At 65.0% G+C, this 55,698-nt stretch carries 52 protein-coding genes, 4 tRNA genes and 1 riboswitch (2 of these 57 only partly in view); of the genes, 35 read left to right on the top strand and 21 right to left on the bottom strand.

The features are described from left to right. On the bottom strand, positions 1–80 hold the 5' end (the start) of the coding sequence (locus EBB56_RS08680; protein ID WP_045994409.1) for a helix-turn-helix domain-containing protein. The gene continues 487 nt to the left of window position 1, outside the view; only the first 80 of its 567 coding nucleotides appear in the window; its start codon is at positions 78–80; its stop codon lies off the left edge, out of view. A gap of 116 nt (positions 81–196) precedes the next feature. Here EBB56_RS08680 and EBB56_RS08675 point away from each other — a divergent pair, with 116 nt between their 5' ends. Beyond that, positions 197–871, top strand: a complete 675-nt coding sequence (locus tag EBB56_RS08675; protein WP_045994410.1) for a metallophosphoesterase — start codon at positions 197–199, stop codon at positions 869–871. A 534-nt stretch (positions 872–1,405) separates the two neighbouring features. Here the strand turns inward: EBB56_RS08675 and EBB56_RS08670 are convergent. Together EBB56_RS08670 and EBB56_RS08665 are read right to left on the bottom strand one after the other, a co-directional pair. Further along, positions 1,406–1,828: a CBS domain-containing protein gene (locus EBB56_RS08670; RefSeq protein WP_045994411.1), complete on the bottom strand. Its 423-nt coding sequence runs from the start codon at positions 1,826–1,828 to the stop codon at positions 1,406–1,408. Positions 1,829–1,878: 50 nt separating this feature from the next. Then, positions 1,879–3,345 carry a dihydrolipoyl dehydrogenase gene (locus tag EBB56_RS08665; protein WP_124803937.1) on the bottom strand — a complete coding sequence of 489 codons (1,467 nt, stop codon included), beginning with the start codon at positions 3,343–3,345 and terminating at the stop codon, positions 1,879–1,881. A gap of 194 nt (positions 3,346–3,539) precedes the next feature. On the opposite strand from EBB56_RS08665, the gene EBB56_RS08660 reads away from it, so the two are divergent. From EBB56_RS08660 to EBB56_RS08625, 8 genes are all read left to right on the top strand, one after another. Further along, the gene (locus EBB56_RS08660) at positions 3,540–4,166 is read left to right on the top strand and encodes a YqaE/Pmp3 family membrane protein (RefSeq protein ID WP_124803935.1); all 627 of its coding nucleotides are present in this window, start codon (positions 3,540–3,542) and stop codon (positions 4,164–4,166) included. A gap of 90 nt (positions 4,167–4,256) precedes the next feature. Further along, on the top strand, positions 4,257–5,126 hold the full coding sequence (locus EBB56_RS08655) for a DMT family transporter (protein ID WP_124803933.1): 870 nt from the start codon (positions 4,257–4,259) through the stop codon (positions 5,124–5,126). A 121-nt stretch (positions 5,127–5,247) separates the two neighbouring features. Beyond that, the gene (locus EBB56_RS08650) at positions 5,248–6,129 is read left to right on the top strand and encodes an NAD(+) kinase (RefSeq protein WP_108132991.1); all 882 of its coding nucleotides are present in this window, start codon (positions 5,248–5,250) and stop codon (positions 6,127–6,129) included. Between the two features lie 13 nt (positions 6,130–6,142). Continuing rightward, a complete protein-coding gene (locus EBB56_RS08645) occupies positions 6,143–7,129 on the top strand; it encodes a metallophosphoesterase (RefSeq protein ID WP_108133024.1) in 987 nt (328 codons plus the stop codon). Positions 7,130–7,400: 271 nt separating this feature from the next. Then, positions 7,401–8,246 (top strand): rhomboid family intramembrane serine protease, encoded by an 846-nt coding sequence (locus EBB56_RS08640; protein ID WP_124803931.1) that lies wholly within the window; start codon positions 7,401–7,403, stop codon positions 8,244–8,246. Positions 8,247–8,255: 9 nt separating this feature from the next. Beyond that, positions 8,256–8,552: a YeaC family protein gene (locus EBB56_RS08635; RefSeq protein WP_045994422.1), complete on the top strand. Its 297-nt coding sequence runs from the start codon at positions 8,256–8,258 to the stop codon at positions 8,550–8,552. Beyond that, positions 8,536–9,372, top strand: coding sequence for a DUF2797 domain-containing protein (locus EBB56_RS08630; RefSeq protein WP_371931865.1), 837 nt, complete (start codon positions 8,536–8,538; stop codon positions 9,370–9,372). Before EBB56_RS08635 ends, EBB56_RS08630 begins: the two co-directional genes overlap by 17 nt. A gap of 45 nt (positions 9,373–9,417) precedes the next feature. Continuing rightward, positions 9,418–10,098 carry a glutathione S-transferase family protein gene (locus EBB56_RS08625; RefSeq protein WP_124803929.1) on the top strand — a complete coding sequence of 227 codons (681 nt, stop codon included), beginning with the start codon at positions 9,418–9,420 and terminating at the stop codon, positions 10,096–10,098. 104 nt (positions 10,099–10,202) lie between these two features. On the opposite strand, the gene EBB56_RS21985 is transcribed toward EBB56_RS08625, so the two are convergent. From EBB56_RS21985 to EBB56_RS08605, 4 genes are all read right to left on the bottom strand, one after another. Then, positions 10,203–10,661: a hypothetical protein gene (locus tag EBB56_RS21985; RefSeq protein WP_221621161.1), complete on the bottom strand. Its 459-nt coding sequence runs from the start codon at positions 10,659–10,661 to the stop codon at positions 10,203–10,205. A gap of 14 nt (positions 10,662–10,675) precedes the next feature. Further along, positions 10,676–11,992: a sulfite oxidase gene (locus EBB56_RS08615; protein ID WP_124803927.1), complete on the bottom strand. Its 1,317-nt coding sequence runs from the start codon at positions 11,990–11,992 to the stop codon at positions 10,676–10,678. A gap of 147 nt (positions 11,993–12,139) precedes the next feature. Further along, positions 12,140–13,273, bottom strand: coding sequence for a PA0069 family radical SAM protein (locus tag EBB56_RS08610; RefSeq protein WP_124803925.1), 1,134 nt, complete (start codon positions 13,271–13,273; stop codon positions 12,140–12,142). A 179-nt stretch (positions 13,274–13,452) separates the two neighbouring features. Continuing rightward, entirely contained in the window at positions 13,453–15,021 is a 1,569-nt protein-coding gene (locus EBB56_RS08605; protein ID WP_124803923.1) for an arylsulfatase, read from the bottom strand. A gap of 629 nt (positions 15,022–15,650) precedes the next feature. Between EBB56_RS08605 and gltS the strand changes: the two genes are divergently transcribed. The 15 genes from gltS (at position 15,651) to EBB56_RS08530 (ending at position 30,738) form a co-directional block, all read left to right on the top strand. Then, positions 15,651–16,859, top strand: a complete 1,209-nt coding sequence (gltS, locus tag EBB56_RS08600; RefSeq protein ID WP_124803921.1) for a sodium/glutamate symporter — start codon at positions 15,651–15,653, stop codon at positions 16,857–16,859. Positions 16,860–17,308: 449 nt separating this feature from the next. Further along, complete coding sequence (cobT, locus tag EBB56_RS08595) at positions 17,309–18,343, top strand: nicotinate-nucleotide--dimethylbenzimidazole phosphoribosyltransferase (RefSeq protein WP_124804239.1); 1,035 nt, start codon at positions 17,309–17,311, stop codon at positions 18,341–18,343. 58 nt (positions 18,344–18,401) lie between these two features. Next, a complete protein-coding gene (cbiB, locus tag EBB56_RS08590; protein WP_124803919.1) occupies positions 18,402–19,382 on the top strand; it encodes an adenosylcobinamide-phosphate synthase CbiB in 981 nt (326 codons plus the stop codon). After that, a complete protein-coding gene (gene cobD / locus EBB56_RS08585; protein WP_124803917.1) occupies positions 19,379–20,566 on the top strand; it encodes a threonine-phosphate decarboxylase CobD in 1,188 nt (395 codons plus the stop codon). The genes cbiB and cobD overlap by 4 nt, the downstream gene beginning before the upstream one ends. Then, the gene (locus EBB56_RS08580) at positions 20,563–21,183 is read left to right on the top strand and encodes a bifunctional adenosylcobinamide kinase/adenosylcobinamide-phosphate guanylyltransferase (protein ID WP_124803915.1); all 621 of its coding nucleotides are present in this window, start codon (positions 20,563–20,565) and stop codon (positions 21,181–21,183) included. Before cobD ends, EBB56_RS08580 begins: the two co-directional genes overlap by 4 nt. Before the next feature lie 13 nt (positions 21,184–21,196). Then, on the top strand, positions 21,197–21,982 hold the full coding sequence (cobS, locus tag EBB56_RS08575) for an adenosylcobinamide-GDP ribazoletransferase (RefSeq protein ID WP_124804237.1): 786 nt from the start codon (positions 21,197–21,199) through the stop codon (positions 21,980–21,982). After that, positions 21,934–22,572, top strand: coding sequence for a histidine phosphatase family protein (locus EBB56_RS08570; protein ID WP_045994588.1), 639 nt, complete (start codon positions 21,934–21,936; stop codon positions 22,570–22,572). The genes cobS and EBB56_RS08570 overlap by 49 nt, the downstream gene beginning before the upstream one ends. Further along, positions 22,524–23,015 carry a bifunctional adenosylcobinamide kinase/adenosylcobinamide-phosphate guanylyltransferase gene (locus tag EBB56_RS08565; protein ID WP_045994589.1) on the top strand — a complete coding sequence of 164 codons (492 nt, stop codon included), beginning with the start codon at positions 22,524–22,526 and terminating at the stop codon, positions 23,013–23,015. The genes EBB56_RS08570 and EBB56_RS08565 overlap by 49 nt, the downstream gene beginning before the upstream one ends. Before the next feature lie 126 nt (positions 23,016–23,141). Further along, positions 23,142–23,408: riboswitch (cobalamin riboswitch) on the top strand. Positions 23,409–23,559: 151 nt separating this feature from the next. Beyond that, positions 23,560–25,506, top strand: a complete 1,947-nt coding sequence (locus tag EBB56_RS08560; RefSeq protein ID WP_124803913.1) for a TonB-dependent receptor domain-containing protein — start codon at positions 23,560–23,562, stop codon at positions 25,504–25,506. Continuing rightward, entirely contained in the window at positions 25,503–26,420 is a 918-nt protein-coding gene (locus EBB56_RS08555; RefSeq protein WP_260425318.1) for a cobalamin-binding protein, read from the top strand. Before EBB56_RS08560 ends, EBB56_RS08555 begins: the two co-directional genes overlap by 4 nt. Then, a complete protein-coding gene (locus tag EBB56_RS08550) occupies positions 26,398–27,417 on the top strand; it encodes an iron ABC transporter permease (protein ID WP_045994590.1) in 1,020 nt (339 codons plus the stop codon). Before EBB56_RS08555 ends, EBB56_RS08550 begins: the two co-directional genes overlap by 23 nt. Positions 27,418–27,426: 9 nt before the next feature. Then, complete coding sequence (locus EBB56_RS08545) at positions 27,427–28,332, top strand: ABC transporter ATP-binding protein (RefSeq protein WP_124803911.1); 906 nt, start codon at positions 27,427–27,429, stop codon at positions 28,330–28,332. Continuing rightward, on the top strand, positions 28,274–28,924 hold the full coding sequence (gene cobO, locus EBB56_RS08540; protein WP_124803909.1) for a cob(I)yrinic acid a,c-diamide adenosyltransferase: 651 nt from the start codon (positions 28,274–28,276) through the stop codon (positions 28,922–28,924). The genes EBB56_RS08545 and cobO overlap by 59 nt, the downstream gene beginning before the upstream one ends. A gap of 12 nt (positions 28,925–28,936) precedes the next feature. Next, a complete protein-coding gene (locus EBB56_RS08535; RefSeq protein ID WP_124803907.1) occupies positions 28,937–30,400 on the top strand; it encodes a cobyric acid synthase in 1,464 nt (487 codons plus the stop codon). Positions 30,401–30,498: 98 nt separating this feature from the next. Beyond that, positions 30,499–30,738, top strand: a complete 240-nt coding sequence (locus EBB56_RS08530; RefSeq protein WP_124803905.1) for a DUF2188 domain-containing protein — start codon at positions 30,499–30,501, stop codon at positions 30,736–30,738. A gap of 66 nt (positions 30,739–30,804) precedes the next feature. Here EBB56_RS08530 and EBB56_RS08525 read toward each other — a convergent pair whose 3' ends face one another. Beyond that, positions 30,805–31,629: an alpha/beta fold hydrolase gene (locus tag EBB56_RS08525; RefSeq protein WP_124803903.1), complete on the bottom strand. Its 825-nt coding sequence runs from the start codon at positions 31,627–31,629 to the stop codon at positions 30,805–30,807. Between the two features lie 161 nt (positions 31,630–31,790). Next, a complete protein-coding gene (locus tag EBB56_RS08520) occupies positions 31,791–32,546 on the bottom strand; it encodes a glycerophosphodiester phosphodiesterase family protein (RefSeq protein ID WP_124803901.1) in 756 nt (251 codons plus the stop codon). 246 nt (positions 32,547–32,792) lie between these two features. Here EBB56_RS08520 and EBB56_RS08515 point away from each other — a divergent pair, with 246 nt between their 5' ends. Beyond that, positions 32,793–33,446 (top strand): hypothetical protein, encoded by a 654-nt coding sequence (locus EBB56_RS08515; RefSeq protein ID WP_124803899.1) that lies wholly within the window; start codon positions 32,793–32,795, stop codon positions 33,444–33,446. Positions 33,447–33,791: 345 nt separating this feature from the next. Here the strand turns inward: EBB56_RS08515 and azu are convergent, their stop codons facing one another. Then, complete coding sequence (azu, locus tag EBB56_RS08510; RefSeq protein ID WP_260425317.1) at positions 33,792–34,286, bottom strand: azurin; 495 nt, start codon at positions 34,284–34,286, stop codon at positions 33,792–33,794. 286 nt (positions 34,287–34,572) lie between these two features. On the opposite strand from azu, the gene EBB56_RS08505 reads away from it, so the two are divergent. Then, positions 34,573–35,550 (top strand): NADPH:quinone reductase, encoded by a 978-nt coding sequence (locus EBB56_RS08505; protein WP_045994597.1) that lies wholly within the window; start codon positions 34,573–34,575, stop codon positions 35,548–35,550. 160 nt (positions 35,551–35,710) lie between these two features. Here EBB56_RS08505 and EBB56_RS08500 read toward each other — a convergent pair whose 3' ends face one another. Then, entirely contained in the window at positions 35,711–36,676 is a 966-nt protein-coding gene (locus EBB56_RS08500; RefSeq protein WP_124803897.1) for a MurR/RpiR family transcriptional regulator, read from the bottom strand. 155 nt (positions 36,677–36,831) lie between these two features. On the opposite strand from EBB56_RS08500, the gene EBB56_RS08495 reads away from it, so the two are divergent. The 3 genes from EBB56_RS08495 to EBB56_RS08485 all read left to right on the top strand — a co-directional run bounded on the left by EBB56_RS08495 (position 36,832) and on the right by EBB56_RS08485 (position 41,076). Next, positions 36,832–38,166 carry an aspartate aminotransferase family protein gene (locus EBB56_RS08495; protein WP_124803895.1) on the top strand — a complete coding sequence of 445 codons (1,335 nt, stop codon included), beginning with the start codon at positions 36,832–36,834 and terminating at the stop codon, positions 38,164–38,166. Positions 38,167–38,264: 98 nt separating this feature from the next. Further along, positions 38,265–38,825 (top strand): carboxymuconolactone decarboxylase family protein, encoded by a 561-nt coding sequence (locus EBB56_RS08490; RefSeq protein ID WP_045994599.1) that lies wholly within the window; start codon positions 38,265–38,267, stop codon positions 38,823–38,825. Between the two features lie 181 nt (positions 38,826–39,006). Beyond that, positions 39,007–41,076 (top strand): SLC13 family permease, encoded by a 2,070-nt coding sequence (locus tag EBB56_RS08485; protein WP_124803893.1) that lies wholly within the window; start codon positions 39,007–39,009, stop codon positions 41,074–41,076. A gap of 60 nt (positions 41,077–41,136) precedes the next feature. Here the strand turns inward: EBB56_RS08485 and EBB56_RS08480 are convergent, their stop codons facing one another. From EBB56_RS08480 to betI, 4 genes are all read right to left on the bottom strand, one after another. Then, a complete protein-coding gene (locus EBB56_RS08480; RefSeq protein ID WP_124803891.1) occupies positions 41,137–43,587 on the bottom strand; it encodes an acyl-CoA dehydrogenase in 2,451 nt (816 codons plus the stop codon). A 229-nt stretch (positions 43,588–43,816) separates the two neighbouring features. Next, on the bottom strand, positions 43,817–45,598 hold the full coding sequence (betA, locus tag EBB56_RS08475) for a choline dehydrogenase (protein ID WP_124803889.1): 1,782 nt from the start codon (positions 45,596–45,598) through the stop codon (positions 43,817–43,819). Positions 45,599–45,676: 78 nt separating this feature from the next. Continuing rightward, the gene (gene betB / locus EBB56_RS08470; RefSeq protein ID WP_124803887.1) at positions 45,677–47,146 is read right to left on the bottom strand and encodes a betaine-aldehyde dehydrogenase; all 1,470 of its coding nucleotides are present in this window, start codon (positions 47,144–47,146) and stop codon (positions 45,677–45,679) included. A gap of 170 nt (positions 47,147–47,316) precedes the next feature. After that, positions 47,317–47,928 (bottom strand): transcriptional regulator BetI, encoded by a 612-nt coding sequence (gene betI / locus EBB56_RS08465; RefSeq protein WP_185696406.1) that lies wholly within the window; start codon positions 47,926–47,928, stop codon positions 47,317–47,319. 322 nt (positions 47,929–48,250) lie between these two features. Here betI and EBB56_RS08460 point away from each other — a divergent pair, with 322 nt between their 5' ends. The 6 genes from EBB56_RS08460 (at position 48,251) to EBB56_RS08435 (ending at position 50,869) form a co-directional block, all read left to right on the top strand. Next, positions 48,251–49,132 (top strand): choline ABC transporter substrate-binding protein, encoded by an 882-nt coding sequence (locus tag EBB56_RS08460; RefSeq protein WP_253029394.1) that lies wholly within the window; start codon positions 48,251–48,253, stop codon positions 49,130–49,132. 159 nt (positions 49,133–49,291) lie between these two features. Next, positions 49,292–49,368, top strand: a tRNA-Met gene (locus EBB56_RS08455). 352 nt (positions 49,369–49,720) lie between these two features. Beyond that, positions 49,721–49,796: transfer RNA gene (locus EBB56_RS08450), tRNA-Asn, on the top strand. A gap of 46 nt (positions 49,797–49,842) precedes the next feature. Then, a tRNA-Asn gene (locus EBB56_RS08445) sits at positions 49,843–49,918 on the top strand. A gap of 58 nt (positions 49,919–49,976) precedes the next feature. Beyond that, positions 49,977–50,052 (top strand) — tRNA-Asn (locus EBB56_RS08440). 502 nt (positions 50,053–50,554) lie between these two features. After that, positions 50,555–50,869 carry a YrhK family protein gene (locus EBB56_RS08435; RefSeq protein ID WP_124803883.1) on the top strand — a complete coding sequence of 105 codons (315 nt, stop codon included), beginning with the start codon at positions 50,555–50,557 and terminating at the stop codon, positions 50,867–50,869. A gap of 37 nt (positions 50,870–50,906) precedes the next feature. On the opposite strand, the gene EBB56_RS08430 is transcribed toward EBB56_RS08435, so the two are convergent. From EBB56_RS08430 to EBB56_RS08405, 6 genes are all read right to left on the bottom strand, one after another. Beyond that, a complete protein-coding gene (locus tag EBB56_RS08430; RefSeq protein ID WP_124803881.1) occupies positions 50,907–51,170 on the bottom strand; it encodes a Txe/YoeB family addiction module toxin in 264 nt (87 codons plus the stop codon). Next, complete coding sequence (locus EBB56_RS08425) at positions 51,167–51,409, bottom strand: type II toxin-antitoxin system Phd/YefM family antitoxin (protein ID WP_124803879.1); 243 nt, start codon at positions 51,407–51,409, stop codon at positions 51,167–51,169. The genes EBB56_RS08430 and EBB56_RS08425 overlap by 4 nt, the downstream gene beginning before the upstream one ends. Positions 51,410–51,597: 188 nt before the next feature. Beyond that, entirely contained in the window at positions 51,598–53,091 is a 1,494-nt protein-coding gene (locus tag EBB56_RS08420; RefSeq protein WP_124803877.1) for a tripartite tricarboxylate transporter permease, read from the bottom strand. Between the two features lie 46 nt (positions 53,092–53,137). Beyond that, a complete protein-coding gene (locus EBB56_RS08415) occupies positions 53,138–53,734 on the bottom strand; it encodes a tripartite tricarboxylate transporter TctB family protein (protein WP_124803875.1) in 597 nt (198 codons plus the stop codon). A gap of 92 nt (positions 53,735–53,826) precedes the next feature. Continuing rightward, positions 53,827–54,795: a tripartite tricarboxylate transporter substrate binding protein gene (locus tag EBB56_RS08410; protein WP_045994607.1), complete on the bottom strand. Its 969-nt coding sequence runs from the start codon at positions 54,793–54,795 to the stop codon at positions 53,827–53,829. A gap of 76 nt (positions 54,796–54,871) precedes the next feature. After that, positions 54,872–55,698 carry the 3' portion of an NAD(P)H-dependent oxidoreductase gene (locus EBB56_RS08405; protein ID WP_124803873.1) on the bottom strand. 583 nt of this gene lie beyond the right edge of the window, so 827 of the gene's 1,410 nt are visible here — the last part of the coding sequence; its start codon lies off the right edge, out of view — the gene reads right to left on this strand; its stop codon occupies positions 54,872–54,874.

Here is a 55,698-nt window from a genome sequence, read left to right as displayed (position 1 = left end):
TGCTGAAGATGCCGGCCGAGTGCTTCGGCATGCAGCGTGTCGTCGCTTGAGAAGCTAGCTTGGGAGAAGGGCTCGATCATGAGGTCACTGTTCGGTTGAGCTGTTGTTCCATTTATCGAACGTTCTGTAAAAGGAACATAGGACGAATGTTGCGATGGCGTCAAGCCTGAGCTCGCACTGGGGCGGGAGAAGACTCATGCGCTGTATCCGTCATGGACCAAACCGCAAGGGGCGTGATTACGTCGTCGGTGACGTGCACGGCCAGTACGCCCAGTTGATGGAAGCGCTGGAGAGAGTCGACTTCGATGTCGCCCGGGACCGGCTGTTCTGCGTCGGTGATCTGGTCGACAGGGGAGAGGCATCGCTCGCCTGTCTGACGCTGGCGCTCGAGCCCTGGTGCTTTGCGGTGATGGGCAATCACGAACAGATGGCGATCACCGCCCTGGCCGAAGGCGGAGGAATGGCCTGGGATCTGTGGCAGCGCAATGGCGGCAACTGGGTCTTTCTCGATGGTGTCGAGGAGGCCCGTAGCACCATGAACGCCGCCCGCCCGCATCTTCCGCTGGCTCGGGAAATCGTCGCGGGACATCGTCGCCTGGGCGTGGTGCACGCCGATCCACCCGACGACTGGGGCCAGATCGAGCAGACCTCGTCCGAGCACCTGCTATGGTCGCGGCGTAGATTCCGACGTGACAGCGGCGGCAGCCTGGACTCGACCCGCGTCGAGGGCGTCGATGCGGTGGTGGTGGGGCACACCATCGTCGAGGCACCGCTGTGGCTTGGCAATGTGCTGCATCTGGATACCGGTGCCTGTGCCGGCGGGCGCCTCACGCTGGCCGCTGTTGACGACATCCTTGATGCCATTCCCTGATCGACCTGGCCGGCGGTGCCCGTTGATGGCCGTCGCGTAGTGGCAGCGTCGATCTCTTGCCACAGACCTTGGAACCGACGCAGAACGCTGTGGTCAGTAGGGCGCTTCTCTCACCGCTGTGCACCGTCGGGCCCAGGAGAGGAAAAAAAATTTTCGATGAAAGGAGAACTTTTCTGGTGACGACTGTCATATGTGGTACAGACAGCATGCGCGATGGCAGTCGTTAGCAGTGTTGATCTGGTTTGCTAAATCGATCGTTGCGCCTCATGGCTTCCATGGGGCGTTTTTTTTTGCTTGGGCGAAGGTGCTCTCCCTCTCTTCCCTTTCCATTGGGCCCGGGCATATCAGGCATGCTCCATGAACGCCCTTACGGTTTGCACAAGCGCCAGGGGCATCTGGAGGATCGGGGAGGCCGATGCAAGGCGGTGGTGCCAGGCAATGGTGTCAGCGTTGGCGCTACCGACAGCACGCCCACCGCCGGCATCGTGATGCCGGCGGTGGGCGTCTACAGAAGGCGTTGCGCAACAGGAGGGGTCAGGCGCTTCGTTGATGGCGTCGCATGGTGAGCACGGCGGTAAGCACGTCGCGGCGGGTGACGATACCCACCAGTCGGCCCTGTTCGGTGACGGGATACACCTTGGGTTTTGCTCCCAGCATTTCCTGGGCCAGATCGACGATGCTCTTGGTGGGAGACACCGACAGCACTTCGTTACGCATCATTTCATGGACCAGCGGTGCCTCGTGATCCAGATAGAGGCTCTCGATCACCTTGCCCAGCACGTCCTGCTCGGAGATGAAGCCGATCAGGTGATCGCCGTTGTCCACCACCGGGGCCCCTGGCAATCGGTGCAGAGCGAGACCTTCCGCCAGGGTGGAAATGGAGGTCTTGCCGCTGACGCGGTAGCAGTCCTTGGACATGATGTCCCGGACGATCGATGGAGGTGCCTTGTGTGGCATAACCGCTCTCCTTTGAAGCGGCCCGGCGCCATGCGTCGGGCCCTTGACCGTCAAGCGCCTGGACCGCACTCCAGGCAGCGTTCGGTGATCGCCGGACCCCTGCGCAGATGCACGTTGAGGTCCCTCAGTGCTGTTCTCAGGCCTTCTTCGACCACCGGGTGGTAGAAGGGCATTTCCAGCAGGCGATCCACGGTCAATCGTTGGTCGATGGACCAGGCCAACAGGTGGCCCAGGTGTTCCGCCCTTGGGCCGAACATTTCCGCGCCGAGAAGAATTCCCGAGCCGTGCTCTGCGTAAAGCCTCAGCATGCCTCGGTTCTGCCGCATCACCGTGGACCGTCCCTGATCCTCGAACGAGACCTCGCCGATGGCCACGTTGGTCAGTTGTTCATCCCGACGCTTGAGTTCAGCGTAGCCTACTCCAGCGCTTGCCATCTGCGGATCGGTAAACACCACCGCCAACGGAGTACGCCTGCGACCGGCGCGAATATCCGGGTAGCGTCCGGCGTTTTCGCCTGCGATGCGTCCCTCGTCGGACGCCTCGTGCAGCAGGGGAAGATCCTGGTTGGCATCACCGGCGATAAAGATCGGTGCGGGCGAACCGTCATCGAAGCGACACTGCATGGTCAGCCGGTCGAACACCGGCACACCGCGGTCGTTGAGTTCCAGCCCGGTCTTCGGCAGGTCCAGCTTGTCCACGTTGGGCCGACGTCCGGTGGCCGCCAGCAGGTAGTCGAAACGCTCGGTCTTCTCGGTGTTGCTGTCGCGACAGTGGAAGGTCACCACCACCTGATCGCCGTCCCGGTCGACCTTCTTGACGGTGGCGTCGGGGTCCAGTGGAAACCCTGTGTTGAACTCCTTGTCGGCGAGCGCCTTGAGATCGGGGTCGCCAAGAGGACCGATGGCGCCGCCGACGCCGAACATGCGCACTCGCACGCCCAGGTGGTGCAGCGCCTGACCGAGTTCGAGGCCGATGACGCCGGGCCCGAATACCACCACCGACTCGGGCAGGTCATCCCATTCGAACAGGTCGTCGTTGATGATCAGGCGATCCCCGGCGGCATTGAGAAAGTCGGGCCAGGAGGGGCGGGAGCCGGTGGCGATGACGATGCGCTTGGCCTTGATACGCGTATGGTCGCCCACCACCAGGGTGTTGGCGTCTTCGAAGCGAGCGGCACCGACGATGCGGTCGTCTTCCTCGATGCGGGCCATCGAACTCAGTACGCTGTCGACGAAACGATCCCGCTCCCGCTGGAGGCGTTCCATCACAGCGGGGCCGTCGACGCTGACGCCGCTGACCTTGACCCCGAAGCCCTCGGAGTCCCGTGCCTGCTGGGCCACGTCGGCGGCGGAAATCAGCAGCTTGGACGGCATGCAGCCGACCCGTGCGCAGGTGGTGCCGTAGGCGCCAGATTCGATCAGCACCAGCTTGTCGGTATGTTGTCGCGCCGCGTGCCAGGCACCAAGGCCGGCGCTTCCTGCTCCGATAATGGCGATCTCGACCTGTCTTTCCTGCATGATGTCTCTCCTGGGAGCTGAACATGGCGCTGTGGGGAACCCGTGGGGGTGACCTCTATCAAAACAGTAGGACAGTTGAGGCGGGTTTCTCTATCAATCAGGCGTTGCTGTTACATCAAAGCCTGTATTGGCACACTGAAATGGGCCATCGGAGATACCGGTGGCGTCATTCGACCCTGGAGGTAAGTTCTCTGATGGACGCGCGAGAGTATCTGGCCCGCAAGGGGCTCGACGGTGAGCGAGACAAGGAAAGGCCCAACACCCTCGAGGAAAAGGCCTGGGACCGAGCGCGGGAGTCCCACGACCATCGTCCCAGGGCCGGGACACCCCATGACTGGGAAGACTGGGAGCGTTACCACGATGTCCTGGCCGAAGGCGCGGAAAGCCTGGAGCAGAAGATTGACGCCGAGGCCCATCGCCAGGCCCAGGAGCAGGCAGCGCGTGACGCGCAGCCGCAGCGTGCGCAGGCTGGGGCGATGGATAGCCCTTCAAATAGCCCTTCAAATAGCCCTTCAAATAGCCCGGCGGTGGAGCACTTCACCCCACCGCCTGTGCCCGAGCAGAAGGAAGGCACCGATGCGCATGCGTCCAGCACCAGTGACGAGCCCATGACATCCTCGCCCCAGGTGGCGTCGGCGTTGATGGCGTCGCCAGCGGCCCGGCTCGCCTTGATGGTGCTGGTGCTGCTGATGCCCCCGCTGGCGGTGGCGGTAGCCGAAGGTGGTTCGCGCCGGATCGCGATTGCGTTCCTGCTGACCCTGCTGGGCTGGCTGCCTGGGGTGGCGTACGGGGCCTGGTGGTTGAAGCAGGTCAATCATTGAGGCGAGCAGGGCTCAGGGGGGGCAAGCGTTGGGCCGGAGAGGGTGTTCGCGTATACTGCCGTAAACCTTTTTGACTAGTGGGAGTTTACGGTGGGCTATCTGGTGGTGGTCACCGCCCTGTGGGCGTTCTCGTTTTCGCTGATTGGTGTCTATCTGGCCGGTCAGGTGGACAGCTATTTCGCGGTGATGATGCGGGTGGGGCTGGCGGCGCTGGTGTTCCTGCCGTTGTTGAAGCCCGGCCTGCTCGATCTGCGCCACAAGCTCGCGCTGATGGCACTTGGTGCCGTCCAGCTTGGCATCATGTACATCTTCTTCTATCAGTCCTTCGTGCTCCTGTCGGTGCCGGAGGTGCTGCTGTTCACCATCTTCACGCCGCTGTACATCGCCATTCTGGATGACCTGGCGTTTGGTCGTTTCACGCCCTTCCATCTGGTCACTGCAGGGCTTGCGGTGATCGGCGCGGCGGTCATTCGCTACAAAGGTGTCAACGACGACTTCTGGCTGGGATTCCTGGTGGTGCAGGGGGCCAATCTCTGCTTTGCCATGGGGCAGGTCGGCTATCGGCGCCTGTCGGCGGCACTGCCCCCCTCGTTGCCTCGCCACCATGTATTCGCCTGGTTCTACCTGGGTGCGGCCTGCATCGCGCTGCCGGCCTTCGCGCTGTTGGGAAGCACCTCGGGGCTGCCGACGACACCCCTGCAGTGGGGGGTGCTGCTGTGGCTGGGACTGGTCGCCTCGGGGCTCGGCTACTTCCTGTGGAACCTGGGCGCCGTGCGGGTGGATGCAGGCGCCCTGGCGATCATGAACAACATGCTGATTCCTGCTGGCCTTGCGGTGAACCTGGTGATCTGGAATCGCGAGGCTGATCTGCTACGTCTGGCCATGGGAGGCGCCATCATCGCCGGTTCGCTGTGGCTTAACGCCTGGTGGCAGCGGCGTCACAGGACGGCGCCGGTCTAATTCATCGTCAGTCTGGGTGATCATCGATCTGGGCCAGCAGTTGGCCTGAGGCGCCGGGCGCGGTTTGCTCCGCCAGGCCCCCCTCGCCATAATGAGCGGTCGCCAAGGGAAGGATGCGTGGATGCAATCGTTCAAGAACATCGGACTGATCGGGCGCCTGGGCAGCGCCAAGGTGGTCGAGACCCTCAAGCGGCTGATTCGTTTTCTGGATGACGCCGGCTACCACGTGATCGTGGAAGACCGTACCGCCTCGGCGTTGCTGGAACGTGGCCACGCCGAGGCCAGTCGCCGCATGCTCGGCGAACTATGTGATCTGGTGATCGTGGTCGGGGGCGACGGCAGCCTGCTGGGCGCGGCCCGCACCCTGTGTCGCAGCGGAACCCTGGTGCTGGGGGTCAATCGCGGACGGCTGGGCTTCTTGACCGATATCTCGCCGGATGAGCTCGAGGCCCGTGTCGGTGAGGTGCTGGCGGGACAGTACGAGGTCGAACAGCGCTTTCTGCTCGATGCCGAGCTCTACCGCGGGGATTCCCTGGTGGGCAGCGGCGATGCCCTCAATGAAGTGGTACTGCACCCGGGCAAGGCGGTGCGGATGATCGAGTTCGAACTGTTCATCGATGGCCAGTTCGTCTACAGCCAGCGCAGCGATGGCCTGATAATCGCCACGCCGACCGGTTCCACCGCCTACGCCATGTCCGGCGGTGGCCCGATCATGCATCCGAAGCTCGACGTGGTGACGCTGGTGCCGATGTTCCCGCACACCCTTTCGAGCCGGCCCATCGTGATCGACGCCGGCTGCGAGATACGCTGTCATATCGGTGAGACCAACCAGACCTATCCCCACATCAGCTGTGACGGCCAGACCCGTGCCGTGGCCAAGCCCGATGATGTTCTGGTGATCCGGCGCAAGCCCCAGAACGTTCAACTGGTGCACCCTCTGGGTCACAACTTCTATGACGTCCTGCGCAGCAAGCTGGGCTGGAGCAACAGGCTGGGAGATTGACGTGAGCAGGCGACTGGACGGCTACGACCTGATCGGTGACGTTCATGGCTGCGGCGCCACCCTGGCGGCGCTGCTGGAACGGCTGGGGTATCACCTGCGCGGCGGTGTCTATCGTCACCCCCAGCGCAAGGCGATCTTCCTCGGGGACCTGATCGACCGTGGCCCGCGTATCCGCCTGGCGGTCTCCATCGCCAGACGCATGGTGGAAGAGGGCGAGGCCTATATCGTGCTGGGCAATCACGAGATCAATGCCCTGACGTACACCCAGAAAGCCCCGCCTGAGCACGGCAGGGAATGGCTACGCCCGCATACACCGCGTCACAACCGCATCATTCGTGAAACCCTCGAGCAGTACCATGACCACCCCCAGGAGTGGGATGATGCCCTGGCGTGGTTTCGCCAGATCCCCCTGTGTCTCGAGATCGACGGCATCCGGGTGGTCCACGCCTGCTGGGACGACCGCCTGATCGAATCCTTCAGGCAGCTCCGGCCCGACGGCTGTCTGGACCACGATTTCCTGCTCCAGGCCTCGAGCCCGGGTACCGAAGAGTCGAGGATCCTCGAGCGCCTGACCCGCGGCGGTTCCATCGACCTGCCCGGGGACACGGTCATCCATTCCGGAGACGGTTTCACTCGACGAAGCTTTCGGACCCACTTCTGGGCACGAGACCCTCGCACCTGGGGTGACGTGGTGTTCCAGCCGGACAATCTACCGGGAGACCTCGAGGACCGGCCGTTGAGCGACAGCGAACGGGCCAGCCTCAGCTACTATGGCCCCGACCAGCCCCCGCTGTTCATCGGCCACTACTGGTGCGAAGGCGTCCCGGCCTTGCCGGCACCGAATATTGCCTGTCTCGACTACAGCGCGGTGAAGTTCGGTCGACTGGTGGCCTATCGCTACAGCTTTGAATCCCGCCTCGACGCCAACCACTTTGTATGGGTGCCGGTGCCCAGGGACGTGCGTGCGAGGCCCTTGCCCCGAGAGATCGTCTTCGATTGATACAAAACGTTACATTAAAGTCGAGCACCCGACTGAACCCTTTATCAAAAGCGGCGTCTGAGTAGGTGTTCCCTTGAATGATCCCTTGCTCTTGTCCGGCGGCCCCCTCCGCCGGACTTTTTCTGTGTGGATGAAAAAGACATCCTGCCATGCCCGGCTTGCCGTCGGGCCTTTCGCCCATCTGCGCCGCGTGTGACCGCTGCCCCTACCGGCCAACGTCATTTCAGGCCATCATCTCTGGGCCGCTACCCTTTTTCGCGCTGGAGACGCCATGTTCCGGGTCATGCTGATCCCCCACGATATCGATACTCGCGAGCTGCGACAGGCGCTCTGGTCGCACCGCATCGGACACCGTATCACCGACGAGGACGACGGCCAGGTACTGTGGCTGATGGACCCGAAACAGCAGGACGCTCTGGCCGAGGTGATCACTCGCTGGCAGCGGGGAGAGGCGATACCCGCGCCGAGTGCCTCGAAGCCGAGACCGGCACGTCACTGGTGGCCGCTGCTGCGCCAGCATCCGGTCACCTTGTCGGTGCTCGGGCTGTGTCTGCTGGTGTTTGGTGCCATCGCTGTGTGGGGAGACATGGTGCTGGCGTGGCTGGCGATTGTGCCTGTGGGCATCCGTGGCGGGGCGCTGGCCGTCGGCAGTATCCCCGATGCGCTGGCGGCGGGGCAGGTATGGCGCCCGCTGTCGCCGATCTTCCTGCATTTCGGCTGGATGCACCTGATCTTCAACATGATGTGGTTGTGGTATTTCGGCCGTCAGGTGGAGACCCTGCATGGCCCATTGCGCATGCTGACGCTGGTGGTGGTGGCGGGGCTTGCCGGCAACCTGTCCCAGTACGCCACCGGCACGGTGCTGTTCGGTGGCATGTCGGGCGTCGACTTTGCGTTGCTTGGCTACGTCTGGTTGATGTCCCGTCGCGCGCCGGCCAGCGGCTTCTTCGTGCCGCAGATGCTGGTGCTGTTCATGCTCGGCTGGATGGTCTTCACCATGACCGACGTCGCCGGGCTGGTGGGCTTTGGCAATGTGGCCAACGAGGCGCACCTGGGCGGTCTGCTCGTGGGGCTGGTGCTGGGCTGGTATCATTCCCGCAAATCACGTCTTCACTAGAGCGATGCCATGAGCGACATGACCTTCGAGCGAATGATTTCCCAGATGACGCCGTCGATCTACCAGAGCCTCAAGCAGGCGGTGTCGCTGCGCAAGTGGCCGGACGGGCGAATGCTGACGGCCGAGCAGATCGAGCTGTGCATGGAAGCCGTGATGCGCTACGAGCACGACAACAATGTGCCCGAGGAGAGCCGCATCGGCTACCTGGAGCAACGCACCTGCGGCGCTGGGCCCGGTGGGCCATCGAGCAGTGCCGGGGTTTCCGAAGACATGGCGGGGCTCGCCCGGGATGCCAGTCGTGACTGAAGTACTTGCCCACGGATGTCTGTCCAAGATGGGGGTCGAACCCGACTCCCCCGCGCGCTACACCCTCAAGGCCGGCGAGAACCGTCTGCCGCTCAACGACTACCTGGGCCGCACCCTGCGACTCGAGTGGAGCGGGGCGATCGCCTGTACCCACTGTGGGCGTGCGACCAAGAAGAGCTTCGGGCAAGGCCACTGCTATCCCTGCTTCAAGCGCCTGGCCCAGTGCGACAGCTGCATCATGAAGCCCGAGCTGTGCCACTTTTTCGAGGGGACCTGTCGCGAGCCCGAGTGGGGCGAGCGGTTCTGCTTCCAGCCCCACGTCGTCTACCTGTCCAACGCTTCCGGGCTCAAGGTCGGGATCACCCGCAATACCCAGATGCCGACGCGCTGGCTCGATCAGGGCGCGATCCAGGCGTTGCCGATCCTCGAGGTGGACAGTCGTCAGCAGTCTGGCTTCGTCGAGGTGCTGTTCAAGAATGAGGTGTCGGATCGCACCAACTGGCGGGCGATGCTCAAGGGCCAGGTCGAGGAGCTGGATCTGGCCGCAGAGCGCGACCGTCTGCTGGAAAGGCTGTCGGCGGGGCTGGGCGATCTACGCGAGCGCTTCGGCGCCGATGCTATCCGTCCCCTGGACGGCAGCCCACGTCGCTTCGACTACCCGGTACTGGAGTACCCCACCAAGGTCACGTCTCACAACCTCGACAAGAATCCGCGAGTCGAGGGCACGCTGATGGGGATCAAGGGCCAGTACCTGATCTTCGATACCGGAGTGATCAATCTTCGCAAGTACACCGGCTACGAGATGTCGCTGGCGGCTTGATCACCGGCAGCGACAGGCGCTGTCAGCGACCCAGGGAGCACTGTCATGTACGTGCTGCATATCGCCAATCGACAGACGTCGTCGTGGTCGCTGAGGGCCTGGCTGACCTTGCGCCAGCTCGAGATTCCCTTCGAGCTGGCCTTTCACCCCTTCGATGAGCAGGGCAACAGTCACGCCGACTTTCGTCGGTTTTCGCCCTCGGGGCGAGTGCCCTGTCTGCATCATGACGAACGGGTGGTGTGGGACTCGCTGGCCATCATCGAATACCTGGCCGAGCGTCATTCCGAGATCTGGCCTGAGCATGTGGACGCCAGATGCTGGGCCAGAAGTGCCTGTGCCGAGATGCATTCAGGTTTTAGCGCGCTCAGGCAGCAGTGTCCGATGCACTGCGCGCTGCGCGTACGCTTGAACGAAAAGACGCCCGAGTTGCTGGATGACCTGCATCGGCTGAACGAACTGTTTGAAGACGGCTTGACGCGCTTTGGTGGACCTTACCTGTGCGGCGAGCGTTTTACCGCCGCAGACGCCTTTTTCGCCCCCATCGCCTTCAGGATGCGAACCTACGACCTGCCCATGGGTGGCCCATCACGCGACTACCTCGAGCGACTCCTCGCCTTGCCCGCCATGCGCCAATGGCAAAGCGAGGCGGTTTGCGAGCCGTTCCGTGAGTTGCCTCTCGAGGCGCAGATCCTCGCCAGCGGCACTGTGCTCAAGGACTTGCGCTGAAGGATCTGTGTTAGGGCATCTGACTATCTGTCAGAGCATAGGATGCCCGATTCCGCTGTCGCAGAACCGGGCCGACCAGCCGCCTTTCAATCGCGTCCGTTGTTTCAACCTTCTGCACTGGTCTCGTTGGCCTGTGGTGGCGGCGGCATCAGATGCTTGGGCAGGTTCTGCCGCCTGGCATCGGTCCTTGGGCCGTAGTGGGTCGATAGGTAGTCGAGGATGGTGGCTTCCATTTCGGGATTGAACTGCCACAGGCCCTGGGTCTCCTGCATCCAGTCGATCAGGTAGGCCCAGTGCTCGCGTGACCCCCTGTTCTGGGTGACCAGGGCGGCGGAGTGGCAGACGGTGCAGTTGCCCTTGACCGTCTGCCAGCCCTCGGCCATCACGAACCCGCTGTCCGGGTCGGTCTCGAGGGGGGCATCTGTGGCTTGCCCAGAGGCCTCGCCTGTCGATTGAGCCAGGCCAAAGGGGCTGAACAGCACCGCGCCGAGCAGCAGGCCAGTCATCAAGAGCGGGCGGGTCGACGACCAGGCCCTATGCCTTCTGGTGGTACGAATTCCCATGCCAGTCTCCTCCCTCAGCCGACCTGAACCGCGATGCGGTGACAGGCGTTGTTGAGGTAGCCCTTGGGGTTCCAGCCGGGCACCACCATGGGCTGGGACTGGCCGTTTTCATCCACCGCCCGGGCCCACACCTCGTAATAGCCTGGCTCGGGGAACTCGACCTGGGTGGTAAAGCGCTGCCAGGCGAGGCGATTGGGTGCGTCGTTGAGGCTGGCCTTCTGCCAGGTGGCGCCGAAGTCGATTGAGGTGTGCACCTCGGATACCGACAGATCCCCCGCCCAGGCGTGGCCGCGCACCTCCATCGGCTGGCCCTGGGCGTGCTCGATCCCTGATCGCGGGTAGGTGATCAGGGACTTCACCGGCATCGACTGGATGGTGACGAAGTCTTCCTTGGCCACCTCAGTGCCCGGTGCCACCGGGTTCGCCGGCACGCTGTAGGAGGGAGGCGCCATCTTGGCCCCATCGTGCTTCTGGTTGCGCACGACGATCTGCTTGAGCCACTTGCCCGATACCGAGCCTGGCCAGCCGCCGCACACCAGGCGCAGCGGGTAGCCGTTCTGGTAGGGAATGTCCTCGCCGTTCATCGCCCAGGCGATCAGCGACTCGTCCTCCAGGGCCTTTTCCATCGGCACACCGCGAGAGATCGCTTCCTTGTCGGCGGCGCCGCTGGCGTGGCGATCGGCGCCGTAGTAACCGATATAGACGGCGTCGTCGGCGATGCCACAGGCCTCCAGCACATCGCGAAGTCGTACCCCGGTAAAGGTCGGGCAGGCCACCGCACCGGTGGTCCACTGGTTGCCGCTGGCGGCGGGGACGTACTCGCTGCGACCATTGCCGCCGCACTCTACCTGAAGCTGGTAGGTGTGCTCGGAGAAGCGCTCCTTCAGCTCGGCGATGGTGAAGGTGGTGGGGTTCTGGCACGACTCGCCGGTGATTTCCAGCGTCCAGGTGGCGGGATCGATTTCGGCTCGCTCCGGGGGCAGGCCGTTGTTGCGCACGAACATGTAGCGCGCCGGGGTAATGTCATCGTCGAGCAGATGGGCCGGTGTCTCGGCGTTGATCGGACGGTCGTTGAGGACCCTCAGCCCCTCCTTGCCCTCGATCTCGAAGGCTTCGTCGCTCTGGGCCAGGGCTGCAGGAATCAGGCCTCCCGGCATGAAGCGTGCGAAGGGAATGCTGGCGCCGAGTACCGCGCTCATGGCCAGCAGGCTGGAGCCGGTGAGAAATCCACGACGGCTGACGGGATCCACCTGCCGCCCCCACAGCTTGCGATCGGCGTCCACGGGATCCTTGGCGTAGAGGGCGTGCAGGCCCTTGGTCTGGCGGCGCATGCAGAACTCCTTATATTTTAATTGTAGGTCGTTATTCCAGAGGATCCTTGTAGCGTAGGTGGTGGCACCGGCGGCGGCCAGGGACAGTTGGAAGGCGGCAATGGGTCCAGCGCTGGGGCATAGCGGCCTGGAGGCGGTGGCGACTCGCTAAAATAACGATCCCTGACGATGGGGCGCCCTGAAGCTCTCGGTATCAAGCTCACTATCAGTATCAAGACCGCTATCAAGGCCACTATCAAGGCCACTATCACTACGTCGTGACAGGCCCAGGCGACGGCAGGCCTTGCGGAAGCGTTGGTCGAGCAGTTCGGCGAAGACGCCCTGGCCGCGCATGCGGTGGCCGAAGCGACTGTCGTAGTCCTGGCCGTTGCGACACTGGCGAATCAGGCTCATGACCTTGGCGGCGCGCTCAGGATAGTGGGACTCGAGCCAGGCCTCGAACAGCGGCGCGACCTCGCGTGGCAGTCGCAGCAGCATCCAGCCGGCGGTGCTGGCGCCGGCGTCCCTGGCGGCCTGGAGCAGGCGCTCCAGTTCATGGTCGGTAAGCCCGGGAATCACCGGCGAGACCAGGGTGCCCACCGGTACACCGGCATCGGCAAGTTCGCCGATGACCCGAAGTCGGGCCCGGGGTGAGGCGGTGCGCGGCTCCAGTTGACGCTTGAGTTCGGTGTCAAGGCTGGTGAGGCTGACCATCACCCGCACCAGGCGGCGGCTTGCCAGTTCACTCAACAGGTCCTTGTCGCGCAGGATCAGCGCGCTCTTGGTCACCAGGGTGACCGGATGACGCCACTCCAGCAGCCGTTCGAGCAGTGCCCTGGTGGTTCGGTGTTCGGCCTCGATGGGCTGGTAGGCGTCGGTGTTGCCGGACAGGTTGATCGGGCGGCAGACGTAGCCGGGCTTGCACAATTCCTCGGTGAGGCGTTCCACCAGGCCGGTGCGGGCGATCAGGCGGGTCTCGAAGTCGAGACCGGGTGACAGGTCCCAGTAGGCATGACTGGGCCGCGCGTAGCAGTAGATGCAGCCATGCTCGCAGCCACGGTAGGGGTTGATCGAGCGATCGAAGGGCAGGTCTGGCGAGCGGTTCCACGACAGAGCGCTCCTGGCGCTCTCGGTGGCGGTGACGGTGGCGATGCGATCAGGCGTTGCCTCTTGCCACCAGCCGTCGTCCACCTGTTGGCTACGGGTGGGAGAAAAACGATTGGCGGGATCATAGGTCGCGCCGCGGCCCTTCAAGGGGCTCGTAGCGCTTCTTTGCTGGCCGTCGTCGTGATAGTGATCCATGCCTGCAAGGCTAGTCGAATGCTGTTTATATATCCAGTGTGGTGGTGGGGCGAACGAACGCGGAGCAGAGCTATGGGCTGAATAAGGAGATAAACGGGGGTTGAACAAGAGCTGAACGGGGAGCACAACGGCAAGAGGCCGCCCAAGGGCGGCCTCCTGTCGACTTGCCGGTGGAAGCGTTATTGCTTCGGCGTAAAGGAGCCGGCTTCCTGACGCTGGGGGTATTCCTCGAAGGTGGCCATGAAGTCCGCCACGATCTTGCCTACAGGGGAGAAGGCATACATGCGGCGCAGCTGCCAGTCGTCGTAGTAGGAAGAGTCTTCCGGGGCCATCTCGAACGGATCGGCACGCAGGTCGATCAACAGCGGTGCCTTGAGCTGCGTCTGCTGACGGCGCCAAGCGTCCATGCCCTCGTGCTCCTGGATGCTGAAGTGTGCCTTGTACTGGCCGAAGCGCACGGCACCCAGGGAACCATCATCGACGAAGGCGAAGAAGGTGTCGCGCGGCCACTCGCCGGCGTCCTCGGCGCCGGTCAGGTGGGGCAGCACGTTATAGCCATCGATGTGCACGTTGAATTCCTTGTCACCGGCGGTGTAGCCGTCAAGCAGCTGCTCCTTGATGTCCGGCTCGCCAGCGGCGGCGATCAGGGTCGGGAACATGTCCTCAAGCGAAAGGATCTCGTTGGACACCTGGCCCGGTTCGATCTGCCCCGGCCACCTCATCATGAACGGCACCCGAATGCCGCCTTCCCAGGTAGTGGCCTTCTCGCCACGGAAGGGCGAGGTGCCGCCATCCGGCCAGGTGAACTTCTCGGCGCCGTTGTCGGTGGTGTAGATGACGATGGTGTTCTCGTCGGCACCCAGTTCCTCGAGCTTGTCGAGCAGTTGGCCCACCAGGGCGTCGTGCTCGGTCATGCCATCGGCGTAGACGCCAAGTCCGGTGCGGCCTTCACTCTCTTCCTTGAGGTGGGTGAAGATGTGCATGCGGGTGGTGTTGTACCAAACGAACCAGGGTGTATCGGAAGATTCCTGGCGCTCGATGAAGTCCTCGGCGGCGGTCAGGAATTCCTCGTCGATGGTCTCCATACGCTGTTTTGTCAGCGGGCCGGTGTCCTCGATCTGGCCATCCGCGGAAGAGCGAATGACACCACGGGGGCCGAACTGTTCACGGAAGCCAGGATCGGTGGGGTAGTCGGCGTTCTCCGGCTCTTCCTCGGCGTTCAGGTGGTAGAGGTTGCCGAAGAATTCGTCGAAGCCGTGGTTGGTCGGCAGGTACTCGTCGCGATCGCCGAGGTGGTTCTTGCCGAACTGGCCGGTAGCGTAGCCCATCGGCTTGAGGATCTCGGCGATGGTCGGGTCTTCCGGCTGCAGGCCGAGCGGATCGCCGGGCATGCCGATCTTGAGAAGACCGGTACGCTTGGGTGACTGCCCGGTGATGAAGGCCGCGCGCCCAGCGGTGCAGCTCTGCTGGCCATAGGCGTCGGTGAAGCGGATGCCTTCTTCGGCGATGCTGTCGATGTTGGGCGTGGTGTAACCCATCATGCCGCTGTTGTAGGCGCTAGTGTTAAACCAGCCGATGTCATCGCCCATGATGACCAGGATGTTGGGCTTGTCTGATGACGCCTCGGAGGAGGTTTCTTCTTCGGTCGCGGACGCTGGCTGAATGCTGGCTGCCAGGCCGACCGCAGCAATCGATGCCGCCACGATGCCCTTCCAGGGCGAAGGTATTGCCGACGAATACACTTTCATGATCGTTCCCTTAAATTAAATGATGTCATTGACATGGCATTGATACAGCGGAGTGATGTGTTGGCCTGCTCTCCTTGCTGGTCGACGTACGGCTTGCTGGTCAGGTCCTGACAGCCGGCGCGTGAAGGCCGGCGGTATCGTTGTATTTCCTCCGATTCCCGCCCGCTGGGCTGGAGCCAGGGGGAGGGAAGGCCGAGTCTGCTGGCTCAGCTAAAAGTGTGCCTTGATGGGCATGCAAGACAGCATAGTAAACGATCATTGCTTGTGCATGACCAACTTCCCCGAGCCTGCCCAAATGGTTGTCTCATTTGCTTTGCCATCGTCGACTCGACCGTCAGGGTGCCAGTGACCTCGCCCTCTGTGTCGTTGGTCATCGCCCTCTGTGTCATTGGTCGTGGCCCTTGGCACCTTCTCCCTTGGCTGAGTTTGAACCGCTGTTTCTGCCTGGACCCTCCCTCGGGTGGGGCGGACCGCTGAGGACACAAGAGGGAGCAAAAGCTTGCTCCACGACAAATAGGCCCCTCTCATGCCTGAATGTTTGTCCAGTAGTCTAAGTGCGGGCACCTGGCGTAGCCGCACCAAGAGTCACCAGGAGGGTGTCCTTCGAGGGCGAAGGAGAGCGAAGGCAGATGAATATAGGCTTGAACGCTGTGGAAACAATGGCACTGGCGCTGGTCCTGCTGATGGTGGGCATTCAGCTTCGGCGCCGGGTGGAGTGGCTCGAGCGCATGTGCGTACCGACGCCGGTGGTCGGGGGCATCGGCTTCGCCGTGCTGGTATGGCTGCTACGATCGATGGACGTGCTGACGCTGGACCTGGACACCAGCGTTCAGGATCCGATGATGATCGCCTTCTTCGCCACGGTAGGGCTCGGTGGCAGCCTCTCGGTGCTGGCCAGGGGCGGGCGTTCGCTGGTGATCTTCCTGTTGACCTGCTGGGCCCTGGTGCTGGTGCAGAATGGTATCGGTATCGGCGTCGCCTCGATGATCGGGCTCGACCCCCTGATCGGCCTGATGGCGGGCGGGCCTTCGCTGGAAGGCGGCTTTGGCGGTGCGGCGGCCTTCGGGCCAGAGGCGGAAGCGCTCGGTGCCGACGGCGCCCTGACCGCCGCCATGACGGCGGCCACCTACGGTGTCATCACCGGTAGCCTGCTGGGCGCGCCTCTCGCCCGCTGGTTGATCGAGCGGTTCAAGCTTCGCATCGAGGCCGAGGAGGTCGGCGGGCTTGCCGATCTGCACGAGGAGCACCTGAGCGAAGAGGATCAGACGCTGACCCCGCATCGGGTACTGAAGGCTATGGCGGTGGTGGTGCCGGTGATGGTCATCGGCCTGGCCTGTCGCGAACTCATGAAAGAGAAACTCGGCATCGTGCTGCCAAGCTATGTCGGGGCCATGTTCGTGGCCATCGTGTTGCGCAACCTGAACGATCACCTTCGCCTGGTCGAGGTGTCCGAGCGTGCCATCAATCTGATCGGAGAAGTCAGCCTGGCGATCTTCCTGACCATGGCCATGATGAACCTGAAGATCTGGCAGCTGCAGGGGATGGGACTTGGCCTGGCGCTGATCCTGATGATCCAGACGCTGGTGATCGTTGCCATCGCGGCACTGGTAGTCTTTCGTTCGCTCGGCAGCAACTACGACGCCGCCGTACTCTCCGCCGGTTTTATCGGTTTTGGCCTGGGCGCTACTCCCAACGCCTTCGCCAACATGGGCGCCGTCTGCGACCACTACAAGGTGGTATCGAGCAAGGCCTACATCATCGTTCCGCTGTGTGGCGCCGTCTTGATCGACATGGTCTCCGTGCCCGCCATCACCTGGTGTCTTAACGTCTTTGCCTGAGGTCACGCTCGAGCGGTTTCACCAGTAGAACCGTTTCATGAATAGATACCGACGCCGCGCCCACCCGGGCGCGGCGTCGGTCGTCCTGTCGAATCATGATGAATGCGGGGGCCTCGAACGGGGCTCGAACGGGGTTTGAATGAGGCAAGGCGACCCGCAGCACGACCCGCAGCACGACCTGCAGCACGACCTGCAGCATAGACGCTCGATCTCGGATCCGTTTCCGAGGGAAGATCGCCTTTCGGTGATCTGCTAAGCTCGGCGGCTTGTTGCCCGCCTGTTCGCGTGTCTGAAGGCTCGGGCGGTCTTTTTCTTATTCGCCGCCTGGGCGGCGTTAGTGCCATCAGGATATCGCCGTGCGTGACCAGCCCTCGTCCTCGTCTTCTACCCCCGCCTCGACGCTTGACTCGCCCCTCGACTCGCCCCTTGCTTCAACTCTTTCCACCAATATTGGCCGCATTCCTTCGCTGGACCTTGAGGCCCGCCGCCTGGCCTGTGCTCGTCTCGATAACCTGACCAAGCCCCCCGGCAGCCTGGGTCGACTCGAGAAGCTCGCTGCGGATCTGGCGGCGATGACAGGAGAGCCGTTACCCCGGGTCGACCCTGCGGCCATCATCGTGTTCGCCGCCGACCACGGGGTGGCGGCGGAAGGCGTGTCGGCCTTTCCGGCCTCGGTCACCGCCCAGATGGTCGCCAACTTCGCCCGCGGGGGCGCCGCCATCAACGTTTTTGCCCGCCAGATCAATGCCCGGCTCGAGGTCGTCGACGTTGGGGTGGCCACGCCCAGCGACCAGGTGCCGGGTGTGGTGCTCGAACGGGTGCGCGCGGGCAGCGGCAATATTGCCTGCGAGGACGCCATGAGTCCCGACGAGGTAAAGGCGGCGCTTGAGGTCGGCATTCGTGCCGTCGAGCGCGCCCGCGCTGCGGGTGCCCGCTGTGTCATCCTGGGGGAGATGGGCATCGCCAACACCACCGCAAGCAGCGCTCTGCTGGCCGCCTTTACCGGCCTTTCCGCCGAGGAGGTGGTGGGGCGTGGCACCGGTATCGACGATGCGCGTCTGGACCACAAGCGCAAGGTCATCGCCAGGGCGCTGGCACGGGGCACTGGCGATACCGCCCTCGATACCCTGGCGCGTCTGGGCGGGCTCGAGATCGCCGCCATGGCAGGGGCCTGCCTGGGCGCAGCGGCGGGTCGCACGCCGGTGCTGGTGGACGGTTTTATCGCCACGGTAGCGGCCCTTGCGGCGACTCGGCTGGCGCCTGGCGTGCGGGACTACCTGGTGTTTGGCCATCGCAGCGATGAGGCCGGTCACGGTGAGGCGCTGGCCGCACTCGGCGGTGAGCCGCTGTTGTCGCTTGGCCTGCGCCTGGGCGAAGGCAGCGGCGCGGCCCTGGCCTATCCGCTGCTCGCCAGTGCCTGCGCCATGCTCAGCGAGATGGCGACCTTCGCCGACGCCGGGGTCGAGGGTGGCCCGTCGGCATGAGGCGAGCAGACGTCGTGAGAGTAGATGACGACAGCGCGGCCAGGGGGTGGTGGTTTCCATGACGCTGCCGCCACTAAGCCCCGAGTTGCTGGCGTTGGTGCTCGCCGCCCTGGTGCTGGACCTTTGGCTGGGGGATCCACGCTGGCTGCCGCATCCGGTGGTTGGCATGGGCCGACTGATCGGCGCCCTGGAAGCGCGGCTCAACCGTGGCAGGCCGCAGGCGCGTCGAGCCAAGGGCGTGGTGCTCACGCTGGTGGTGGTGGGGCTTGCATGGACGCTGGCCACTTTGGCGATTGGCCTTGCCGGTGTCGTCTCGCCCTGGCTGGCGCTGGTGGTGGAGGGCTTGCTTTTGTGGACTTGCCTTGCCTGCCGGGGCCTGGTGCAAGCGGCCCGCGCGGTGGCCACACCGCTGGCAAGGGGCGATCTGTATCAGGCGCGGCGCGCGGTCTCGGCCATCGTCGGGCGTGATACCCGAGAGCTTGACGAGGCAGGGGTGAGCCGAGCGTGCGTCGAGAGCGTGGCCGAAAATACCGTCGATGGCATCACCGCACCGCTGTTCTGGGCTCTGCTCGGCGGTGCGCCCCTGGCCTTGGCCTACAAGGCCGCCAATACTCTGGATTCCATGGTCGGCCATCGCAATGATCGCTACCGCGAGTTCGGCTGGGCCTCGGCTCGCTTCGACGATCTGGTCAACTTGCTGCCGGCTCGGCTGACGGCGCTGGCCATGTGGTGTCTTGCTGCGGTGGTTCCGGGGCTGCGCAGGCGCGGCGCCTGGTCGGCGACGTGCCGACAGGCACCGGCTCACCCCAGTCCCAACGCCGGCTGGTCGGAGGCAATGGTGGCCAATCTGCTCGGCGTCGAGCTGGGCGGGGTAAACCGCTACGGCGATCAGATCAGCGACCGGGCGCGGCTGGGCACGCCCACCGAGACGTTAAAGGCGCGTCACATCGACGCCGCGATTCGCTGTCTCTACGCCGGCACGGCGGGCGTGCTGACACTGCTGGCCTTGATCATCCTGGTGCTGGAGGCCGTGCGATGACATCGACCCACACTCGGCACCTGAGCGACACAAGCGCGAGCCAGACGCCAACACAGGGGCAGGGCTCTTGCTGGCCTGATCACGGCGGCCAGGGCGCGGCGCTGCTCGACAGACTTGGCCTGTCGTCGGTGACACCGACCATGGATGTGAGCGCGAGCCTCAATCCGCTGGGCCCGCCGGCCTGGCTTGCTGATTGGCTCGCCCGCGCCATGAACGAGGTGCGCCACTATCCTGACCCCGAGTATCGGGACGCCGTGGCGGCTCTGGCGGCGTCGCTGGGGATAGCGCCACTGTCGTTGGTGTTGACCAATGGCGGCGCCGAGGCGATCCACCTGGTGGCCCGGGCCTATCGTCGCGCCCGCGCCTTGATCGTCGAGCCGACCTTCGCCGAGTACGCCCGGGCATGCCGACTCAACGACATCGAGATCGAGCGTTTGCAGCTCAGCGGAGATGACTTTCGGCTGGACGTCGAGGCGCTCTCGGCGCGCCTTGCCCCTGTCGATCTGGTGTTTGTGTGTCGCCCCAACAATCCCACCGGCACGCGCCTTCCCAGAAGTGACGTGGAAGCGCTGGTGGCCGCGGCCAGGCGCAGCGACACCCTGGTGGTCATCGACGAAGCCTTCGTCGACTTTGCCGACGATGAAGCCCCGCTCACCGATCTGGTGGAACAGGGCGAGCCGCTGGTGCTGTTGCGCTCGTTGACCAAGTTTTACGCCCTGGCGGGGCTGCGGCTTGGCTATCTGGTGGCGTCCCCGCAGCGCTGTCGGGCGCTGCAACACCATCAGGTGGCCTGGAGCGTCAACGGCCTGGCTGCCGCCGTAGTGCCCGAGCTGCTGGCCGATGGCGACTTTGCGCGTCGCACGCGCGACTGGCTTTACTCCGAGCGCGCCTATCTGACGGCCGGCCTGCGCGATCTGGGCCTGACGGTGGTGGACTCCCAAGCCAATTTCGTGCTGTTCAGGCCGCCGGGCCAGCCGTCGCAGGCCAATGGCGAAGCCTTGTTAGCGTATCTGGCCCGTCATGGCTGTCTGGCTCGCCACACCCACACCTTCAGTGGGTTGGACGGCGCCTGGATTCGCGTGGCGCTGCAGCGCCGAGCCGACAATGATCGCCTGCTCAGATGGCTTGGCGACTGGCTCGGCGACTGGCTCGGCGACGCCCAGTCTCGTGGAGAGAACCGATGATCGCCTTTGTCAGCGGTGGCGTGCGTTCGGGCAAGAGTCACGTTGCCGAACAGGCGGCACTGGCGCTCCACGCCGACAAGCCCCGGGGGCAGCTCTGGTACCTGGCAACCGCCAGGGCCGAGGAGGGCGAGATGGCCACGCGGGTGGCGCGCCACCAGGCCCGGCGTGACAGCCGCTGGCATACGCTGGAGGCACCGCAGGACCTGTTGGTCGCCTGGCGTCAGGTGGGCACAGGCGACACCGTGCTGCTGGATTGCCTGACGCTGTGGTCGAGTCAGCGCCTGTTTGCCGACGGCCTTGAGCGTGACGCCCGGCGCGGTGCGGCGAGAGACGCCTTCAACCAACTAGCAGCGCTGCTCGCGGACGCTCGCCGACGTGACATCGCGCTGGTGGTCGTCTCCAACGACCTCAACGAGGAATTGCCGCCGAAGGACGCCCTGGTGCGCTGGTACCTGAGCGAGCTCCAGCGTCTGCACCTGCTGTTGGCGCGGTGCGCCGATCGGGTGGTGGAGGTGGTCGCGGGGCAGGCCATCGAGTGGAAGCCGGCGGGGGAACGTCCCGCTGACGTGAGGGCAGGAGCGGGCAACAGGCTGGGTAGAGGAGAGTCGAGTGAGTGATCAAAGGCCGCGAGTGCTGCCGGCACTGGCCGGGCTGGGGCTGGCGATCCAGTTTCTGACCCGGATTCCATTGCCGGTGATGATCGACTGGAACGGCGCCAACCGCCGCTGGGCGGCGCGTTGCTACCCGCTGGTGGGGCTCTTGATCGGCGTGCTGCTGGCCGTGGCCGCCGCGCTGACCTCAGCGCTGCCCACGCCGATCCAGGCACTGGTGCTGCTGACGCTGTGGGTGGCGCTGTCCGGTGGGCTGCACCTGGACGGTGTGATGGACCTGGCCGATGCGCTGGGCAGCAATGCGCCGCTCGAGCGCCGCTGGCAGATCATGAAGGACCCGCAGGTCGGCAGTTTTGGCGTGCTGGCGCTGGTGTTCCTGCTGGCCTGGAAGGCGGTCCTGTTGTGGTGGTGGCTCACGACCGACGGGGCTCTGCTGTGGCTGGTCGTGGTACCCGCCCTGGCCAGAGCCAGCGCGGTGGCGCTGCTGATCGGCGTACCCGCTGCTCGGCCCGAGGGACTCGCCCATAGCTGGCAGCAGGGCCTTGGCTGGCGCGACCTGGTGCTTGCCCTGGTTCCTCTTCTGGTGGTGGTTTCCGCGGGACTGCTGCTGGAGCCGGGCGGGACGAACGTAGCCGGGCTGGTGGGGGTTCTGCTCGCCAGCGGGGGCTTTACCTGGGTCTTCGCCCGGGGGATGATCCGAGCCTTTCACGGCATCAACGGCGATATGCTGGGCAGTGCCATCGAGGGAGGAGAACTATGGCTTCTGATGTGTGTCTCGAGCTGGTGGTGGTTCGCCACGGGCTGACCCAGTGGAACCTGGACAAGCGCTACCAGGGCCAGCGCGATATCGAGCTGTTGATGCCCGACGCCCTGGCCGATATGGATCGGTTGCGCCTGGAACTGGAAGGCGAGCGCTTCGACGCTGTGGTGTCGAGCGACCTGACCCGCTGCCGCCAGACCCTGGCCCATATCGCCGAGGGCCGTGGCTGGCCGGAGCCTCGCCTGGACCAACGCCTGCGCGAGAACGACTTCGGCGAGTTCGAGGGGCGCAACTGGGAAGAGCTCAAGGACGATCCGGTCTACCGGGAGTGGATCGACAGCGCCGGTGAGCTGGCGCCTCCCGGTGGTGAATCCGCCCAGGACCTGCGTGACCGGCTGGCGTTGGCCCTCGGCGCCATCTTCGATGCCGCCGTCGAGGCCGGCCATCGGCGCGTGCTGGTGGTCACCCACGGCGGGGTGATCCGCGAGCTGCGCCGAGAGTTCGAGGGCGTGCCGTTCTGGGAGGGCGTCGTCGGTCAGGCCGCCGGTCGGCGCTGGACACTCATTCGACAGGCAGAGGGCATCACATGCACGTCTTCATCGGCGGTACCGCGTCAGGCAAGCGTCAGCGGGTAGCCGAGCGCTACCCCGAGGCACGCTGGCGCGACGCCGACGAGATGATGAGACGGGTGCCCGGTGCGGGCGCTGGTCCCGCCATCGACGATGGCGACACCCTCGTCATCAGCGGCTGGCTTGCCTGGCTCGAGGCCGAACTAGAGAACGAACTTGAGAACCAACGTGAAAACGAGTCAGCAAGCGCCGACGATGACCGGCTGGGCCGGCGCTGGCGCGAGGCCTTGACTGGCTGGGCCAGTTCGCCGGGACGGCGCGTGCTGGTGCTTGACGAGGTGGGGCGCGGCATCGTCCCGGTGGACCCGGCCCAGCGCCGCCTGCGTGATCTGATGGGCTGGCTGTCCCAGGACGCGGTGCGCCTGGCAAGCCAGGTACACTACGTACGCCATGGCCTGACCATGCGGCTCGATGGGAAGGAGGCTACCGCAGCGGGCCGAGCGGACTGAGCGAACAGACCCGGCATCGAACCAGTCGAACAAGCCGAACGGCGCTTTTCGTTGACGCCCGCTGTGCCGATTGCTAGCTTACGCGCACTCTCAGGTGCCCCGAAACGTGCCAGCATGACCACGGCGTCAGTCCTTTCTGACGCAAGACGCCGTGGCCAGAAGTAGACACGAGGGGTGAAACGGGAAGTCGGTGCCAATCCGACGCTGCCCCCGCAACGGTGATCGAGTCAAGCGCGCTCACCACGCCACTGTGACAGGGTCCTTGACCCCTGATGCGACCGGACCCTGTGTCCCGCTCAGCCAGTCACGGGAAGGCGAACGCGCCGAACCGTCGAAACGCTTCGATGGTTCATCTCGTCAGCCCGGAGACCGGCCTGAAGAGCCATGCCAAGGGGCGGTGGGGTCCCGACGCGCAGCGCTTGCCTGTCAGTTTGGTGTTCTTGACGCTCCCGGGTGTCCTGTCCAGCGTTCTGTGTCCCCTGTTCGCTCCTCGGCCTTCGAGGGTCTACGCCGTGCGGGTGCGCACGGTGCCAAGGGATACACCATGTCGTCTGCTTTCTTCGCCCCTGCTCGTCTTTCTGTTGCCTGCCGCTCCCGTGGCCTGCGTCTGTGCGTCGGCCTTGCCGCCGCCCCCTGGCTACTGGTGAGCCAGGCCAGTGCCCAGCAGTCCGCTTCCTCCGACGTGACGACCGCCGAGCCGTCCTCCGTCGAACAGGTCTCTATCGAGCCCACCACCGAGCCCGCCACCGAACTCGACCCGCTGGTGGTGTCGGCGACGCTTTCGCCGCGTACCGCCAGTCAGTCGCTGTCCTCCGTCAGCGTCATCGATGAAGAGGCGCTAAGGCGCCGCGATCCGGTCAGCATTACCGACGCCCTGCGTGGCCAGCCCGGTGTGGATATCTCCACCAACGGTGGCTTCGGCAAGCAGGCGAGCGTCTATATCCGTGGTACCGGCAGCACCGCCTCGGTGATGATGATCGACGGTATCCGCCTGCGCTCGGCCACCAATGGCGGGCCTGCCTGGCAGTACCTGGAGCCGCGCATGTTCGAGCGTATCGAGGTGGTACGCGGGCCCCGCGGTGCGCTCTACGGCGCCGACGCGGTGGGCGGGGTAGTTCAGCTGTTCACCGACAAGCCCGATGAACAGGGACCGACGCCCAGCGTGCAGCTCGGTACCGGCTCCTTCAATACCCAGCGGGCCTCGGCCAGTCTGTCGGGCCGCGAGGGTGGCACCTCCTACCAGTTCAGCGCCACCCGCCTGGACAGCGACGGCACCGAGATTCGCGACGGTGGCGAGGACAAGGCCTACGACAACACCTCGGGTCTGGTGAGTCTGTCCCACACCTTCGACAACGGCGCCAACCTCGGGCTGCTGGGACTGCGTGCCCGCGGCAACAACGAATACGAAGGTGGCGACTCCGACTATGTGCAGCAGGTGGCCGGTGTCTACGCCGAGGTGCCGGTGACCGATATCTGGTCGTCGCGTCTTACCCTGAGCGAGGCCCGCGATGAGCTGGAGGACCACTCCGAGCCCAACGACTTTGGGCCTGGAAGCACCACCGAGTTCGACACCGAGACCCATACCGTTCGCTGGGACAATACCCTGCAGCTCGGTGCCCACGAGCTGATCGCCGGCGCCGAGTATCTGGAGGACAAGGTCGACAGCACCACCGATTACGAAGAGACCAGCCGCGACAACGTGGCGGTGTTTGCCCAGGCACTGATGGACTTCCATCCGTTCTCGTTGCAGGCGGGTCTGCGCCACGACGACAACGAGGCCTACGATGAAGAGGTCACCGGCCACCTGGCGCTGGGCTACGCCCTCGACGATCAGCACACCTTGCGCGCCAGCTACGGTACCGCCTTCCGCGCCCCGACCTTCAACGAGCTGTACTTCCCCGGCTTTGGCAACAGCGATCTTGAGCCCGAGGAGTCCGAGACCTGGGAGCTTGGTCTGCGTGGTCAGTACCAGCGGCTTTACTGGGATCTGGCGCTCTACCAGACCAACGTCGACGACCTGATCGCCAATGAGTCGAGGGATGGCCGCTTTGCCCCCTTCAATGTCGACGAGGCGCGTATTCGTGGGGTCGAACTTGCCACCGGGCTCGAGCTCGACCAGTGGACCCTGGCCGCCAGCGTCGCCTATACCGACCCGGAAGACCGTGACACCGGCAAGCAGCTGATTCGCCGCGCCAGCCAGACCCTGCGCCTGGACGCCGATCGCCAGCTGGGTGACTGGAATCTGGGGGCCTCCTTCGTCGCCCAGGACCACCGCTACAATGACGTCGACAACGACGAGCGTCTGGCCGGCTACGGCACCCTGGACCTGCGCGCCGGCTGGACCTTTGCGCCGGACTGGAAGGCCAACCTGACGCTTGAGAACGTCTTCGATCGCGAGTACGCCACCTCGCGTGCGTCTGCCTTTCAAGGTGGCTGGGACTACGAAAACCCCGGACGTGCCGCCTACCTGAGCGTCGGCTTCAACCTGTGATCATCCGCCGCTCGCTTGTCTCGGCCAGCGCTGGCCTGGTGCTGTCGGCGCTGGCCAGTGCCGCCATGGCGTCCTCTTCGCCCGACGGGGACGAGGACATCTGCGTGGTCGATGACACCGAGCGGGAGCTATGCCTGGAGGCGCCGGCAGAGCGTATCGTGGCGCTGTCGCCCAGTGTCACCGAGATGCTGTTCGCGGCGGGGGCCGGCGAGCGGGTGGTGGGGGTAGTCAGCTTCAGCGACTATCCCGAGGCCGCGCGCTCGCTGCCCCAGGTGGGCAGCTACGATCGACTCGACCTCGAGTCGCTGTTGGCGCTTGACCCCGACCTGGTGGTGGCCTGGGCCGGCGGCAATCCCGGCCAGCAGGTTGAGCGCCTGGATGAACTCGGCCTGCCGGTGTTCCGCTCGGACGCGGCCAACTTCGAGCAGATCGCCACGACGCTTGAGCGGTTCGGTCGCCTGGCCGGTTCTGTGGATACCGGCGACACCGCGGCCCGAGAGCTGCGAGAATCGGTAGCGGCCCTCGGCGAGCGCTACGTTGACGCAGCACCGGTCGAGGTCTTCTATCAGGTATGGGAGCAGCCGCTGATGACCGTCAACGGTGAGCACTGGATCAGTCGGGCGCTGTCACTTTGTGGTGGTGTCAATCTATTCGCCGACGAGGCGCCGCTGGTGCCTCGACTGTCGCGGGAGGCGGTGCTGGCCGCGGACCCGGAAGTCATCATCACCGGCGGCATGGGCAAGGCGGACTCCACCTGGCTCGATGCCTGGCGCCAGTGGCCGCAGATGACCGCGGTGGTCCGCGACAACCTCTATTTCATCAACCCCGACCTGGTGCAGCGGGCGACGCCGCGCCTGGTCGAGGGCACCCGAGCCCTGTGCCAACATCTGGATGCTGCCCGTGAACGCCGCTGACTCCAGCGCTACCTTTCGGCCCAGCCGGCGACGTCGTCCGCTGGGCCTGCTGGCTCTGCTCGGTGTGGTGTCGGTGGTGCTGGCCGTGTCGGTGGGCAGCGTCGCGCTGTCACCGATGGAGCTGTGGCTGACGCTGACCGGGCAGGGCAGCCCCCTCCACCAGACCCTGGTGTGGGAGCTGCGCCTGCCCCGTGCGCTGGCCGCCTTCGGTACCGGGGCCTTGCTGGCCCTGGCCGGCGCCTTGATGCAGGTACTGCTGCGCAATCCATTGGCCGACCCCTATGTGCTCGGGCTCTCCGGCGGGGCCTCGGTGGCGGCGCTGTGTGCCATGCTGGCTGGCCTTGGCGCGGCGCTGGTCTCGGCCTCGGCCTTTGCCGGTGCGCTGGTGTCGATCCTGGTGGTATTTGGCCTGGCCCATGGCAGCGGCAGCTGGTCTCCGGCGCGCCTGCTGCTCACAGGGGTCGTCATGGCCTCCGGCTGGGGCGCGATCATCACCTTCCTGCTGGCGGTAAGCCCGGTGGAAGAGCTGCCGGGCATGCTCTACTGGCTGATGGGCGACATGGCCTACGCCCGCAGCCCCTGGCCGGTACTGGTGATCGCCGCGCTGTCGGCGCTGGTGCTGGTGCCACTGGGGCGGACCCTCAACGTGCTTGCCCGCGGCGGCCAGCAGGCGCTGGCGCTGGGCGTGGCGGTGCGCCCGCTGGAATGGGGACTGTATCTGGCGGCGAGCCTGGCCACCGCCACCGCGGTGACCACCGCCGGATCGGTGGGGTTCGTCGGCCTGATGGTGCCGCATATGCTGCGCCTTCGACTGGGTGCCGACCAGCGTCTGATCCTGCCGGCCTCGCTGCTGGCCGGCGGCTGCCTGCTGACCCTGGCCGATACCCTGGCGCGAACCCTGATCGCCCCCCAGCAGTTGCCGGTAGGGGTGATCACCGCGTTGATCGGGGTGCCGAGCTTTCTCTACCTGCTGCATCGCAGCCACGGCAAGGGATAGGGGGCGCTCATGGCTGTCAGACCCGCATCCACCGACCAGGCGCTGCCAGTTTGTTCGCTGTCCTGCGAAGCGCTGGTGATCGACGTGCCCGGCAGGGCGGACGGTCAGCCGCTGTCGTTTTCCATCGAGCCCGGCAGTCGCTGGGGCATCCTCGGGCCCAACGGCGCCGGCAAGAGCACGCTTTTGCATACCCTTGCCGGGCTCAGGGCGCCGCGTCATGGGCGCTTGAGGCTTGATGGCCGGCCTTTGTCTGACTGGCGCCGGCGCGCCGTTGCCCAGCGTCTGGGCGTGGTGTTCCAGGAGCGCCATGACGAGTTTCCGGCCAGCGTGCTGGAGACCGCGCTGATCGGCCGACATCCCTTCCTCCGGGCCTGGCAGAACGAAAGCGAGGACGACGTCCAGCGCGCCCTGGGCGCGCTTGAACGCCTCGATATCGCTCACCTGGCCCACAGGCCGCTGGCGACCCTGTCCGGCGGCGAACGCCAGCGGGTCAGCCTGGCCACGGTGCTGACCCAGGCGCCGCAGATCTGGCTGGTGGATGAACCCACCAACCACCTCGACCTGCATCATCAGGTGGCCGCCATGGCGCTGCTCGACGAACAGGCAAGCCAGGGTGCCGCCGTGGTGATGTGCCTGCACGATCTCAATCTGGCGGCGCGCTGGTGCGACCACCTGCTGCTTTTGTATCCCGACGGCGCGGCCTGCTGGGGGCCACGCGACGATATGCTGGTGACGTCGGCCCTCGAGCGGCTCTACGACCAGCCGTTGAGCGTCGCCGAGGTCGATGGCGCCGCCGTCTTCATGCCGCGGGTGGCCTCGTCGCTTAATCCGCCGCGCCCCACCAAGGAAGTTTCCCATGACGCACACGTCCCCTACGACGCCATCCCCCACGACACAGACTCCGAAGAATGTTGATCCCGAGCGCCACGCCCGGCGCATGGCCGCCAAGCAGCGGATCATGGCCGAGCGCATCGCCAGTGCCGACAAGGAACAGGGCGTGCTGCTGGTGCTGACAGGCCCCGGCAAGGGCAAGAGTTCATCCGGCTTCGGCATGCTGGCCCGGGCGCTGGGCCACGACATGAAGGTGGGCGTGGTGCAGTTCATCAAGGGCGCATTTTCTACCGGGGAGGAGGCCTTCTATCGCCGCCAGCCCGAAGTGGCCTTCCACGTCATGGGCGAGGGCTACACCTGGGACACCCAGGACCGGGAGCGCGATGTCGCCGCCGCCGAAGCCGCCTGGGACAAGGCCCGCGAGTTGCTTCAGGATCCCGATATCGCGCTGGTACTGCTCGATGAGCTGAACATCGCCCTGCGCTACGGTTACCTGGATCTCGACCGGGTACTGGACGATCTGCAGGCCAGACCGGCGATGCAGCATGTGGTGGTGACCGGGCGCCACGCGCCCCAGGCGCTGATCGAGCTGGCCGATACCGTCACCGAGATGAAGGTGGTCAAGCACGCCTTCAAGGATCAAGGCATCAAGGCCCAGAAGGGTATCGAGCTGTAAGGGAGCGCTAGCATGGCAACGCTGATGATCCAGGGCACCACCTCGGATGCCGGCAAGTCCACGGTGGTCGCCGGTCTGTGCCGGATGCTGGCACGGCGCGGGTTCAGCGTAGCCCCGTTCAAGCCCCAGAACATGGCGCTGAACAGTGCCGTCACCGTGGATGGCGGCGAGATCGGTCGCTCCACCGCGCTGCAGGCCCAGGCTGCCCGCGTAGCGCCCCACAGCGACATGAACCCTGTGCTGTTGAAGCCCGAAAGCGACAAGGGCGCCCAGGTCATCCTGGCCGGTCGCGTCCACGGCAGCATGGCCGCGCTGGACTACCACGCTTACAAGACCACCGCCCGCCAGACGGTGATGGACTGCCATCGCCGGCTGTCCGAGCGCTTCGACGTGATCATCGCCGAAGGGGCGGGCAGCCCTGCGGAGGTCAATCTACGCGAAGGTGACATCGCCAACATGGGCTTCGCCGAGGCGGTGGACTGCCCGGTACTGCTGGTCGGTGATATCGACCGAGGCGGCGTCTTTGCCCAGCTATGCGGCACCCTGGCGCTGGTCAGCGCGTCCGAAAACGCGCGGATCAAGGGCTTCGTGATCAACCGCTTTCGCGGCGATATCGGGCTGCTGGAACCGGGGCTTGAGTGGCTGGCCGAGCGCGAGGCGAGGCCGGTGCTCGGCGTGCTTCCCTACCTGCAGGGGCTGTGGCTCGACGCCGAGGACAGCCTGTCGCTGGAGCAGCGGCTTGATCACGCGGGGGGCGACATGCTCAAGGTGGTGGTGCCGGCACTGCCGCGTATCAGCAACCACACCGACCTCGATCCACTACGCCTGCACCCCCGCGTCAGCCTGAGCCTGGTCGGCCCCGACCAGCCGATGCCCGATGCCGACGTCATCCTGTTGCCGGGCAGCAAGAACACCCGGGCGGACCTGGCCTGGCTGCGCAGCCAAGGGTGGGATGAGCGTATCCGGCGCCATCTGCGTTACGGCGGTCGGGTGCTGGGCGTCTGCGGCGGTTTTCAGATGCTGGGGGAATGGATCGACGATCCTGACGGCATCGAGGGCGAGCCCGGCGGCGTCGAAGGGCTCGGGTGGCTTGCCATGTCCACCACCATGCGCCCCGACAAACGCCTGAAACGGGTCAGCGGGCGCATCGACACCGCCGACGGCTGCTGCAGCATCCACGGCTACGAGATTCATCAGGGCGTCAGCCGGGGCGAGGCGCTTTCACGGCCATTGATGCGTCTCGAAGGACGAGACGAAGGTGCCGTCAGCCAGGATGGCCAGATCATGGGTACCTATCTGCACGGGCTGTTCGACGGCCCCGACGCCTGCGAAGCATTGCTCGCCCGCCTCGGGCTCCCGCCCGAGGACACCCGCCGGGTTGACCTCGACGCCCACCGCGAGCGACAGCTCGACCGTCTGGCCGACGCCATCGAGCAGCATCTGGATATGGAGATGGTTCTGCGCCTGATCGGTTGAGGAAGATGGTCCGATATCGGCGCCCGGCGTAAACTGTGGGGGTGCCACAGCTTTCCCTGTACAGATGGCACCATGGCAACTGCGTCGAGGGCTTGGTCATGAAGGTGACATCCAAACATGTGGTCAGTAGAGACAAGGGATGGGCAGTAAAGACCAGCGGCACGTCTCGTGCCGGCAAGGTTTTCGAGAGCAAGGCTGAAGCCGTGGAATATGCGCGCCGCGCGGCCAGGAAGGAGCACGGTGAGCTTTACGTGCACGGACTCGATGGCACTATCCAGGAGCGCAAGAGCTATCGTCGCGCATCTGCGGCAACCAAGCCTCTGCGCTCGAAGAAGTGACGGCATATGCCATTTGAGCGCAATGTCTTTGTCAATTGCCCGTTCGATGAGGCGTACTATTATCCGCTATTGCGTCCCTTGCTCTTCACCATCATCTACGTTGATTTGCTCACCCAGCAGGCTCGTGATGTAGTCAAGGACTCTGTCAGGCTGCTCGCGATGGGGCACGTGGCCACACCCCACCAGCAATACCATCCGTGACGGCCCTTGAGGTAGTTGCGCGTAGCGTTCGGGCTGCTCTGGCGAGCCGTATTCGTCCTGGTCACCGTGCAGCGCCAGCACAGGGCACGCAACGCGCCTGAGGGTGTCATCCAGGGCCCAGCCCCGAAAGTCGGGGTCCAGCCAGGTCTCTACCCAGGTGTCGAGAACCCAACGGGCCTTGTCGCCATGGTACTTCTCCAGGCGCTCGATCTGGCCGGGCAGGGCGAACGTATCGCGGGCCTGTCGGATGCCCGAAAGCGTGCGTTCTTCCACAAAGGCCTGGGCCGCCAGGGTAATCAGCGCCTGGCAATCGTCGTAGTGGGCAGCGATACCGGCAGCCATGCAGCCGCCGACGCTATGGCCCAGAACAACGAAACCCTCGAGCTTTAACGCGCGATGAAGCGCGGCAAAGGCCTGGTGCGCTTCGTCGGCGATAAAGGTGTGGGTCAGTCGGTCCGGGTGGCGCGTGGATTGGCCGAAGCCCAGTCGATCGTAGGCGATCACTTCGCGGCCGGTGGTCTGGCACAGGGCTTCGGGGAAGTCGCGCCACAGCTCAACGCAGCCCAGCGAGTCATGCAGCAACACGATGGGCGCGCCCTGGGTATCAGGCTCGGGACGCCATCGACGAACAAACAGCGATTGCCGGTCTGTGTCGTGAAGTGACACCTGAAGGTCAGATACCTGGGGCATGAAGTGGCTCGCTGGCAGCAACGTATCAAGCCCACTCTAGCGAGTGGCCGCTGGCCTGCCAAGCAAGCGCTAGGTTTGGACAGGTCGCTTTCAGGACAGGTCGCTTTTTAATACAGGGCCATGCCAGTGCCAGAGCCGCTTCAAGGATACGCCTTGGCAAGTCACGTCTTGTCGGCAAAGCGTTCGGGGTCATCGGAAATGACGGTGGTCACGCCCCATTTCCAGTACTTGGCGAAGGCCACCGGATCATTGGCGGTATAGCACAGCAGCGGTGTGCCGCTCTGGGTAACCTCCCGAGCCCGCTCTTCCTTCAGCTTCTTCCAGTCGCAGTGCAGACTGTAGGCCTGCACCGCTTCCATGTCGTGCCGCCAGTTCTTGCCGATCTTGTCGACCAGGACGCCCAGGGCGAGTTGGCTGGGTGATGCGATGCTGCGCGCGTGATCGAGCGCCGCCGGGCTGAAGGAAGATACCAGTCGACGTTCGAATGGCAGCGCTTCCAGCAGACGCGGGATCACCGATTCGGCCAACGCTTCCGGGTCGCGCCCCCGGGTCACCTTGAGTTCCAGGTTGACCGCCATACCGCGTCGATCGATCAGATTGAGCATGTCGTCGAGTGTCGCCATGCGCTCACCGCGAAAGCGCTCGGCGTACCAGGCGCCGACGTCGTATTCCCTGGCCTGTTCCAGACGCAGCTTGCTTAACTTGCCGCGCCCGTTGGAGCAGCGCCGCATGCCGGGGTCGTGCCAGATCACCGGGGTGCCATCACCCAGCAATTGCACATCGAGCTCGACCCAGGTGATACCGGCTTCCCAGGCAAGCTGGACGGCGCTCAGGGTATTTTCCGGTGCATGGGCCGACAGGCCGCGATGCGCCATCAGGCGGGGCAGGTCGATAAGGGGCGTGCGAGATGTCGTCATGGGCTCTCCTTGGCTTGGCGTCACAACATGGCACCGGCTTTCGTCATCATCGGACATGACCGTCCTGCTAGCCAGAGGCTGCACGCCTCCATGTTGGGCCACAAAGATGACCGAACGGCGACGACATGAACACCCCGTCTGTCGCAGCGGTACGCCGAGGGCGGTGTCGCTGCCTGGAATATGCTAGTCTCGCCGGTTTCGACAAGTGGGTCAGCGCCGGTCGGCGCCAGCAATTAGAGGTCAGTGATGAAGGTCGTCAAAATCAACGAGCCCCAGCAGCGGGAAGCCTGCCTGGCACGCCTGTGTGCGGAAGCCTACGGTCATCAGGCGGGTATCGCCCCCCTGGTCACCTTCGCCGGCGTCATCGGGGTGCTGTTCAAGCAGGAAGCCGCCCGGCTTCTCGCTCTGGTGGACGATCAGTCCCGTCCCATCGCCCTGGCCCTGCTGGTCAGCGACGAAGCCGGTACCAGCATGAATGTGGCCCAGTTGACGTCGCTGGATCCTGACGCCGAAAGCGCGGTCGACGGCGGCAACAAGACAAGCGCGGAAAGCGATAGCCAGGGCGAGGCGCAAAAGCCGGCCGGCAAGGGCAAGCTGAATCCCGCCCTTCGCCTGGTGGCCGAACTGGCGCTGCGGGCGCCGCTGCGGGTGGACGTGGTCAGCGATGCCCAGAAGGCCGAGTTTAGCGCCGCCGGTATCCAGCGCTGGATCAAGGGGCCGGGCGAGCTGCAGATCGGTCTGGGACCCAAGCATACGGCCACCAGCCTCGACAATCTGCCGCGTACCCTGACCGTGGACGAAGCCTCCGTGGTGGCCAACTTCAAGCAGGACAAGGCGTTGTTCGAAGATTACAAGAACCGCTTCGTCAGAGGCCTGGAGTCCTTCCCGCGTACGCTATGAGCAACGACGGCATAAAGCTCTCAAGGGAACGGCACTGTTCGAACGATTGATCTGGCAAGAACCGCTTTGTCAGAGGCCTGGAGTCCTTCCCGCGGACGTTGTGATCAGCGACGGAAGGGCACCTGTTGGGTCCTTCCCGCGGACGCTATGAACTAGTAGAAGTGGTAGCAACAACGAAGCCCCGGCCCTTACCTCTTTTGGAGGCGAGGGTCGGGGCTTCGTCGTTGGGCAAAGGGTCGGCGCTTGCCGGGCCGAGGTGGTTGTTGATCCGCTCGCGGGCAGCAAGAACGGAGGTGGCCCGGGTCACGCCGTCAGGGATCGATGCCCGTCGATCCTTGCAGTTGTCTAGCCCTCGCTGGTGAGGCTGAACGATCCCTTCATCATCGAGGAGTGGCCGGGGAAGGAGCAGAAGAAGGTCAGATCCTGGTCGGCGAGTCCTTCGGTGTCGAAGGTGATGCTGGTGGATTCGCCGCCGCCGATGATGTCGGTGGCGGCCAGGATGCGGTCATCCTCGGGCAGGTAGTTGCTGTCGAGTCCCGCCTGCATGCCGGCGGAGGCAATCTCCTGATAGGCGTCGGTAGGGGCCAGCACCCAGTTGTGTCCCATCACGTTCTTCGCCATGGAGCCCGAGTGGGTCAACGTCAGACTGACGGTCTCGCAGCTGGCGGGTACGCCCAGCTCGCTCTTGTCGTACTGCATCTGGTCAGTGGAATCGATGGTCAGCCGGCACTCTTCGGCGACGTTTTCCGCGGCGCCGTCATCCGCCATCGCCACGGCAGAGAACAGCGGCACGGCGGTGATCGCGAGGATGGAGGCGGAGGAAAGCAGGGCATGTTTCATGACAGCGTCCTTTTCGTTGCTGGATAGGGTGGGTGCAGGGTTTGCCACGGACCGTTCACGGCGTTCAGCAAAGGGAAGCGCGGTGCACCACACAAGTTGTATCCATGTTTATATGTTAACTGTATACAGTTGATGAGTCTCGTAGACATCAATGGAGCTGTCAAGCGCCGACAGTGATCCCGTGGCCACGGCTGTGCCGACGGCAAATCCAGTTTGGACTTGACCGAGGTCGAGCAGAGCGCTTGACTGGGCGTACATACCCGTTAGCAGCGTAAGGAAGCCTTTCATGGCCAAGCGGATTCAATTCGCACGCACCGGCGATTCCGAGGTGCTGGAACTCGTCGATACACCGGCGGCCGAGCCGGGCCCCGGCGAGGTACGCGTCGCCAATGAGGCGGTGGGCCTCAACTTCATCGACATCTACTTCCGCACCGGTCTGTATCCGGCGCCGTCCCTGCCGTCGGGCCTGGGAACCGAAGGCGCTGGCGTCGTCGACGCCGTGGGCGAGGGGGTCGATCATCTGCAGGTAGGCGACCGCGTGGCCTACGCCCAGGGCCCCCTGGGCGCCTACGCCGAACTGCACACCCTGCCGGCGGACAAGGTGGTGGCGCTGCCCGAGGGGATCAGTTGCGAGACCGCAGCGGGAGCCATGCTCAAGGGGCTGACGGTGCAGTACCTGCTGCGTCAGACCTACCCGCTGCAGGGTGGCGAGACCATCCTGTTCCACGCCGCCGCCGGTGGGGTGGGGTCGATTGCCTGTCAGTGGGCCAAGGCCCTGGGCGTCAAGCTGATCGGCACGGTCAGCTCCGTCGAGAAGGCAGAGCTTGCCAAGCGCAACGGCGCCTGGGCGACCATCGACTACACCAAGGAAGACGTGGTCGAAAGGGTGCGCGAGCTGACCGGCGGCGAGATGGTCGACGTGGTCTACGACAGCGTCGGCAAGGACACCTGGGAGACCTCGCTGGACTGCCTGAAGCCGCGCGGCCTGATGGTCAGCTTCGGCAACGCCTCCGGACCGGTCGAGGGGGTCAACATCGGCATCCTCAACCAGAAGGGCGCGCTCTACGTCACTCGGCCGAGCCTCAACGGCTACGCCGACAGCCCGGAGCGGCTGCAGGACATGGCCGACGAGCTGTTCGACATGATCGAGAGCGGCAAGGTGAAGATCGACGTGGCCCAGCGCTTCGCCCTGGCGGAGGCCGGCAAGGCCCAGGACGCCCTGGCGTCACGCAAGACCACCGGGTCTACCGTGCTGCTGCCCTGAGCGATCGATTGCCGATCCCTGTCTTCCTGATCGAATCTGTCCTCCGGACAGAGCGGGCCCGCCAAGTTGGCGGGCCCGCTTTCATTTCAGGGAGGCGTCGGCCTGACGGCGGAGTGGCTTGCGTACCGGCTGCCCTGCTCGCCGTCGGTTCTGCCTGGCGCTACAGCGACGCCCCCAGCTCGCGAATCATCCTCTCGCGCCGCTTGAGGGCGGCCAGTCCCTCGTCGCCCAGGCGACCGGCCACCTCGGTCAGCAGGCCCTGGGCCAGCAGGAAGAAGGCGCCCATGGCGTTGGAGAAGAACAGGCTGTCGGTAGGCACCAGGAAACGGTACTCGGCGACCCGGGCAAGTGGAGACGACTCGCTGTCGGTCAGGGCGACCACCCGAATCCCCGCCCGCGCCGCCACCCGTGCGGTTTCCAGCACGCTGGTGGTGTAGGGAAAGCAGCTGATCACCACTAGCAGGTCCCCTTCATCCAGTTGCGCCAGGGCGTCGGCCACCCCCTGGTGTCCCGCATCCAGCTCCCCGGTATCGGCACGCAGCATGCCAAGCCCATAGGCCATGAACTGCGCCAGCGACGCAAACTGGCGTTGCCCGTGGACCCTGACCCGACGGGCGAGGGCCAGCAGCTCGACCACCCGGTCGTAGTCATCGGCGTCGAGTCGCTCGAGCAGGCCGGCGAAGTTGGCGCTCTCCTGGCGTCCGAGCCGGGCCAACCGGGCGACACCCTGACCCTGGTCGCGATCGGTCGACAGCCTCGAGGCCAGGTCGCTGTAGAAGTGCTCGCCGCCGTCGGCCAGATCCCGCCGAAACACCGCCTGCAGCTCGCCGAAGCCGTCGAAGCCCAGGCGCTGGGCCAGCCGGGTCAAGGTCGAGGGGTTCACCTCGAGCCGCCCGGCCAGCTCGCTGATCGAGGCCACCGCACTCGCCTGCGGCGACTCCAGCAGCGCCATCAGCACCCGCAACGATCGTTTGCCCAGGCGAACGTCGCCGTCACCGGCCTGGATCTGCGCCGCCAGTTCCTTCAGGTCGCCGAGGGTGCTCGATTCGCCGAGGCGAACAGGGCGGTGCCGAGCGCTCCGCTCGGTCGGTGGCTTGGTGGCGGGCTTCGAGTCGCGAGAGGGCATGGCGTCTCCTTGAATGACGAGCGGGCCAGTGTGCCAGCTTGGCGGGCGTCTGTCCGGTGAGGCGTAGACACGATTTGCAAATATGCATTGTGTAAAAATAGAATGCATTTAATATTTGCATTTATGCGATGTCGTATCTACCCGCTGGAGGTTCCATGAGCCGCGTCTTTCACCGCCACCTCAAGGCGTCCTATCCCACCGCGGTGGCAGGCGATGGGCCCTATCTGATCGATGCCGCAGGCAAGCGCTACCTCGATGCCTGTGGCGGCGCGGCGGTGTCCTGCCTGGGGCATAGCGATCCCGAGGTGCAGGCCGCGATCAGCGAACAGGTCAAGCGCATGGCCTACGCCCATTCAAGCTTCTTTACCTCGGAGCCGATGGAGGCGCTGGCCGACTTCCTGGTCGATCGCGCGCCCCAGGGCATCGGCAGCGTCTACTTCGTCTCCGGCGGTTCCGAAGCGGTGGAAGCGGCGCTGAAGATGGCGCGCCAGTACTTTCTCGAGATCGGCCAGCCAGAGCGCACCCAGGTCATCGCCCGGCGCCAGAGCTACCACGGCAATACCCTGGGGGCGCTGGCCACCGGCGGAAACGCCTGGCGTCGGCGTCCCTTCGAACCGCTGTTGGCCGACACCACCCACGTCAGCCCCTGTTACGCCTATCGCGGCCAGCGCGCGGACGAAAGCGCCGAAGCCTACGGCGAGCGACTCGCGGTGGAACTCGAGGACACCATCGAGCGGCTGGGGCCACGCCGGGTCATGGCCTTCGTCGCCGAGCCGGTGGTGGGGGCGACCCTTGGCGCGGTGCCGGCGGTGCCCGGATACTTTCGGCGGGTGCGCGAGATCTGTGATCGTCACGGCATCCTGCTGATTCTCGATGAAGTGATGTGCGGCATGGGGCGCACCGGTCGCCTGTTTGCCTGCGAACAGGAAGGCGTCAGCCCCGACCTTCTGACCGTGGCCAAGGGCCTGGGCGGTGGCTACCAGCCCATCGGCGCCACCCTGGCCAGTGCGCGTATCCGAGACACCATCGCCGAGGGCACCGGCTTCTTCCAGCATGGCCACACCTATATCGGCCACGCCACCGCCTGCGCCGCGGCGCTGGCGGTGCAGCGCGCGGTAGAGCAACGCGGCCTGCTTGAGCAGGTGCGGGCCAGGGGCGAGGCGCTGCGTGCTCGCCTCGAGCAGCGCTTCGGCGACCACCCGCACGTCGGCGATATTCGCGGACGCGGTCTGTTTCTGGGACTCGAGCTGGTGGCGGACCGGGCCAGCCAGGAGCCCTTCGACCCCGACCAGCGCCTCAACGCCGCGGTCAAGGCCGCCGCCATGGACCAGGGGCTGATGTGTTATCCCGCTGGCGGTACCCTGGACGGACGCCGTGGAGACCATGTGCTGCTGGCGCCGCCCTATATCGTCGAGGAAGATCATCTCGACGAGATCGTCGACAAGCTCGACGCCGCCTTGCAGCAAGCGCTTGGCCAGATGGGCCATTGAGTCCGTGCCTGGCGCTTCGGCCCGCGCAACACCACTGACACACCAGGCCCGCCAAGGGGCGGGCTTGCTACCTTTTTTCCCACGTACAGGATGACAGCATGACCCTTCGTTCCCGCTTGCCCGAGCTTGACGACGCCACCATGAGCGCGGAGCAGCGTCGGGTGCTCGACGATATTCTCAGCGGCCCCCGCGGCAACCTCGATGGTCCCTTCCTGGCCTGGGTGCACAGCCCGCAGCTTGCCGACCATGCCCAGCGCCTGGGGGCTTTCTGTCGCTACCATACCTCGCTTCCGCTGCGCCTCACCGAGCTTGCCATCCTGACTACCGCGGCCTGGTGGAAGTCCCAGGCGGAGTGGCAGATCCACGCCCCCATCGCCCTCAAGGCCGGGCTGTCCGAGTCGGTGGTCGAGGCCTTGCGAGAAGGCCGTCAACCGACCTTCGAGCGCAGCGATGAAGTCATCGTCCATCGCCTGGCCAGCGTGCTGTATCAGCATCGGCGCGTCGATCAGGCCACCTACGACAGGGCAGTGGAGGCCTTCGGCGAGGAGGCCGTGGTGGAACTGGTCGGGGTGCTTGGCTACTACGCCCTTGTGGCGATGACGCTGAACGTGTTCGAGGTCCGTCGCGGCGATGAACCGCTGCCCTTTGACGAACCCTAACCCTTTGCCGAACCCCAGCTCGTTGACGAAGCCTGCCCTTCGTCGAACCCTCCTAGGCGCGCTGACAAGGTGTTTTAGGCTACGCTGAATCAGCGGTACCCTGGCGCTTTCTCGGTGACGCTTTCGCGACCTCCAGCACTCTGCAATCGCCCGTCAGGGCGCCGCCCAGGGAGGGGCCGGCATGGACGACAGTCTTCTGGTATTTATCGTGCTCGGGCTGACGCTGGCGGCGTTCGTCTGGGGGCGGTTTCGTTTCGATCTGGTGGCGCTGGCCTCCTTGCTGGCCTCGGTGGTGCTGGGGCTGGTGCCGGCCGACCAGGCCTTTTCCGGTTTTGGCCATCCGGCGGTGATCACCGTGGTGGCGGTGCTGGTGCTGTCCCGTGGCTTTGAGCGGGCCGGGGTGGTGGACGTGATCGCCGCCCAGGTGCTCAAGGTCGGCGACAGGCTCCTGTACCAGCTATTGGCGCTGACCGGCCTTGTCACCGTGCTGTCGGGCTTCATGAACAACGTGGGGGCGCTGGCGTTGCTGCTGCCGGTGGCCCTGCGGATGTCGCGCGAACACGATACCTCGCCGTCGATCCTGCTGATGCCGCTGGCCTTCGGCTCGCTGCTGGGTGGCCTCACCACCCTGATCGGCACCCCGCCCAACATCATCATCTCGAGCTACCGCGCCAGCGTCGCCGGCGAGCGCTTCAGCATGTTCGACTTCTTCCCGGTAGGCGGCGCCGTGGCAGTCGCCGGGGTTGCCTTTATCGTGCTGCTGGGCTGGCGCCTGGTGCCAAGGCGCACCGGCCAGGCCAGCCGCGACGCCATGTTCGATACCGCCCACTATCTGGTGGAGGTACGGGTCGACGCCGATGCCCAGGCCCTGGGCTGGTCGCTGCACAAGCTCAGGCGCAAGCTCGACGACAACGTGCCGGTGCTGGCGCTGGTGCGGGGCGGTCATCGCTACGCCGGTCACTCTTTCTATGGGGTGCTCAAGGAGGGCGACATCCTGCTGTTGGAGGCCGGTCCCGAGGAGCTCAAGGCGCTGGAGGATCGGGCCGGACTGCGGGTCGGTCTGACACCCGAGGAGGCGCCGGATCCTGATGCCGAGCAGAGCGACACTGAGCCAACCAACACCGAGCCAACCAACACCGAGCCAACCAACACCGAGCAGGCCGACAGCGATGACCAGGTGCGGTCCTCGGGCAACGCAGCGGCCGCATCGACGTCGGCCCAGCCGTTGAACGCAGACGGCAATGCCGGGTCCGCGTCACTGGCCCAGCGTACCCGCCAACTGGTCGACGAGGACGAGCAGGCGCGAGAGCGCCGTGTCACCCTGGACGAGACCCGAGAGGCGGCGCGGGGCACCGAGGACGGCGACGAGCGCCAGGACGACAAGGCCCCCGAAGACCTGCACCTGATCGAGGCGGTGGTGCGCAACGACGCCGCCATCAGTGGCCGCACCGCCGCCGAGCTGCGCCTGCACCATCAGTACGGCCTGCACCTGGTGGCGGTGGCCCGTGACGGTGGGCGCCTCAAGCAGCGCCTGCGCGATATTCGTTTTCGGCCCGGCGACGTGCTGCTGCTGCAGGGCGATCCCGAAGGGCTGGGCGAGAGCCTGACGGTGCTTGGCTGCCTGCCGCTGGCAGACCGGCGCCTGACCCTCGGCCAGCCGCGCCAGCTTGCGCTGTCGGTGGGCATCTTTGCCGTCGCCATCACGGCCATGCTGTTCGATCTGCTGCCGGCGGCGGTGGCCTTGTCGCTGGCCGCGCTGGTCACCCTGCTGGTGGGGGTGCTGCCGCTGCGCGAAGGTTACCGTGCCATCGACGGCCCGGTGGTGGTGTTGCTGGGGGCGATGATTCCGGTGGGGCAGTCGCTGGAGTCCAGCGGCGGGGCCGGCCTGATCGCCGATGCCATGCTCGGGCTTGGCAGCCAGTGGCCGCCCATCCTGGTGCTGGCGGGGCTCTTCATGGTCAGCACCTTGCTGTCCAACGTCATCAACAATGCGGCGGCGGCGCTGTTGATGGCGCCCATCGCGGCGAGTCTCGCCAGCGGTTTCGAGCTGTCGCTTGACCCCTTCCTGATGGTGGTGGCGATCAGCGCTTCCTGCGCCTTTCTGACGCCCATCGGCCACCAGTCCAACACCCTGGTGATGGGCCCCGCGGGCTATCACTTCAGCGACTACTGGCGCCTTGGCCTGCCGCTGACCCTGGTGGTGATGGTGGTCGCCATCCCGCTGATCATGCTGGTCTGGCCGCTGCAATAACGGCCAAGGAAAACGCCCGGGCTGGGCCCGGGCGTCGTGGTGGTACGCGAAACGTCGGCGCTACGCGGTGACGTTGTGGTGGTTCATCTTTTCCTTGTCGGTGACGAAGGCGTCGAAGGCGAAGTCGTCCACGCTCAGCATGTCGAGCACCTCGGCCTCGCGCTTGCGCATGAAGTCGGCATCCTCCTCGCTGATCAGTCCTTCCTCGAGCGCGGCTTCCAGGCGTTCTTCCGGGTGCAGCGCCTGCACCGGCAGCTTGCCCTTGGAGTACGCCTTGTTGATCTGGCGATAGAGCACCTCGGCGCGGTCCTGGGTTTCCAGCAGGGCGTTGTAGCGCGCCACCGGGTTGTCCTGGACCTGGTCGTTGCTGTCCCAGGCGCCGACCAAGAGCTTCTTGCGCAGGGCGCTGTCGGTGGACACCGCACGGGCGATGGACCGGGCCAGGTCGTCGTGGGGGCGTGCCCAGCGGCGGCCCAGCGGCATCACCAGCACCTTCAGGGTCTTGCCCAGCGCCCGGTTGGGCAGGTTGTCGAAGACCTCGACGAAGGCGGTCTCGGCGCGATTGAGCAGGAAGCGGCAGGCGTAGTGCATCAGTTCCGCCTCGCCCTCGACCTTGTCACCCTCGTGCCAATGCTTGATCACCATGCTCACCAGATAGAGGTTGGAGAGCACGTCACCCAGACGCGCCGAGAGCATCTCGCGCTGCTTGAGCTCGGCGCCCAGGCTCGCCATGGCGGCGTCGGCGCACAGGCTGAAGCCGGCAGACAGGCGGGCCACGTCCTGGGCGTAAGGGCGGGCGACCTCGTCGAAGGGGCAGGACGGCTTGCCGATGCCCAGGCCCATGGTGAGGGCGCGGGCGGCGTTGCCGAAGATCAGCCCGGCATGACGGAAGAACGCCCGGTCGAAGGCCTTGGCGTCATCGGCATCCTTGGCCGCCAGTTCCTCCAGCACGTAGGGATGGCAGCGAATCGCGCCCTGACCGAACACCATCAGGTTGCGGGTCATGATGTTGGCGCCTTCCACGGTGATCGCCACCGGGTTGGCACTGTAGCCGATGCCCAGGTAGTTGCGCGGGCCCAGGGTCACCGCCTTGCCGCCGTGGATGTCCATGGCGTCGGCCAGGATGTCCCGCTGGAACTCGGTCAGCTGGCTCTTGAGGATGGTCGATGGCACCGCCGGCGCCTGGCCGTGGTCGATGGTGTTGGCGGTCTGGTAGACCGCCGCCTGGGCGATGTAGGCCTTGGCGGTAAGACGTGCCAGCGGCTCCTGAATGCCCTCCATCTCGGCCACCGGCACATTGAACTGGCGACGGATGCGGGCGAAGCCGCCGGCCCAGCCGATGGCGTAGCGGCCAGTGCCGGTAGCGCCTGAGGGCAGGGTGATGCAGCGGCCGACCGACAGGCACTCGATCAGCATGCGCCAGCCTTCGCCGGCCATCTCGGGGCCACCGATGATGGTGTCCAGCGGCACGAACACGTCCTTGCCACGAATCGGACCGTTCATGAAGGGGCTGCCGATGGGGTGGTGGCGGCGGCCGATCTCCATGCCATCGGTGTCACGCGGGACCAGCGCGCAGGTGATGCCGAGGTCCTCGGTGTCGCCCAGCAGGTGGTCCGGGTCGAACATGCGGAAGGCCAGGCCGACCACGGTGGCGATGGGCGCCAGGGTGATCCAGCGCTTGTTGAAGGTCAGGCGCAGGCCCAGCACTTCCTTGCCGTCGATTTCCTGCTTGCACACGATGCCGACGTCCGGCAGCGAAGTGGCGTCGGAGCCGGCGCGGGGGCCGGTCAGGCCGAAGCAGGGGATCTCGCGGCCGTCGGCCAGGCGCGGCAGATAGTGGTCCTTCTGCTCCTGGGTGCCGTACTTGAGCAGCAGCTCACCCGGACCCAGCGAGTTGGGGACACCCACGGTGGACATCAGGGTCTCGTTGACCGCGAGCTTCTGCAGCACCGCCGACTGGGCCTTGGCCGAGAAGCCGAGACCGCCGTACTCCTTGGGAATGATCATGCCGAAGAAGCGTTCCTTCTTCAGGTAGTCCCACAGCTCCGGCGGCAGGTCGGCGCGCTCGCGGGCGATGTCCCAGGCATTGCACATGCCGGCGGCCACGGTGCACTGATGGTCGATGAAGGCGCGTTCCTCGTCGCTGAGGCCGTCATCCTTGAAGTCGAGCAGGCGCTGCCAGTCAGGGCGGCCGGAGAACAGCTCACCGTCCCAGGCCACGCTGCCGGCCTCAAGTGCAGTACGCTCGGTATCCGATACGCGGGGGGCGACCTTCTTGAACATGGCGAACAGACGTGGCGACAGCCAGCCATGGCGCAGCGCCGGCAGGCCACAGACGGCGATGGCGGCGGCGGTGATCAGCAGCAGTACGCCGACGAATTCGGCGTCGAGGACCAGGCCCGCGACCCCGAGAATAGCGGGCAGGGCGGCGGCAGGCGCGGCCCCGGCCTCGCGGCGGGCGATGGCGATCAGGCCAACGACCGCAAAGATGAGCAGGAGCAGGCTGAGCATGGGCGGTTCTCCTTGGAGAGCGATGAGAGGAAGTGTGGTTGTAATAAAACGCCTGTTTGAATTCTTGCAGATTAGCCCATCGCCTGACAACCGGCCATCGAAAACCTTGCCTCTTGCACCATGGTCGAACTAGAGGTCTCTTAGCTGCACAAAAATGGCCCCGTGAAAGTCACGGGGCCAGGTCGATGTCGTCTAAATCGTGTCGCCGCCAGCGGCAGCTTTTCCGGCGTCAGCCAGGCTGCGCTGTGCTATCAGAACTTGCACCAGCACCAGCACCAGCAGGCGCGGAGAGGCGCCGCTCGCTCTGGGTCGGGTGGGCCTCCTCGAGCCGGCGCTGCGGCGGCTTCTGGGCCGGGGCGCCGTTGGCCACGTAGTAGGGCGCCTGGCTCGGCGGCAGCGGCTCGCGGCCTCGGATCTTGTCGGCCATGCGCTCGGCCAGCATGATCGTCGGCGCGTTGAGGTTGCCGGTGGGAATCACCGGGAACAGCGAGGCGTCGACCACCCGCACGCTTTCTACCCCGTGCACGCGTCCGGCGCCGTCGACCACGCAGTCGTCACCGTCGCCCATGCGGCAGGTGCCACAGGGGTGATAGGCGGTCTCGGCGTGGCGGCGCACGAAGGCGTCGAGCTCATCGTCGCTCTGCACGTCCGGCCCCGGCGAGATCTCGCGGCCGCGGAACTCGTCCATGGCCGGCTGGGCGATGATCTCGCGGGTCAGGCGAATGGCGTCGCGGAACTCTTCCCAGTCCTTTTCGGTGGACATGTAGTTGAACAGGATCGAGGGCGCGGCCTTGGGATCGACCGAGGTCAGCCGTACGCGGCCTTCGCTCTGGGAGCGCATCGAGCCGACGTGGGCCTGGAAGCCATGGGCCTGCACCGCGCTCTTGCCGTTGTAGCTGATGGCGATCGGCAGGAAGTGATACTGCAGGTTCGGCCAGGCTTCCTCTTCGCTGGTGCGGATGAAACCGGCGGCCTCGAACTGGTTGCTGGCGCCCACGCCGCTGCCCTTGAACAGCCACTCGGCGCCGATCGCCGGCTGGTTGTACCACTTCAGCGCCGGGTACAGCGAGATCGGCTTCTTGCACTCGTACTGGATGTACATCTCCAGGTGGTCCTGCAGATGGGCTCCGACGTTGTCGTTGACGTGGACCGCCTCGATGCCGAGCTCCGCCAGCAGGTCCGCCGGGCCGATGCCCGAGCGCTGCAGAATCTGCGGCGAGGCGATGGCGCCGGCGCACAGCAGCACCTCGCGACGGGTGCGCACCTCCTGGGTCTGGCCCTTGCGCTGATAGCGCAGGCCCACCGCACGCTTGCCCTCGAACAGGATGACGTCGGTGGTGGCTCGGGTCTCGATGGTCAGGTTGGGGCGCTTCTTGGCCTCGTCCAGATAGCCGCGCGCGGTGGAGGCGCGGCGTCCCTGGGGCGTGACGAAGCGGTCCATGGGGCCGAAGCCTTCCTGCTGGTAGCCGTTGACGTCCTCGGTGGCCGGGTAGCCTGCCTGCTGTCCCGCCTCGATAAAGGCGTGGTAGAGCGGGTTGTTGCCGGGCTTCGGGGTGGCCACGCACACCGGGCCGTCGCCGCCATGGTAGTCATTGGGGCCGATATCGCGGGTCTCGGCCTTCCTGAAGTAGGGCAGGCAGTTGGCGTAGTGCCAATCCTCGAGCCCGTCGCGCTTGGCCCAGCCGTCATAGTCCAGGGCGTTGCCACGGATGTAGCACATGCCGTTGATCAGCGAAGAGCCGCCAAGGCCCTTGCCGCGACCGCACTCCATGCGGCGATTGTCCATGTGCGGCTCGGGGTCCGTCTCGAAGGCCCAGTTGTAGCGCCTGCCCTGCAACGGGTAGGCCAGCGCTGCCGGCATCTGGGTGCGGAAGTCGAAGCGGTGGTCCTTGCCGCCGGCTTCCAGCAGCAGGACCTGGACGTCCGGGTCCTCGGTCAGACGAGTGGCGAGGACGTTGCCGGCGGAGCCGGCGCCGATGATGACGTAGTCGAATTCACGGAGCTGTGACATGTGACGCCTCCCTGAAGGCAATGGGGTGACCGGGTCAGGCGTGACGCGGTGTTCGAGGACTATCGCGACGGGCCGGCCTTAGAAGACCGACTCGAAGGGGCCCATTTCGACCTGGACCGACTTGGTCTGGGTGTAGTGGGCCAGGGTCTCGATGCCGTTCTCGCGGCCGACGCCGGACTGCTTGTAGCCACCCACCGGCATTTCGGCCGGGGACTCGCCCCAGGTGTTGATCCAGCAGATGCCGGCTTCCAGGCGATGGATCAGGCGATGCGCACGGTTGAGGCTCTCGGTGAAGACGCCGGCGGCCAGGCCATAGGTGGTGGCGTTGGCGCGCTCGAGTACTTCCTCGTCGGAGTCGAAGCCGAGCACCGACATCACCGGGCCGAAGATCTCTTCGCGCACGATGCGCATGTCATCGGTGCAGTCGGTGAACACCGTGGGGGCCGCCCAGGCGCCCTTGGCCCAGTCGCCCTGGTCCCAGGCGTCGCCGCCGGCCAGTACCCGGGCGCCTTGCTGCTTGCCCAGCTCGATGTAGGACAGCACCTTCTCCTGGTGTTCGAAGCTGACCAGCGGGCCGAAGTTGACCGAGGGGTCCATCGGGTCGCCGGCCTTGATGCGCGCCACGCGCTCCTCGAGCAGTGCCTCGAAGTCGTCCTTGACGGCGTTGTCGACGAACACCCGGGTGCCGTTGGTGCAGATCTGGCCGCTGGAGTAGAAGTTGGCCATCATCGCCGCGTCGGCGGCACGGACCAGGTCGGCGTCACGGCAGACGATCAGCGGCGACTTGCCGCCAAGCTCCATGGTGACGTCCTTGAGGCTGGAGGCGGCGGAGGCCGACATCACCTTCTTGCCGGTGCCTACCTCGCCGGTGAACGAGACCTTGGCGATGTCCGGGTGGCCGGTGATCGCCTGGCCCACCTCGGCCTCGCCATGGACGACGTTGAACACGCCATCGGGCAGACCGGCTTCGGTGAACACCTCGGCCAGGATCATGGTGGTCAGCGGGGTGACCTCGCTGGGCTTAAACACCACGGCGTTGCCGGCGGCCAGCGCCGGGGCGGACTTCCAGCAGGCGATCTGGATCGGGTAGTTCCAGGCGCCGATGGAACCGATGACGCCCAGCGGCTCGCGGCGGGTGTAGACGAAGCTGTCTTCACGCAGCGGAATCTGGCTGCCTTCGATGGCGGCGGCGAGGCCGGCGTAGTATTCGAGCACGTCGGCGCCGGTGACGATATCGACGGTGGACGTCTCGCTGAACGGCTTGCCGGTGTTGCGGGTCTCGAGCTCGGCGATCTCGTCGTTACGCTCGCGCAGCAGCGCCACGGCGCGGTTGAGGATGCGTCCGCGCTCCATGCCGGACATCGCGCCCCACATCTTCTGGCCGCGCTGGGCCGCGGCGACAGCGGCGTCCACGTCGGCCTGGCTTGCCACCTGCACGTCGGCCAGGTGGCTGCCATCGTAGGGGTTGGTGACGCTGAAGGTCTCGTTGGAGGTGGCGTCGGTCAGACGGCCGTCGATGTAGAGCTTCTGGAGTTCGAGAGTTGCCATGGCATCCTCCTGTCGAAAGGGCATGTGTCAGCAAGCTGACAGCGATGTCGGGGCGATAAGTGAAGAGCAAGAATGTGCGCGTGAGTGGCGCAGGTGTTGAGCCTGCCCACTCGGTCGGCCTGAGATCCGGCTTGAGGCTCGGAGCCTTGGCCGGAAGAGACTTAGGCCGGTTAGGGTTCGTGAGCCGCAGCGGGCGCGTGGCTGTCGAGCAGTCGATTCAGGTACTCCCGCGCCAGCTGGCGGGCCTGGACCGCGTCCAGGCCTTCCGGCGACAGGGTGCCGCGCAGCCACAGGCCGTCGATCATCGCGGCCAGGCCATTGGCGGCGCGCTGGGCCTCGTGTCGGGGCATCAGCCGGCGAAACTGGTAGCACAGATTGGCGTACAGCCGCCGGTCGTTGATCTTCTGCAGCCGCTGCAGGTCGGCCTTGTGCATCGAGTTGGCCCAGAAGGCGAGCCAGGTGCCGGCAGCTCGGGCGTTGGTCTGGGATGCGTCGAAGTTGCCGTCGATGATGGCTTCCAGATGGGCACGGGGGCTTGAGTCGCTCAGCGCCTTGCGCCGCGCCGCCACGGCCTGGCCCAGGTCATGCTGGATCTGGCGCATGGTCGCCTCCAAGAGGCCATCCTTGCCACCGAAGTAGTGGCTGATGATGCCGGCGGAGACCCCGGCGTGGCGGGCGATACGCATGATGGTGGCATCGGCAAGCCCCACCTCGTGGATCGCCGCCATGGTCGCCTGGATCAGCTGCTGGCGGCGGATCGGCTCCATTCCTACCTTGGGCATGACAGACCTCCGTGCCGTTCGCCCTCGAACATTGACGTGCCCGAGAGGTGAATCTGTTGATGCGCGTCTCGAGCGATATCGTGCTCAAGAGTTGAATCTAGTGACTTGCTCCTCGAGGCACCCCCGAGGTTAGGATGTAGAGAGTATGCCTTTTATTGATTGGACGTTCAATCAAAATCTGGTCGATTCAACGGCACAGTCGTGAACAGGCCACCATACTGCAACCGATAACCTCAACAAGGAGTGCATCATGACGACCCCGACGATTCCCGCTCTGTCCGTACTGGCGGCTGCCATCGCCGGCCTTGCCGCCCCCCAGGCGATGGCCGCCGATGACAGCTGCCAGCCGGTGCGTTTCGCCGAAGTCGGCTGGACCGACATCACCGCCACCACCGCCTTGACCACCGAAGTGCTGAAGGCCATGGGCTACGAGACGCGTATCGACACCGTCTCGGTGCCGATCGCCTACTCGGGCATGAAGAACGACGACTTCGATGTCTTTCTCGGCAACTGGATGCCGTCCATGGCGTCCATCAGCGACCCCTACGTCGAGCAGGGTGATGTCGACCGCCTGGGGGCCAACCTGGAAGGGGCCAAGTACACCCTTGCGGTGCCGCAGTATGTCTACGACGCCGGTGTCACCTCGGTGGCGGATCTCGACGAGCACGCCGACAAGTTCAACAGCGAACTCCACGGCATCGAGGCCGGAAATGACGGCAACGAGCTGATCCAGCAGATGATCGACGATGACGCCTTTGGGCTCGGCGACTGGTCGCTGATCGACTCGAGCGAGGCCGGCATGCTGGCGGAGCTGCGTGCCCGCGTCCCCGACGAGACATGGATGGTGTTCCTCGGCTGGGAGCCGCATCCCATGAACACCAACTTCGACATGGCTTACCTGGAAGGCGCCGACGACTACTTCGGCCCCGACCTGGGCGGTGCCACCGTCTACACCAACACCCGCGCAGGCTACACCGACGCTTGCCCCAACGTCGGTGCGCTGCTCAGCAACCTGAGCTTCACCCTGGAGATGGAAAACCAGCTGATGGGCACCATCATGGATGACGGCACCGCCCCGGACGAGGCCGCCCGCGACTACCTCAAGGCCAACCCGGAGCTGCTCGCCTCCTGGCTCGAAGGCGTGGAGACCGCCGATGGCGAGCCTGCCCTCGAGGTGGTCAAGGCGGAGCTGGGTGTTGAATAAGCCAGCACTGGGGCGCTGAACAACCCAGAGCGTCCCAGGCAGGAGAGAGCAGGGCAGGCCCGCCGTCGAAAATTTCGCAGGCGGGCTTGCCAAGTTCATGAACGGTGTGCATAATTCTCCCCCGTCGACACGGCGCTTTTGCCGCATGACGACCCAAAAGGCTACGTAGCTCAGTTGGTTAGAGCACATCACTCATAATGATGGGGTCCCCTGTTCGAGTCAGGGCGTAGCCACCAGGATTTAGAAAGCACCCGCTGACCTCGGTCAGCGGGTGCTTTCGTATGCGGCGGGTTTTTTGCCTCCCGTCAGCCATCGTCTGGCACTGTCTTTCAGCGTTTGTGACCCGCCCGCACCTGCCCGGTGGGCGAGGGGCCAACGTTCAGGGCAGGGCTTCAGGGTAGGGCTTCAGGATAGGGCTTTAGGATAGGGCTTCAGAACGTGCAGTGCATCGTGACGGCAGCCCGAGCCGCCCGAACCCAGGTTACGAGGCGGATCAGCGGGTTAAGCCAGTCCTTGGGTCAACAAAAGCGCAACCGGGCTTGACGATCTCGGAGCGATCCGTATACTACGCCCCGTGCTTGAGGCGATTCCCCGATAGCTCAGTTGGTAGAGCAAATGACTGTTAATCATTGGGTCGCAGGTTCGAGTCCTGCTCGGGGAGCCAACCGCAACGGTTGATCCCGCGTCACGCACCGACAATTCAAGGTAATTCCCCGATAGCTCAGTTGGTAGAGCAAATGACTGTTAATCATTGGGTCACAGGTTCGAGTCCTGTTCGGGGAGCCATCTTGCCTTGCAGCATTGCTGACATTGTCGCCAAGCTTGAAGTACTGCACATCGTTGTTCCCCGATAGCTCAGTTGGTAGAGCAAATGACTGTTAATCATTGGGTCACAGGTTCGAGTCCTGTTCGGGGAGCCAGTGCGGCATCTGGCACTTATAGCGCTTATCGCTAGTTCCCTCGGCGCAACCCTCCTTCTTGTTACTCTCTTCGTAGCGAATTCCTTCTTATCTATTTTCTCCGTTGACCTAATTTCTCCTGCTCGCTGTTTCTCGCCAACTGGCGGCGACACGTGGCTCGATTCGCTCCATCCTCGCTCTCGCGCTTGCCCAATGGCGGCATCAGTCTTATCTCGACGCTGCTTTTCCGTGTGTCGATAGCTTCGACCCAGTTCGTCCCTGGGCTGCAGCACGCCAGAAGGGCCCGCAGAACCAGTTCACGCACTCTTGTCATGGCATCTTGTTGGGAAGCCTCGCCGCTGGCAAATGGCCTTGTCAGGCGTCATCCTTGGCTAAATGATTGATGGCAGGCGGTCGCTGCCGACGTTGGACGTCTCGGCTGGACAGGATCGACGTTAGACGACGCGGTGACGCCTCACGCAGCCAGGCATGGCTTGGGAATTACGGTGAAAGGAGATGCAGTATGAGTGATAAATCAACCTCTCGGGAGCCGTCGAAATCTCCCACCCTGACTTTGCACATCGGTCATGAAGAGCTGGTCATTCGCCAGCGCTACGAGGTGCTCAGTATCGTCAACGACCTCTTGATCGGCACCTGGTTTATCATCGGCAGCATTCTGTTTTTCTACGAGTCGCTTGCCTATATAGGGACCTGGCTGTTTCTGATCGGCAGTATCGAGATGATGATACGGCCGCTGATTCGCCTCGCCCGGCGGGTCCATATCAAGCGCCTGCATCCGGAGGCGCCTGCCGCAGTGGATGCGGGGCATGACTATTGATAGAGAGGCATGCTGGGTGACGAGTCGTCATTTAGCTCTACTCGTAGTGCGTCCATAGTCTTAAGACTTTAATGGTCTTTTCTTCCTGTATGACCTGATAGACGAGCCTGTGTTGAATGTTGATCCTTCTGGAGTAGGCCCCTGAGAGATCTCCGACAAGCTTTTCGTAAGGGGGTGGCGTTTGATACGGGTCCATGCGAAGGATGGCCAGCAACTCTTGTGCCTTGGCCTTTAGGCCTGATGAGGCGAGCTTTTTCGCATCTTTTTGAGCTTGCCTGGTGTAGTAGATCCTCCAGCTCACCAATCGAGCTCCTGATCACACTCGGCGAGGTCGGTTTCCATTCCTTCACGAATCGATTCACGCATGCCAGGTATGGAGAGTAGGTGGAGGGTTTCGTTGATGGCGCGCCAGTCCTCTTCAGCCAGTAACACTGCATTGCCCCTTTTTCCAGTGATGACAATGGGTTGATGGCTTTCCGTCGTTTCATCAATTAGAGCGTACAGCTTCGAGCGGGCTTCTGTTGCATTCAATATGGTCATTAGTCGCCTCCATTTTTTGCTAGCGTACGCTAAGGCGTACGCAAGATCAATCTAGCCTTCTGGCGTTGTTGGCGCCCACGGGTGGTTCAGCAAAGAAAATCGCCCTCGTTGCCTGATCGGCAGCGAGGGCGATGTCGTTTCTGCGTGGGGAGGATGCTGGTGGTCAGCCAATGTGTGGCTTTATCACCTCAGCCCATTGCAGCGGCTTTGGTCCTCGCCCGCTTGCGCAGGGCAATGACGATGGTGGTGCCCAGAAGCAGCACCGCGATGGCGATCAGGCTTGCGCTGATCGGGCGCGAGAAGAAGATGCCTAGGTCGCCCTGGGACATGGCCAGCGAGCGACGCAGCTCGCTCTCGGCGATGGGGCCGAGCACCAGGCCAAGGATGATCGAGACCAGCGGGAACTTGATCTTCTCCAAGAGGAAGCCGAGCACCCCGAAGCCAAGCATCAGCCAGACGTCGAACATCGAGTTGCGCACCGAGTAGGTACCGACGATGCAGCACATCAGGATGATCGGGCCCAGCGCCGAGTAGGGCACGTTGAGCAGTCGGGTGAACAGTTTGATGAACGGCTTGGAGAACGCCAGGATCATGAAGTTCACCACGAACAGCCCAGCGAACACCGCGTAGATCAGGTCGCTCGAGGTCAGCATGAACATCGGCCCCGGCTGCAGGCCATGCATGATAAAGGCGCCGAGGATGATCGCGGTGGTGCCGCTTCCCGGAATCCCGAGGGCGAACAGCGGCACCAGGGCGCCCATGGCGGCGGCGTTGTTGGCGGCCTCCGGTGCAGCGATACCTTCCGGTGCGCCCTTGCCGAACTTCTCTGGGTGCTTGGACCAGCGCACGGTCTCGCTGTAGCTGACCATGGCGGCGGTGCTGGCGCCGATGCCCGGCAGGATGCCGATGATGACGCCAAGTATCGATGAGCGCGACAGAGTCACACCGATCTTCTTCAGGATGGGGGCATCGAAGATCTTGATCTTGACCTTGGTCAGCGGTTGTTCGGCGTCACGGCTCAGGGAGCGCTTCATCACCTCGGACACCGCGAACAGCCCGACGATGACCGGAATCAGTCCGACCCCCTCGGCCAGGTTGAGGTTGTCAAAGGTATAGCGGCTGGTACCGGTGAGCGGGTCGATGCCGATGGTGGCGATCAACAGGCCCAGGGTGGCGCCGATCAAGCCGAGGATCAGCCGGCCACCGAGGGAGGCCACCACGGTCAGGCCGAGGATGGCGAGTGCAAAGTACTCGGGGGAGGAGAACTTCAGCGCCACCGAGGCCAGCATCGGGGTGAAGATGATCAACGCGATGGTGCCGACCAGCCCGCCCACCGCCGAGCTCAGCACGCCGATGCCCAGCGCCTTGCCGGCCTCGCCCTGCTGGGTCATGGGGTAGCCGTCGAAGGCCGTCATCACCGCCTCCGGGGTGCCTGGGGCGCGATAGAGGATGGCGGTGATCAGCCCCGAGAAGACGGTGGAGCCGTAGATGGCGGTCAGCAGCATGAACGCCTGGGTGGGCTCCATGCCGTAGGTGACCGGCAGCAGGATGACCACCAGGATCACGCCGCTGATGCCCGGCAGCGCGCCACCGATAAAGCCGATGAATACGGCCGAGGTCAGGATCAACAGGTTCATGGGCTGGAAGACCACGCCTAGCCCACTGAGAAAACTCTCCAGCATCGTCAGCTCCCGCGAAATACTGGTGGAAAATCGTACCGGCTGGGTGTCATGGCAAGGGGATGCCCAGCAGGGTGGAGAACACGCCCTGGATCAGCGCAACGGCGATGACCACGGTGGCAAGCAGGGCCGCCCAGTGGCGCGCGCCAAGCAGCAGGGTGCAGGCCAGGGTGAAGATCACGGTGGCCAGCAGAAAACCGATGGCCGGCATCAGCAGGGTGTAGGCAACGGTGGTGCCCATCAGCCACCAGTGGCGGTTGGCGGCAAGAAACCCAGGGTCAAGAGCAACGTCAGCGGCTTCGGTGGTGCTGTCGGTGACGTTGTCGGTAGCGCTGTCCTGGCCGGCGTCAGCCTGTTGGCCGGGGTCAGTCGCTGGGGCTTTCTCCATCGAAGCCTTGGCCTCGGCGTCGCTGGCACGCTCCTTGGCCTCGGCGTCGCTGGCACGCTCCTTGGCCTGGCTCATGCGGGTGGAGACCAGCAGGGTCGCCGACAGCACGATCAGCAGGAGCAACAGCGACAGCGGCCACAGGCGCGGGCCGATAAAGGTCGAGACGTCCTCGGAGCTCGGGAAATCAAGCGTCGGCACCAGGGTGACGGCGGCCAGTACCAGCAACAGGACGGCAAAGGCGGTGAACTTGGTATGCATGGTGAGGCTCGGTTCACGGCGGGCCAGCGGGAGCGAGTCCCGTCAGCGCAAGGTGAGGGGCCGGGTAGTACCCGGCCCGCCAGTCCACGGGATCAGGTGTTTTCCAGAAGCCGCGTGTAGAGTTCCAGGTTCTGCTCGAGCTTCTCGCGGTAGTCGTCGCTACCCAGCCAGCCCTCGCGGTAGTGCAGGTTCACCCGCTCTTCGTACTCCTGGTAGGTCTCGGAGTCGTAGACGCTCTTCAGCGTGGATTCGAGCTTCTCGACGATGGCGTCCGGGGTGTCGGCGTGGACGAAGATGCCGCGCTCGTTGCCGTCGGTCAGGTCCCAGCCGTTCTCGACGGTGGTGGGGATGTCCGGGAAGTTCTCCAGACGCTCCTCGGCGAACACCAGGATCGGCATCATCTCGCCGGATTCCATGTAGCTCAGCACCGAGCTGATCTCGCCGAACAGGCCATCGATGTTGCCGCCCATGACGTTGGCGGCCACGCTGCCTTCCTCGTCGTAGGGAATGAAGCTGATGTCCAGGCCGGTGGCGTCACGGAACGACAGGAAGGCCATGCGGTCGGGGCTGGCCGCGTGGGTGCCGCCGATGATGACCTGACCCGGGTTGGCCTTGGCGTGCTCCATGAAGGCGTCGAAGTCGGCGTACTTGTCCGGATCGACGATCAGTGTCATCACGTCGGACTGCATGCGCGCCACCGGGGTGAGCTGGTCGAGGCCGGTGGGGTTCTGGCCGGCGGCAAGCGAGGTGACCAGAGTCGAGGAGGCGAAGTCCAGGGTGTGGCCGTCGGCGTCGCCGTTGGCGGTACGCTGGTGGGCCAGGGCGCCGGAAGCGGACGGCAGGTTGACCACCGTCACGCGGGTGTCCATGGCCTCTTCAAGCAGCGGCTTGATGGTGCGCGCGAAGTTGTCGGTGCCGCCACCGGCGCCGGCGGCGACCAGGAACTGCAGCGGCTTGGAGGGGAAGTCGGCCGCCTCGTCGGCGGACAGCGCGGCGGGGCTCGCAACGACGAGCGACAGGCCGAGGGCGCTGGCGGTGATGATCGCGTTTCGGGTGATCATGGCGTTCTCCTGGGGGTGGTTGTTGTGGTTGAGCATGGGCGTCTGCCCAGTGGTTGCCAGGTGGCCTGACATGACGTCAGGCCGGTTCGGAGGAAGATTCGGCGGTGGAGAAGAACATCGCGTCCTGCTCACGGCGAAGGTGGAGCAGGGTGGAGTCCGGCAGCTGCACGTCGGCCACACTGATCAACTGACCGGCAGCCACATCGCGCTTGAGCACGGCGCCGGGTAGCAGATAGAAGGGCACCGGGGTGGCATCGAGTAGCGCAGCGGCCGGGTGCACTTCGGGCTGAAGGCCTGCGATGTGGCGATGGTGGCCCTTCATCTCAAGCTCCTGCCCCTTAGTGAGTGACACCGTGGCGCGGGCGACCAGGTCAACCGCCGGGCGGGTAGCCTGGCCGCCGCCGGAGGGCAGGCCCTTGAGCACGGCGTCGAGCAGCGAGATAGGCGCTTCCAGGCCCAGCAGATGGCGCGGCAGGTAGACCATGGCGCTTTTCTTGCTGCGACTCAGGATGTGGCCCTTGCCGTCCAGCACCTCCCAGGCGTGGGCATCCTCGCAGCGCACCACCACGAAGACACCACCGGCGAAGCTCAGCTCGTCCGGGCGGCGCAGGCAGTTGAACACCTCCAGACGCCCCGTGCCGGAGAGCACGCCACCGTTGCCTTCCAGATCCAGCAGGGTCGGCACCTCATGGGTACGCAGCACCAGGGCGTGGAAGGCAGGGTGGTCGGGGGTAAGGCCGGTGGCGTTGGCCACATTGGTCATCTCGCACAGGTCCGGTGCGGAGATCTGTGGAATAGCGCTCAGGTGCTCGCCACGGGCGCGCACCACGCTGCGCTCGTCGCCCTCGGGCAGTGTCCACAGGTCGGCCATGTCCGGGGCGTCGAAGCGGGTGCCGTTGCACC

Source organism: Halomonas sp. YLB-10, assembly GCF_003856855.1.
Lineage (GTDB): Bacteria > Pseudomonadota > Gammaproteobacteria > Pseudomonadales > Halomonadaceae > Halomonas > Halomonas litopenaei.
Note: the sequence above shows the minus strand (reverse complement) of the source record. Positions and strands in the feature narration are given on the sequence as shown.

Coding starts and splice junctions, on each gene's coding strand:
- EBB56_RS08675 (WP_045994410.1), top strand. CDS start 197: ATGCGCTGTATCCGTCATGGACCAAACCGCAAGGGGCGTGATTACGTC.
- EBB56_RS08670 (WP_045994411.1), bottom strand. CDS start 1,828: ATGCCACACAAGGCACCTCCATCGATCGTCCGGGACATCATGTCCAAG.
- EBB56_RS08665 (WP_124803937.1), bottom strand. CDS start 3,345: ATGCAGGAAAGACAGGTCGAGATCGCCATTATCGGAGCAGGAAGCGCC.
- EBB56_RS08660 (WP_124803935.1), top strand. CDS start 3,540: ATGGACGCGCGAGAGTATCTGGCCCGCAAGGGGCTCGACGGTGAGCGA.
- EBB56_RS08650 (WP_108132991.1), top strand. CDS start 5,248: ATGCAATCGTTCAAGAACATCGGACTGATCGGGCGCCTGGGCAGCGCC.
- EBB56_RS08640 (WP_124803931.1), top strand. CDS start 7,401: ATGTTCCGGGTCATGCTGATCCCCCACGATATCGATACTCGCGAGCTG.
- EBB56_RS08635 (WP_045994422.1), top strand. CDS start 8,256: ATGAGCGACATGACCTTCGAGCGAATGATTTCCCAGATGACGCCGTCG.
- EBB56_RS08630 (WP_371931865.1), top strand. CDS start 8,536: ATGCCAGTCGTGACTGAAGTACTTGCCCACGGATGTCTGTCCAAGATG.
- EBB56_RS08625 (WP_124803929.1), top strand. CDS start 9,418: ATGTACGTGCTGCATATCGCCAATCGACAGACGTCGTCGTGGTCGCTG.
- EBB56_RS21985 (WP_221621161.1), bottom strand. CDS start 10,661: ATGGGAATTCGTACCACCAGAAGGCATAGGGCCTGGTCGTCGACCCGC.
- EBB56_RS08615 (WP_124803927.1), bottom strand. CDS start 11,992: ATGCGCCGCCAGACCAAGGGCCTGCACGCCCTCTACGCCAAGGATCCC.
- EBB56_RS08610 (WP_124803925.1), bottom strand. CDS start 13,273: ATGGATCACTATCACGACGACGGCCAGCAAAGAAGCGCTACGAGCCCC.
- EBB56_RS08605 (WP_124803923.1), bottom strand. CDS start 15,021: ATGAAAGTGTATTCGTCGGCAATACCTTCGCCCTGGAAGGGCATCGTG.
- gltS (WP_124803921.1), top strand. CDS start 15,651: ATGAATATAGGCTTGAACGCTGTGGAAACAATGGCACTGGCGCTGGTC.
- cbiB (WP_124803919.1), top strand. CDS start 18,402: ATGACGCTGCCGCCACTAAGCCCCGAGTTGCTGGCGTTGGTGCTCGCC.
- cobD (WP_124803917.1), top strand. CDS start 19,379: ATGACATCGACCCACACTCGGCACCTGAGCGACACAAGCGCGAGCCAG.
- EBB56_RS08580 (WP_124803915.1), top strand. CDS start 20,563: ATGATCGCCTTTGTCAGCGGTGGCGTGCGTTCGGGCAAGAGTCACGTT.
- EBB56_RS08570 (WP_045994588.1), top strand. CDS start 21,934: ATGGCTTCTGATGTGTGTCTCGAGCTGGTGGTGGTTCGCCACGGGCTG.
- EBB56_RS08565 (WP_045994589.1), top strand. CDS start 22,524: ATGCACGTCTTCATCGGCGGTACCGCGTCAGGCAAGCGTCAGCGGGTA.
- EBB56_RS08560 (WP_124803913.1), top strand. CDS start 23,560: ATGTCGTCTGCTTTCTTCGCCCCTGCTCGTCTTTCTGTTGCCTGCCGC.
- EBB56_RS08550 (WP_045994590.1), top strand. CDS start 26,398: ATGCTGCCCGTGAACGCCGCTGACTCCAGCGCTACCTTTCGGCCCAGC.
- EBB56_RS08545 (WP_124803911.1), top strand. CDS start 27,427: ATGGCTGTCAGACCCGCATCCACCGACCAGGCGCTGCCAGTTTGTTCG.
- cobO (WP_124803909.1), top strand. CDS start 28,274: ATGACGCACACGTCCCCTACGACGCCATCCCCCACGACACAGACTCCG.
- EBB56_RS08535 (WP_124803907.1), top strand. CDS start 28,937: ATGGCAACGCTGATGATCCAGGGCACCACCTCGGATGCCGGCAAGTCC.
- EBB56_RS08530 (WP_124803905.1), top strand. CDS start 30,499: ATGAAGGTGACATCCAAACATGTGGTCAGTAGAGACAAGGGATGGGCA.
- EBB56_RS08525 (WP_124803903.1), bottom strand. CDS start 31,629: ATGCCCCAGGTATCTGACCTTCAGGTGTCACTTCACGACACAGACCGG.
- EBB56_RS08520 (WP_124803901.1), bottom strand. CDS start 32,546: ATGACGACATCTCGCACGCCCCTTATCGACCTGCCCCGCCTGATGGCG.
- EBB56_RS08515 (WP_124803899.1), top strand. CDS start 32,793: ATGAAGGTCGTCAAAATCAACGAGCCCCAGCAGCGGGAAGCCTGCCTG.
- azu (WP_260425317.1), bottom strand. CDS start 34,286: ATGAAACATGCCCTGCTTTCCTCCGCCTCCATCCTCGCGATCACCGCC.
- EBB56_RS08505 (WP_045994597.1), top strand. CDS start 34,573: ATGGCCAAGCGGATTCAATTCGCACGCACCGGCGATTCCGAGGTGCTG.
- EBB56_RS08500 (WP_124803897.1), bottom strand. CDS start 36,676: ATGCCCTCTCGCGACTCGAAGCCCGCCACCAAGCCACCGACCGAGCGG.
- EBB56_RS08495 (WP_124803895.1), top strand. CDS start 36,832: ATGAGCCGCGTCTTTCACCGCCACCTCAAGGCGTCCTATCCCACCGCG.
- EBB56_RS08490 (WP_045994599.1), top strand. CDS start 38,265: ATGACCCTTCGTTCCCGCTTGCCCGAGCTTGACGACGCCACCATGAGC.
- EBB56_RS08485 (WP_124803893.1), top strand. CDS start 39,007: ATGGACGACAGTCTTCTGGTATTTATCGTGCTCGGGCTGACGCTGGCG.
- EBB56_RS08480 (WP_124803891.1), bottom strand. CDS start 43,587: ATGCTCAGCCTGCTCCTGCTCATCTTTGCGGTCGTTGGCCTGATCGCC.
- betA (WP_124803889.1), bottom strand. CDS start 45,598: ATGTCACAGCTCCGTGAATTCGACTACGTCATCATCGGCGCCGGCTCC.
- betB (WP_124803887.1), bottom strand. CDS start 47,146: ATGGCAACTCTCGAACTCCAGAAGCTCTACATCGACGGCCGTCTGACC.
- betI (WP_185696406.1), bottom strand. CDS start 47,928: ATGCCCAAGGTAGGAATGGAGCCGATCCGCCGCCAGCAGCTGATCCAG.
- EBB56_RS08460 (WP_253029394.1), top strand. CDS start 48,251: ATGGCCGCCGATGACAGCTGCCAGCCGGTGCGTTTCGCCGAAGTCGGC.
- EBB56_RS08435 (WP_124803883.1), top strand. CDS start 50,555: ATGAGTGATAAATCAACCTCTCGGGAGCCGTCGAAATCTCCCACCCTG.
- EBB56_RS08425 (WP_124803879.1), bottom strand. CDS start 51,409: ATGACCATATTGAATGCAACAGAAGCCCGCTCGAAGCTGTACGCTCTA.
- EBB56_RS08420 (WP_124803877.1), bottom strand. CDS start 53,091: ATGCTGGAGAGTTTTCTCAGTGGGCTAGGCGTGGTCTTCCAGCCCATG.
- EBB56_RS08415 (WP_124803875.1), bottom strand. CDS start 53,734: ATGCATACCAAGTTCACCGCCTTTGCCGTCCTGTTGCTGGTACTGGCC.
- EBB56_RS08410 (WP_045994607.1), bottom strand. CDS start 54,795: ATGATCACCCGAAACGCGATCATCACCGCCAGCGCCCTCGGCCTGTCG.